The sequence below is a fragment of the Flavobacterium sp. AC267 genome (assembly GCF_979258715.1).
This window is the reverse complement of sequence record NZ_OZ409875.1, coordinates 4783010-4840088: the sequence shown is the minus strand read 5'-3', so window position 1 is coordinate 4840088 and position 57079 is coordinate 4783010. Positions and strand designations below refer to the sequence as shown.

Annotated in this window: 60 protein-coding genes, 3 tRNA genes and 3 pseudogenes (2 of these 66 cut by a window edge); 25 read left to right on the top strand and 41 right to left on the bottom strand. The window is 34.0% G+C overall.

Translation table 11 applies throughout. The features are described from left to right. The 11 genes and pseudogenes from ACZZ95_RS25715 to moaA form a co-directional block, all read left to right on the top strand. Nucleotides 1-455 carry the 3' end of a molybdopterin molybdotransferase MoeA gene (locus ACZZ95_RS25715; protein ID WP_463471262.1) on the top strand. The gene continues 733 nt to the left of window position 1, outside the view, so 455 of the gene's 1188 nt are visible here — the last part of the coding sequence; its start codon lies beyond the left edge, outside the window; its stop codon occupies nt 453-455. A 116-nt stretch (nt 456-571) separates the two neighbouring features. Next, entirely contained in the window at nt 572-937 is a 366-nt protein-coding gene (locus ACZZ95_RS25710) for a TSUP family transporter (RefSeq protein ID WP_463471261.1), read from the top strand. Further along, a complete protein-coding gene (locus ACZZ95_RS25705; RefSeq protein WP_463471260.1) occupies nt 921-1319 on the top strand; it encodes a TSUP family transporter in 399 nt (132 codons plus the stop codon). Before ACZZ95_RS25710 ends, ACZZ95_RS25705 begins: the two co-directional genes overlap by 17 nt. 191 nt (nt 1320-1510) lie before the next feature. Continuing rightward, nucleotides 1511-2083, top strand: coding sequence for a molybdenum cofactor guanylyltransferase (locus ACZZ95_RS25700; RefSeq protein WP_095951681.1), 573 nt, complete (start codon nt 1511-1513; stop codon nt 2081-2083). Nucleotides 2084-2089: 6 nt separating this feature from the next. Next, the gene (gene cobA, locus ACZZ95_RS25695; RefSeq protein WP_463471259.1) at nt 2090-2878 is read left to right on the top strand and encodes a uroporphyrinogen-III C-methyltransferase; all 789 of its coding nucleotides are present in this window, start codon (nt 2090-2092) and stop codon (nt 2876-2878) included. Between the two features lie 96 nt (nt 2879-2974). Next, nucleotides 2975-3118, top strand: a complete 144-nt coding sequence (locus ACZZ95_RS25690; RefSeq protein WP_463471258.1) for a MoaD/ThiS family protein — start codon at nt 2975-2977, stop codon at nt 3116-3118. Nucleotides 3119-3141: 23 nt separating this feature from the next. After that, nucleotides 3142-3303, top strand: coding sequence for a ThiF family adenylyltransferase (locus ACZZ95_RS25685; RefSeq protein WP_463471257.1), 162 nt, complete (start codon nt 3142-3144; stop codon nt 3301-3303). A 5-nt stretch (nt 3304-3308) separates the two neighbouring features. After that, nucleotides 3309-4220: a ThiF family adenylyltransferase gene (locus ACZZ95_RS25680; RefSeq protein ID WP_463471256.1), complete on the top strand. Its 912-nt coding sequence runs from the start codon at nt 3309-3311 to the stop codon at nt 4218-4220. A 140-nt stretch (nt 4221-4360) separates the two neighbouring features. Next, a complete protein-coding gene (locus tag ACZZ95_RS25675) occupies nt 4361-4792 on the top strand; it encodes a molybdenum cofactor biosynthesis protein MoaE (protein ID WP_463471255.1) in 432 nt (143 codons plus the stop codon). Between the two features lie 9 nt (nt 4793-4801). Continuing rightward, the gene (moaCB, locus tag ACZZ95_RS25670; protein WP_463471254.1) at nt 4802-5716 is read left to right on the top strand and encodes a bifunctional molybdenum cofactor biosynthesis protein MoaC/MoaB; all 915 of its coding nucleotides are present in this window, start codon (nt 4802-4804) and stop codon (nt 5714-5716) included. Beyond that, nucleotides 5703-6710: pseudogene (moaA, locus tag ACZZ95_RS25665) on the top strand (GTP 3',8-cyclase MoaA). The gene moaCB and the pseudogene moaA overlap by 14 nt, the downstream one beginning before the upstream one ends. A 337-nt stretch (nt 6711-7047) precedes the next feature. On the opposite strand, the gene ACZZ95_RS25660 reads toward moaA, so the two are convergent. From ACZZ95_RS25660 to ACZZ95_RS25640, 5 genes and pseudogenes are all read right to left on the bottom strand, one after another. Continuing rightward, the gene (locus ACZZ95_RS25660) at nt 7048-7314 is read right to left on the bottom strand and encodes a hypothetical protein (protein WP_463471253.1); all 267 of its coding nucleotides are present in this window, start codon (nt 7312-7314) and stop codon (nt 7048-7050) included. A 164-nt stretch (nt 7315-7478) separates the two neighbouring features. Further along, nucleotides 7479-7649 (bottom strand): hypothetical protein, encoded by a 171-nt coding sequence (locus ACZZ95_RS25655; protein ID WP_463471252.1) that lies wholly within the window; start codon nt 7647-7649, stop codon nt 7479-7481. Between the two features lie 143 nt (nt 7650-7792). Next, nucleotides 7793-8689: a rubredoxin gene (locus ACZZ95_RS25650; protein ID WP_463471251.1), complete on the bottom strand. Its 897-nt coding sequence runs from the start codon at nt 8687-8689 to the stop codon at nt 7793-7795. Nucleotides 8690-8696: 7 nt separating this feature from the next. Next, nucleotides 8697-9224: a hypothetical protein gene (locus tag ACZZ95_RS25645; RefSeq protein ID WP_463471250.1), complete on the bottom strand. Its 528-nt coding sequence runs from the start codon at nt 9222-9224 to the stop codon at nt 8697-8699. Nucleotides 9225-9341: 117 nt separating this feature from the next. Beyond that, nucleotides 9342-12855, bottom strand: a pseudogene (locus ACZZ95_RS25640) (molybdopterin-dependent oxidoreductase). A gap of 170 nt (nt 12856-13025) precedes the next feature. Between ACZZ95_RS25640 and ACZZ95_RS25635 the strand changes: the two are divergent. Continuing rightward, nucleotides 13026-13730, top strand: coding sequence for a Crp/Fnr family transcriptional regulator (locus ACZZ95_RS25635; protein WP_463471249.1), 705 nt, complete (start codon nt 13026-13028; stop codon nt 13728-13730). Nucleotides 13731-13759: 29 nt separating this feature from the next. Here ACZZ95_RS25635 and ACZZ95_RS25630 read toward each other — a convergent pair whose 3' ends face one another. The 12 genes and pseudogenes from ACZZ95_RS25630 to nirB all read right to left on the bottom strand — a co-directional run bounded on the left by ACZZ95_RS25630 (nt 13760) and on the right by nirB (nt 26227). Then, the gene (locus ACZZ95_RS25630; protein ID WP_463471248.1) at nt 13760-14077 is read right to left on the bottom strand and encodes a type II toxin-antitoxin system RelE/ParE family toxin; all 318 of its coding nucleotides are present in this window, start codon (nt 14075-14077) and stop codon (nt 13760-13762) included. Then, nucleotides 14077-14310, bottom strand: a complete 234-nt coding sequence (locus tag ACZZ95_RS25625; protein ID WP_095951671.1) for a hypothetical protein — start codon at nt 14308-14310, stop codon at nt 14077-14079. The genes ACZZ95_RS25630 and ACZZ95_RS25625 overlap by 1 nt, the downstream gene beginning before the upstream one ends. 176 nt (nt 14311-14486) lie before the next feature. After that, the gene (locus tag ACZZ95_RS25620) at nt 14487-15050 is read right to left on the bottom strand and encodes a class I SAM-dependent methyltransferase (RefSeq protein ID WP_463471247.1); all 564 of its coding nucleotides are present in this window, start codon (nt 15048-15050) and stop codon (nt 14487-14489) included. 197 nt (nt 15051-15247) lie between these two features. After that, entirely contained in the window at nt 15248-15508 is a 261-nt protein-coding gene (locus ACZZ95_RS25615; protein WP_463471246.1) for a hypothetical protein, read from the bottom strand. 243 nt (nt 15509-15751) lie between these two features. Then, nucleotides 15752-16258, bottom strand: coding sequence for a hypothetical protein (locus ACZZ95_RS25610; protein WP_463471245.1), 507 nt, complete (start codon nt 16256-16258; stop codon nt 15752-15754). After that, nucleotides 16215-17012 carry an alginate export family protein gene (locus ACZZ95_RS25605; protein WP_463471244.1) on the bottom strand — a complete coding sequence of 266 codons (798 nt, stop codon included), beginning with the start codon at nt 17010-17012 and terminating at the stop codon, nt 16215-16217. Before ACZZ95_RS25605 ends, ACZZ95_RS25610 begins: the two co-directional genes overlap by 44 nt. Before the next feature lie 94 nt (nt 17013-17106). After that, a complete protein-coding gene (locus ACZZ95_RS25600; protein ID WP_463471243.1) occupies nt 17107-18591 on the bottom strand; it encodes an MFS transporter in 1485 nt (494 codons plus the stop codon). A 96-nt stretch (nt 18592-18687) separates the two neighbouring features. Next, the gene (locus tag ACZZ95_RS25595; RefSeq protein ID WP_095951666.1) at nt 18688-19347 is read right to left on the bottom strand and encodes a response regulator transcription factor; all 660 of its coding nucleotides are present in this window, start codon (nt 19345-19347) and stop codon (nt 18688-18690) included. 1147 nt (nt 19348-20494) lie between these two features. Beyond that, on the bottom strand, nt 20495-22306 hold the full coding sequence (locus ACZZ95_RS25590) for a sensor histidine kinase (protein WP_463471242.1): 1812 nt from the start codon (nt 22304-22306) through the stop codon (nt 20495-20497). A 5-nt stretch (nt 22307-22311) separates the two neighbouring features. After that, complete coding sequence (locus tag ACZZ95_RS25585; RefSeq protein ID WP_463471241.1) at nt 22312-22896, bottom strand: DUF4202 domain-containing protein; 585 nt, start codon at nt 22894-22896, stop codon at nt 22312-22314. A gap of 158 nt (nt 22897-23054) precedes the next feature. After that, the gene (gene nirD, locus ACZZ95_RS25580; RefSeq protein ID WP_095951664.1) at nt 23055-23432 is read right to left on the bottom strand and encodes a nitrite reductase small subunit NirD; all 378 of its coding nucleotides are present in this window, start codon (nt 23430-23432) and stop codon (nt 23055-23057) included. Between the two features lie 277 nt (nt 23433-23709). Continuing rightward, a pseudogene (gene nirB / locus ACZZ95_RS25575) lies at nt 23710-26227 on the bottom strand (nitrite reductase large subunit NirB). Between the two features lie 271 nt (nt 26228-26498). Between nirB and ACZZ95_RS25570 the strand changes: the two are divergent. Together ACZZ95_RS25570 and ACZZ95_RS25565 are read left to right on the top strand one after the other, a co-directional pair. Continuing rightward, nucleotides 26499-27275, top strand: a complete 777-nt coding sequence (locus ACZZ95_RS25570; protein ID WP_463471240.1) for an META domain-containing protein — start codon at nt 26499-26501, stop codon at nt 27273-27275. A 126-nt stretch (nt 27276-27401) separates the two neighbouring features. Further along, nucleotides 27402-27824, top strand: coding sequence for an META domain-containing protein (locus tag ACZZ95_RS25565; RefSeq protein WP_463471239.1), 423 nt, complete (start codon nt 27402-27404; stop codon nt 27822-27824). Nucleotides 27825-27917: 93 nt separating this feature from the next. On the opposite strand, the gene ACZZ95_RS25560 is transcribed toward ACZZ95_RS25565, so the two are convergent. Both ACZZ95_RS25560 and ACZZ95_RS25555 read right to left on the bottom strand, forming a co-directional pair. Continuing rightward, the gene (locus tag ACZZ95_RS25560) at nt 27918-29201 is read right to left on the bottom strand and encodes a DUF2130 domain-containing protein (protein ID WP_463471238.1); all 1284 of its coding nucleotides are present in this window, start codon (nt 29199-29201) and stop codon (nt 27918-27920) included. 374 nt (nt 29202-29575) lie between these two features. Next, the gene (locus tag ACZZ95_RS25555; protein ID WP_463471237.1) at nt 29576-30463 is read right to left on the bottom strand and encodes a LysR family transcriptional regulator; all 888 of its coding nucleotides are present in this window, start codon (nt 30461-30463) and stop codon (nt 29576-29578) included. Between the two features lie 217 nt (nt 30464-30680). Here ACZZ95_RS25555 and ACZZ95_RS25550 point away from each other — a divergent pair, with 217 nt between their 5' ends. Continuing rightward, a complete protein-coding gene (locus ACZZ95_RS25550; protein WP_463471236.1) occupies nt 30681-30893 on the top strand; it encodes a hypothetical protein in 213 nt (70 codons plus the stop codon). Further along, on the top strand, nt 30883-31389 hold the full coding sequence (locus tag ACZZ95_RS25545; protein ID WP_463471235.1) for a class I SAM-dependent methyltransferase: 507 nt from the start codon (nt 30883-30885) through the stop codon (nt 31387-31389). The genes ACZZ95_RS25550 and ACZZ95_RS25545 overlap by 11 nt, the downstream gene beginning before the upstream one ends. An 87-nt stretch (nt 31390-31476) precedes the next feature. On the opposite strand, the gene ACZZ95_RS25540 is transcribed toward ACZZ95_RS25545, so the two are convergent. The 3 genes from ACZZ95_RS25540 to ACZZ95_RS25530 all read right to left on the bottom strand — a co-directional run bounded on the left by ACZZ95_RS25540 (nt 31477) and on the right by ACZZ95_RS25530 (nt 33672). Further along, on the bottom strand, nt 31477-31755 hold the full coding sequence (locus tag ACZZ95_RS25540; RefSeq protein WP_463471234.1) for a putative quinol monooxygenase: 279 nt from the start codon (nt 31753-31755) through the stop codon (nt 31477-31479). 2 nt (nt 31756-31757) lie between these two features. Beyond that, entirely contained in the window at nt 31758-32363 is a 606-nt protein-coding gene (locus tag ACZZ95_RS25535; RefSeq protein ID WP_463471233.1) for an NAD(P)H-dependent oxidoreductase, read from the bottom strand. Nucleotides 32364-32685: 322 nt separating this feature from the next. Next, nucleotides 32686-33672 carry an aldo/keto reductase gene (locus ACZZ95_RS25530; protein WP_463471232.1) on the bottom strand — a complete coding sequence of 329 codons (987 nt, stop codon included), beginning with the start codon at nt 33670-33672 and terminating at the stop codon, nt 32686-32688. A gap of 117 nt (nt 33673-33789) precedes the next feature. Between ACZZ95_RS25530 and ACZZ95_RS25525 the strand changes: the two genes are divergently transcribed. Together ACZZ95_RS25525 and ACZZ95_RS25520 are read left to right on the top strand one after the other, a co-directional pair. Then, nucleotides 33790-34467, top strand: coding sequence for an AraC family ligand binding domain-containing protein (locus ACZZ95_RS25525; RefSeq protein WP_463471231.1), 678 nt, complete (start codon nt 33790-33792; stop codon nt 34465-34467). Next, nucleotides 34433-34636: a helix-turn-helix domain-containing protein gene (locus ACZZ95_RS25520; protein WP_463471230.1), complete on the top strand. Its 204-nt coding sequence runs from the start codon at nt 34433-34435 to the stop codon at nt 34634-34636. The genes ACZZ95_RS25525 and ACZZ95_RS25520 overlap by 35 nt, the downstream gene beginning before the upstream one ends. Nucleotides 34637-34852: 216 nt before the next feature. Here ACZZ95_RS25520 and ACZZ95_RS25515 read toward each other — a convergent pair whose 3' ends face one another. The 3 genes from ACZZ95_RS25515 to ACZZ95_RS25505 all read right to left on the bottom strand — a co-directional run bounded on the left by ACZZ95_RS25515 (nt 34853) and on the right by ACZZ95_RS25505 (nt 36775). Next, nucleotides 34853-35614: a C40 family peptidase gene (locus ACZZ95_RS25515; RefSeq protein ID WP_095951653.1), complete on the bottom strand. Its 762-nt coding sequence runs from the start codon at nt 35612-35614 to the stop codon at nt 34853-34855. A gap of 124 nt (nt 35615-35738) precedes the next feature. Beyond that, the gene (locus ACZZ95_RS25510) at nt 35739-36026 is read right to left on the bottom strand and encodes a hypothetical protein (RefSeq protein ID WP_463471229.1); all 288 of its coding nucleotides are present in this window, start codon (nt 36024-36026) and stop codon (nt 35739-35741) included. A gap of 86 nt (nt 36027-36112) precedes the next feature. Beyond that, nucleotides 36113-36775 (bottom strand): thiolase family protein, encoded by a 663-nt coding sequence (locus ACZZ95_RS25505; protein WP_463471228.1) that lies wholly within the window; start codon nt 36773-36775, stop codon nt 36113-36115. 331 nt (nt 36776-37106) lie between these two features. Here ACZZ95_RS25505 and ACZZ95_RS25500 point away from each other — a divergent pair. From ACZZ95_RS25500 to ACZZ95_RS25490, 3 genes are all read left to right on the top strand, one after another. After that, nucleotides 37107-37190, top strand: a tRNA-Ser gene (locus ACZZ95_RS25500). 16 nt (nt 37191-37206) lie between these two features. Continuing rightward, nucleotides 37207-37281 (top strand) — tRNA-Pro (locus tag ACZZ95_RS25495). A gap of 32 nt (nt 37282-37313) precedes the next feature. Further along, nucleotides 37314-37387, top strand: a tRNA-Arg gene (locus ACZZ95_RS25490). A gap of 438 nt (nt 37388-37825) precedes the next feature. Here ACZZ95_RS25490 and ACZZ95_RS25485 read toward each other — a convergent pair. The 14 genes from ACZZ95_RS25485 to ACZZ95_RS25420 form a co-directional block, all read right to left on the bottom strand. Next, complete coding sequence (locus tag ACZZ95_RS25485) at nt 37826-38794, bottom strand: M16 family metallopeptidase (RefSeq protein WP_463471227.1); 969 nt, start codon at nt 38792-38794, stop codon at nt 37826-37828. Further along, nucleotides 38757-40640 (bottom strand): M16 family metallopeptidase, encoded by a 1884-nt coding sequence (locus ACZZ95_RS25480; protein WP_463471226.1) that lies wholly within the window; start codon nt 40638-40640, stop codon nt 38757-38759. The genes ACZZ95_RS25485 and ACZZ95_RS25480 overlap by 38 nt, the downstream gene beginning before the upstream one ends. A 30-nt stretch (nt 40641-40670) precedes the next feature. Next, entirely contained in the window at nt 40671-42395 is a 1725-nt protein-coding gene (locus ACZZ95_RS25475) for a Gldg family protein (RefSeq protein WP_463471225.1), read from the bottom strand. Further along, complete coding sequence (locus tag ACZZ95_RS25470; RefSeq protein ID WP_463471224.1) at nt 42325-42924, bottom strand: ABC transporter permease; 600 nt, start codon at nt 42922-42924, stop codon at nt 42325-42327. Before ACZZ95_RS25470 ends, ACZZ95_RS25475 begins: the two co-directional genes overlap by 71 nt. Before the next feature lie 10 nt (nt 42925-42934). Next, entirely contained in the window at nt 42935-43882 is a 948-nt protein-coding gene (locus tag ACZZ95_RS25465) for an ABC transporter ATP-binding protein (RefSeq protein ID WP_463471223.1), read from the bottom strand. Nucleotides 43883-43948: 66 nt separating this feature from the next. Next, nucleotides 43949-44512, bottom strand: a complete 564-nt coding sequence (locus ACZZ95_RS25460; protein WP_463471222.1) for a RagB/SusD family nutrient uptake outer membrane protein — start codon at nt 44510-44512, stop codon at nt 43949-43951. After that, nucleotides 44445-45344: a RagB/SusD family nutrient uptake outer membrane protein gene (locus ACZZ95_RS25455; RefSeq protein WP_463471221.1), complete on the bottom strand. Its 900-nt coding sequence runs from the start codon at nt 45342-45344 to the stop codon at nt 44445-44447. The genes ACZZ95_RS25460 and ACZZ95_RS25455 overlap by 68 nt, the downstream gene beginning before the upstream one ends. 11 nt (nt 45345-45355) lie before the next feature. Further along, a complete protein-coding gene (locus ACZZ95_RS25450) occupies nt 45356-46513 on the bottom strand; it encodes a TonB-dependent receptor domain-containing protein (protein ID WP_463471220.1) in 1158 nt (385 codons plus the stop codon). Continuing rightward, nucleotides 46428-47291 (bottom strand): TonB-dependent receptor domain-containing protein, encoded by an 864-nt coding sequence (locus ACZZ95_RS25445; protein WP_463471219.1) that lies wholly within the window; start codon nt 47289-47291, stop codon nt 46428-46430. The genes ACZZ95_RS25450 and ACZZ95_RS25445 overlap by 86 nt, the downstream gene beginning before the upstream one ends. Then, nucleotides 47269-48660, bottom strand: a complete 1392-nt coding sequence (locus ACZZ95_RS25440) for an STN domain-containing protein (RefSeq protein ID WP_463471218.1) — start codon at nt 48658-48660, stop codon at nt 47269-47271. Before ACZZ95_RS25440 ends, ACZZ95_RS25445 begins: the two co-directional genes overlap by 23 nt. 534 nt (nt 48661-49194) lie before the next feature. After that, nucleotides 49195-49479 (bottom strand): DUF4974 domain-containing protein, encoded by a 285-nt coding sequence (locus ACZZ95_RS25435; RefSeq protein ID WP_463471217.1) that lies wholly within the window; start codon nt 49477-49479, stop codon nt 49195-49197. Beyond that, a complete protein-coding gene (locus ACZZ95_RS25430) occupies nt 49430-49933 on the bottom strand; it encodes a FecR family protein (protein WP_463471216.1) in 504 nt (167 codons plus the stop codon). Before ACZZ95_RS25430 ends, ACZZ95_RS25435 begins: the two co-directional genes overlap by 50 nt. Then, a complete protein-coding gene (locus ACZZ95_RS25425) occupies nt 49924-50235 on the bottom strand; it encodes a hypothetical protein (RefSeq protein WP_463471215.1) in 312 nt (103 codons plus the stop codon). The genes ACZZ95_RS25430 and ACZZ95_RS25425 overlap by 10 nt, the downstream gene beginning before the upstream one ends. A gap of 221 nt (nt 50236-50456) precedes the next feature. Beyond that, the gene (locus tag ACZZ95_RS25420; protein ID WP_463471214.1) at nt 50457-51044 is read right to left on the bottom strand and encodes an RNA polymerase sigma factor; all 588 of its coding nucleotides are present in this window, start codon (nt 51042-51044) and stop codon (nt 50457-50459) included. Nucleotides 51045-51426: 382 nt separating this feature from the next. Here ACZZ95_RS25420 and ACZZ95_RS25415 point away from each other — a divergent pair, with 382 nt between their 5' ends. Beyond that, nucleotides 51427-51939 carry a hypothetical protein gene (locus ACZZ95_RS25415; protein ID WP_463471213.1) on the top strand — a complete coding sequence of 171 codons (513 nt, stop codon included), beginning with the start codon at nt 51427-51429 and terminating at the stop codon, nt 51937-51939. Beyond that, on the top strand, nt 51936-52829 hold the full coding sequence (locus tag ACZZ95_RS25410) for a M28 family metallopeptidase (protein WP_463471212.1): 894 nt from the start codon (nt 51936-51938) through the stop codon (nt 52827-52829). The genes ACZZ95_RS25415 and ACZZ95_RS25410 overlap by 4 nt, the downstream gene beginning before the upstream one ends. A 141-nt stretch (nt 52830-52970) precedes the next feature. Here ACZZ95_RS25410 and ACZZ95_RS25405 read toward each other — a convergent pair whose 3' ends face one another. Together ACZZ95_RS25405 and ACZZ95_RS25400 are read right to left on the bottom strand one after the other, a co-directional pair. Beyond that, entirely contained in the window at nt 52971-53531 is a 561-nt protein-coding gene (locus tag ACZZ95_RS25405; protein ID WP_463471211.1) for an NUDIX hydrolase, read from the bottom strand. After that, on the bottom strand, nt 53488-53718 hold the full coding sequence (locus tag ACZZ95_RS25400; RefSeq protein WP_463471210.1) for a hypothetical protein: 231 nt from the start codon (nt 53716-53718) through the stop codon (nt 53488-53490). Before ACZZ95_RS25400 ends, ACZZ95_RS25405 begins: the two co-directional genes overlap by 44 nt. A gap of 407 nt (nt 53719-54125) precedes the next feature. Here ACZZ95_RS25400 and ACZZ95_RS25395 point away from each other — a divergent pair, with 407 nt between their 5' ends. Further along, a complete protein-coding gene (locus ACZZ95_RS25395) occupies nt 54126-56369 on the top strand; it encodes a TonB-dependent receptor (protein WP_463471209.1) in 2244 nt (747 codons plus the stop codon). A gap of 178 nt (nt 56370-56547) precedes the next feature. Further along, nucleotides 56548-57079, top strand: the 5' portion of a protein-coding gene (locus tag ACZZ95_RS25390; RefSeq protein ID WP_463471208.1) for a nucleoside hydrolase. Its footprint extends 71 nt past the window's final position; 532 of the gene's 603 nt are visible here — the first part of the coding sequence; it begins with the start codon at nt 56548-56550; its stop codon lies beyond the right edge, outside the window.

The following is a 57079-nucleotide window of genomic DNA, read 5'->3' as shown; positions in this document are numbered from 1 at the left end:
TTGGAGATTATGATTTTGTAAAAGAAGCTTTATTGCAAAACGGAGTTCAGGAATTGTTTTATAAAATCAATCAGAAACCTGGAAAGCCAATGTTTTTTGGTTCAAAAGAGGAAACATTAGTTTTTGCTTTACCTGGGAATCCAGCTTCATCGCTGACGAATTTTTACATTTATGTATCTCCGGCAATTAAAAACAGAATGGGATTTTCAGAAATTCATAAAACCAAAGTCGTTAGAAAATTAAATTCGGATATTAAAAATAATACTGGAAAAACATTGTTTTTAAAAGCAAAATACGACGAAACAAATGTCACAGTTCTTGACGGACAAAGTTCTGCAATGCTTAATACTTTTGCTGTTGCCAATAGTTTGCTCATTGTTCCAGAAGATGTTGAAGAATATAAAAAAGAGCTGACTTGTAACATTATTACCAATAGATTAGACTTTAGATTTTAGAGAATAGAATAAAGAAAATAGATTTTTGGGCATCAAGATGAAAAGCAGTTATGTAAATAAAAACATAAAGTCAGAGCCTGAAACCTGAAACAAACAAAACCTGAAACAAAAACATAATGAATCTCCTAAGTTCCGAAAACATACTACTATTCAGTTTTGCATTAATTGTTATTGCATTTTTATATTCAAGCGTTGGACATGGCGGCGCTTCGGGATATTTAGCTTTAATGAGCATTTTTGCATTTCCAATTTCAATTATGAAACCATCGGCTTTATTATTGAATTTGTTTGTGTCTAGTATTTCTTTTTTGTTTTATTATCGAAAAAATTATTTCAAACCTAAACTCTTTTATCCGTTTGCAATTGCTTCAATTCCAGCGGCATTTATTGGCGGATTTGTAACTTTAGATAATACGATTTATAAAATAATTTTAGGAATTGTATTGGTTTTTGTCAGCTCTGAGATTGTTTGGAATATTTAATTTTAAAGAAAAAGAAGAAGTAAAAATTAATCTTCCGTTTGCATTGGCAATTGGTTTCGCAATCGGATTGTTATCTGGAATGTTAGGAATTGGCGGGGGAATTATCCTAAGTCCAATTTTATTGTTTTTAGGATGGGCATCGGTCAAAGAATCGGCGACAATTTCGAGTTTATTCATTTTTGTGAATTCATTTGCAGGTATGCTGGGATTTCTTTTAGGAGGAAAAACAATCCCGATGGATAGTCTTTATTTAGTTCCGATTGCTGTTATTGGAGGAATGCTCGGAGGCTATTACGGAAGCGGATCTTTTTCTAACAGAACATTAAAAATGGTTTTAGGAACAGTGATTTTAATGGCAAGCGTTAAATTGATTTTTCCGTGAAAGTAATAATAGAATTAACCGCAAAGTACGCAAGGTGTTGTAAAAGCGGTTTATAGAAATAGTAAAGTTAAGTGCGCAAAGCTTTGCGAACTTAATTTAAAAGCACAGCATACTAAATGAATAAAAAAACTTAGCGCACTTTGCGGTAAAATTTTTCTCATTTCAAACTGAAACCTGAAACAAAAAAAACTATGGAAACACTAACAGTATTTATTCTTTGCGGTGGAAAAAGCTCCAGAATGCAGTCAGAAAAAGGATTGGTTTTGTTTCAGGATAAACCATTCATAGAGCATATAATTCAGGCCATTCTGCCAATTACAGATCAAATAAAGATTATTACAGCATCTAAAGAATACGATTATCTGCAGTATGAAAAAATTCCAGATTTAATTGTAGATAAAGGTCCGCTGGGTGGAATTTACACTGCATTATCACATTCTGAAACCGAATTCAATCTGATTTTAAGCTGTGATATTCCGTTAATTTCAACCGAATTATTACAGGAATTAATTTCAAAACATACTAAAGAAGCAGGTATTACAATTTTTGCTTCCGAAAGTAAAACACATCCTTTAATTGGAATTTATTCTAAAAATATTGTTCCCGTAATTAAAGAAGCAATCGATTCTAATCAATTAAAAATGATGGATTTGCTGGCTAAATTACCACATCAAATTATCAATATAGAAGAAAGTGAAAACTTTCCTTTAACCAATATTAATTCGGCAGACGAATTAAATGATCTGAATATCAATTTAAGTTAAATGATTATGCAAAACTTAAAAACACCAAAATTGACGATTGTTGGCGCAGGTCCGGGAGATGTTGAGCTGATTACGATGAAAGCGATTAAAGCTTTAAAAAGTGCCGATGTAGTTTTGTACGATGCTTTGGTAAACGAAGAATTATTAGAATATGCATCAAACGCCGAAATCGTTTTTGTTGGAAAACGTTTAGGGTGTCACGCTTATACGCAAGATCAGATTAATGATTTAATTGTTTCGATGGCAAAAAGTCACGGACATGTGGTACGTTTAAAAGGCGGCGATCCATTTGTTTTTGGAAGAGGAAGCGAAGAAATCGAGTTTGCAGAAGAATTTGGAATTGAAACCGCTATTGTTCCTGGAATTTCTTCTGCGCTGGGAGTTCCTGCTTCAGTTGGGATTAGTTTGACACAACGAAAAGTGGCAGAAAGTTTTTGGGTTATCACTGGAACAACTTCCGATCATAAATTATCAAAAGATGTTCATTTGGCTTCAAAATCGGTCGCGACCGTAGTTATTTTAATGGGAATGCATAAATTAGACGAGATAATCTCTATTTATCAGGAAAACAGAAATGATGATCTTCCAATTGCGATTATTCAAAACGGAACAAAAAATTCAGAACAAAAAGTAATTGGTACTATCAATACAATCACTAAATTGGTATCGGAGAAAAACATTTCATCGCCTGCTATTATTGTAATTGGCGAAGTGGTTAGAAATACTTCAAGCTGGATTTCCTATTTTCAGGAACATTTTGAAGATGAATTCATTTTTCAGAATTTAAATTTATAAAAATGATTGAGGTTAAATATTTTGGAGCTGTTGCTGAAAAGACAAAATGTGAGTTTGAAAAAGTGGCTTTCGCCGAAGTTTCGGCTGCAGGATTTGTTGCGTGATTTAGACGAAAAATACCAATTTGAATCGCTTTCTTTTAGTGTAGCTGTAAATCAAAAATTAGTTTCAAAAGCAATAGATTATAAATTGCAAACTAGTGATATTGTGGCTTTGTTACCGCCTTTCGCAGGAGGATAACGCAGGAGGATAAAAATTAACTTATGAATGCATCAAACCGATATAACCGCCAAATAATTCTTCCAGAAATAGGAGAGGAAGGTCAGTACAAATTATCAAAAGCTAAAGTTTTGGTTATTGGTGCCGGCGGTTTGGGAGTTGCTATTTTGCCTTATTTGGTCATGCAGCAGGAGTTGGCGAAATAGGAATTGTGGATGATGATCGTATTGAAGTTTCGAATCTGCACAGACAGGTGATTTATAAAACTGCGGCAGTTGGAAAATCGAAGGCAGAAGAAGCCAAACTGATGATTCTTGAATTGAATCCTTCGATAATAGTAAACGCTTTCGCGGAAAAATTATCTGGAGAAAATGCCATTTCGTTATTTGAAAAATATGATATTATTGTAGATGCAACAGATAATATTTCGATTAAATATTTAATAAACGATGCTTGTCTTGTGGCGAATAAACCAATGGTTTATGGATCGATTTTTAGATTTCAAGGGCAAGTTTCGGTTTTTAATTATAAAAACGGACCAACTTACAGATGTTTGTATCCAGACGAAAATAATAATGCGTTGAATTGTGAAGATGCTGGTGTAATAGGAATTTCGGTTGGAATTATTGGAATGCTTCAAGCGAATGAAGTACTAAAAATGATTTTGGGAATAGGGGAAGTTTTAAGCGGTAAAATATTGGTTTATAATATTCTGACTAACGAACAGCAAAAATATGATTTCGATAAAAATAACGTTCTTTTAATGAATAAAGAAACTTTTGATCAAAAATATAATACCAACGAAGAAGAGGTTCAAGAAGTGAAATTTGAATCGATTTTGGATGAAATTAATAATGATGAGGTTCTTTTTTTAGATGTTAGAAATATTGATGAGTCGCCTAAAATTAGTTTAAAAAATCAAATTCAGATTCCATTAATGAATTTGGAAAATGAAATTAAAAAATTGGATAAAAACCAAACGATTTATATTTTTTGCCAGTCTGGAATCAGAAGTAAGATTGCAGTAGAATTACTTCAAAAACAACAGTTTAAAAATATAAAAAGTATTGCTGGAGGTGCTTTGATAATGAAGCAATTATTAGTAACTGAGATAAATTTATAGCCAGATTAAAAAGATTATAAGTTAGATTGTCACCCTGAGCGAAGTCGAATGGCATGCCAATTGCAATCAGGCTTCGACTCTGCTCAGCCTGACAAAAAAAGCTTTTAGTATGTGTAATCAGTGGCAAAAAAACATAAAAAATGAGTAAAAATGTATTTGTAGAAGGGCCAATTGCTCCTGAATTTATAGCCGAGTCAATCGCCAAACACCAATCCAAATATACGATTGGAGCGCACAATATTTTTTTAGGACAAGTTCGTGCCGATGTAATTCACGATAATACTGTGGTAGCAATTGATTATTCTGCTTATACGGATATGGCAAATGAAGCTTTGCATGCAATTCGAGAAAAGGCATTCGCTAAATTCGATTTAATCTGTATGCATATTTATCACAGTCTGGGCGTTGTAAAAGCGGGCGAAATCTGTTTATTCGTTTTTGTTTCGGCAACGCGACGCAAACAAGTTTATGAAGCCACAGAAGCAATTGTAAACTGGATAAAAACCGATGTGCCTATTTTTGGTAAGGAAATGTTTGAAAACGATACATTCACTTGGAAACAAAATACCTAAAAAAATATAATGGTAGATATTACGCATAAAATAAGCACATTAAGAAAAGCAACCGCAACCGCAATTGTAAAAGTCAGTCGACAAGAAACAATTGATGCTGTAGTGAATAATTTAGTTCCGAAAGGGAATGTGCTTGAAATGGCAAAAACCGCTGGATTGTTTGCAGTTAAAAATACGCATTTATCGATTCCGGACTGCCACCCAATTCCAATTGAATTTACTTCGGTTGAATATAAAATTGAAGGTTTAGAGATTCAAATTATCTTCAATGTAAAAACAGTTTACAAAACTGGAGTTGAAGTTGAAGCGATGCATGGCGCATCAATCGTGGCACTGACCATGTATGATATGTTGAAACCAATTGATAAAGAAATCGAAATTTCAACAATTAAATTAATAAATAAAGAAGGCGGTAAATCGTCTTTCAAAAATAAATTCCCTACTGCGATAAAAGCTGCTGTTTTCGTATGTTCCGATTCGATTTTTGCGGGCGATAAGGAAGATCGATCTGGAAAAGTTATTGTTGAGAAACTGGATTCTTATGGGATTGAAACTTCTCATTATGAAATCATTCCAGATGAATTGGATATTATTCAGGAAAAAACAAAAGCTTTCGCTAAAGAAAATCAGTTAGTAATTTTTACAGGAGGAACTGGCTTATCGCCGAGAGATGTAACGCCTGAAGCGCTTTCTCCAATTTTAGAAAGCAGAATTCCAGGAATCGAAGAAGCAATTCGCGATTACGGACAACAAAGAATGCCATACGCGATGCTTTCGAGAAGTGTTGCAGGAACATTGGGTAAAAGTCTGGTTTTGGCTTTGCCAGGATCAACAAATGGAGTGAGAGAATCGATGGACGCTGTTTTTCCGCATGTAATGCACGTCTTTCATATTTTAAAAGGAAAAAATCATGACAGCCTCTAACACTATTTTGACGGATGGTTTTGGGCGTAAACACAACTATTTACGCATTTCGGCTGCTGGAAAAATGCAATCTGCGTTGTACGTACTGCATGCCGGCTGACGGAATTGTGCTTTCTCCAAAAGCCAGCTTAATGACAGCCGAAGAGATTTTTGGTATCGCTCAGACTTTTGCACAAAATGGTGTTGATAAAATTAGATTAACGGGCGGAGAACCACTTTTGCGAAAGGATTTCCCAGAAATAATCGCAAAATTAGCTTCTCTTGATATTTCTCTTTCCATCACAACAAACGGAATTTTGATCGACCGTCATATAGAGGTTTTAAAGCAGTTTAAAATTAAAAAAATCAATTTGAGTTTAGACACTCTTGTTGCATCTAAATTTCACACAATAACGCTTCGAAATCAGTTTCAGAAAGTAATAGATAATTTGCATTTACTTCTAAATCATAATTTTAATGTAAAAGTAAATGTGGTTTTGATGAAAGGTTTTAATAATAACGAAATTGTTGATTTTGTCAAACTAACACAGTTTCTGCCAATTTCAGTTCGATTTATTGAATTTATGCCTTTTGCCGGAAACGAGTGGGACAGAAGTAAAATGGTTTCGCAAGATGAGATTTTATCTTTGGTTGGAAATACTTTTGCGTAGCGGAAATTCAAAAACTGGAAGACGAGAAAAACTTCACAGCGAGAACTTATAAAATAAAGGGTTTCCAAGGTGATTTCGGAATTATAAGTTCCATTACCAATCCGTTTTGTGACAGTCGCAATAGAATCCGCTTGACGGCAGACGGAAAAATTAAAAACTGCCTTTTTTCCAATTCAGAAACCGATCTTTTAACGCCTTTTAGAAATGGAGAATCTATAACGGATTTGATTTCAGAATCCATTCAAAATAAAAAGAAAGTAAGAGCAGGAATGGTTACCATTGATGAAATGGATGATCCCGCAAAACACTTTGATAATCGCAGTATGATCGCGATTGGGGGATGAGAATTGATTGTTGATTTTTGATTGTTGATTGTTGATTGTTGATTGTTGATGCATCACTATAAAGCCCTTCGACTTCGCTCAGGGTGACATATCGATTGTCTGGCTGAGCGAAGTCGAAGCCTTTAAGCGTATCGTTTTGTTAAGAATGACAAACTTTGTGGTTACAGAACTTTGTCAAAGTTTTAAACTTTGACAAAGTTAATACGTACAGATTGTCCTTAAGAGGAACGAAGCAATCTCACGACGATTATACCTATTGTTATATTCATCCCTTTCAAGAACTTTTGGAAACTAAAAAAGGTTCAACTTTTTACAGTCAAACCTTTTCCAAATATTATCACTTCTTTTTAGCTTTTGCTTTTTTCTTAGACTTAGCTTTCTTTTCATCTGCTTTTTTAGCTTTTTTTGCCTTTTCTTTTTTAGCTTTTTCTTTTTTCTTTTCAGCCTCTTTTAGTTTTGCTTTCTTGGCTTTTTCCAATTTTTTGATAACAGCTTTAATCGCTTTTTCTCTTTTCTTTTCCTTCTCTTTTTTAGCTTTAAGTTTAGCTTTCAGCTTTGATTTTATATCGTTCTTTTTGTTTTTTCCAATTTTTTCGATGGTCACAATTGGTTTGTTTTCTTCAAAAGGAACTGGAATGTCATTTGTTTGAATTTCTACAATTTCAGAAACAATAGGTTCTGTTATTAAAGGTGTTGTGGTTGCCTTTTTTACAGTAGCTCTGGGTGTTCCTTTGGTTGCTTGCTTTTACAGGTGTTTTTGCAACAGGCTTAACCGTAGTCGCTGGAGCTTTTGCGAGCAGGTGTTTTTGAAGCAGTTCTTGTTGTTCTTTTAACTATTGTTTTGGCTTCTGGTTGTATCTCTGTCGTGTTTTCTACGACTGTTTCTGCTGGAATATCAGTGGTATTTACAGCAGGAGTACTTGGATTTCGTTTTATCATAACTGTATTTTTATTGAGTAAAATAGCTTGGTGCTGAGAAATATAATAGCATTTAGGGTATAATGCTTTCTCGTCTAATTCTTAGCTAAGCTAAATATACATAATTTTTAAATACGTAAATGTTAAGCTTTTATTAGAAAATATTATTGTTTCACTAGCTCTAGAATCATGAAATTGCTTTTTGGTGCTTCGCATAAAGAGCGACAATAAGTATCTGGAAGATTCTCAAATAAAAGACCTTTAGGAATGCCTTGAGTTTCATCGCCGTATTCTGATTTATATAGTGTTAAACATTCTTGACATTGATAAATATCCAATTGTGTTTTTTCTTTTTTCTGCGTGTTTTTAGTAGTTTCTGTTGTTGCATTCCCCAGTTCTTCAAAATATTTTCGGCTTAATTCAATAAGAATTGTTGGAAGCTCAAGCTTGTCGATATCTTGAGAATGCACAATATATTCTCGTGTATTTGGGTCGAAATTTTTAGCAGATAAAACATTGTAAGTATCTCTGATTTTAATTGATTCTAAAGCAACAGGAAGTTCGTTCTTTTCGATTACAATCGAAGTAAAATAATGTCCGTCGCGATTGTATTCAGAAATCCCAAAATTCAATCCGTATGTACTGATGTCAAATTGATCCAGCGTACGAACCAAAAATGTTTTAAGATTCAAAGCCCATTCCATTGCAACTGGTAAATGCCAGTTTAGTTCTAATAAAGAATGACGAACGTTGATTCCTCTTTTACCTAAGAACTTTTCCCATTCTAGTTTTCGATCTTTCGGAATTCCTTTTATAATGAACGATTTCCATGGTGTAATACAAATTTTTCCAATTTTGCATTCAAAACATAAATCACACATTTCTTTCAAGAAATCTAAATCATATAAATTATTTCGCCAATACAATCCCAGCCAATATTGATCAATTCCCATTCGGTTCATTCCTTCGTAATACGGAAAAGGATAAAAGGGAATATGTAAAGGTTTGTCGATTGTCCGGCTGTTGGTGTCTAGTGCTTCACTTACCAATGTAAAAAGCATTTCGATATCAATAGAGGTTTCTGCTCGCTATTTTTTCTATTTCGTAATAGACCTTGGCTAGATCCCAACTGTAAATTAGAACAGGATAAACTTCCATTTTTTCCCATTTTGGAAGACGGATATACAAATACCAATAATCTTCATGTTCTGAAGCAATAAAGTTTATATGCCCCGTAAATAACGGAACAAGCTGTTGTTTTGGATCAGTTATATTGACTTTTAGTTTAGGCTGTTCTTTAAATTCTTCTAAAACATATAAAAAACGATTTCCAGTTAGCCAATTGGTATTTCTAAATATATCTGTCGAGACATAAGAAGAAACAATATTGTTACCGCTTTGTTGATCTGGATAGACAAAATGATGTTTACCTAAAATTGTTTTATCCAAAGATTTAAAACCTTTAGGAAAAATAATGTCTTGTCTCGAACCAAAAGAAATGGAATCTAAACCTTCTTGCAGGGCGATATTAACTACTTCACGTAATTCTCCCGGCGAAATAACGCCTCCTTTTACTATTAATCTTGTTAGTTCCATTTTTTTTTAGTTTTTAGTCTCAGTTTACAGTCTCAGTTTACAGTCACAGTCTCAGTCTCAGTCTCAGTCTCAGTCGTAGTTTACGGATTCACTGAAAACTGAGACTGTGACTGGAAACTATCTACATTTTGCCAATATCTCCTTCACCTCTGTTTTACAGTCGCCACATCCTAAACCTGCACCTGTGTTTTTACACAAATCAGTAAAATCATTTACGCTGCTTTTGATTGTTTCTTCGATGTTTCCTGCGCCAACCTGACTGCAGGAACAAACTAATTTGCCTAAAACGGGTTTCGCATTGGAACTTCCACGCAATAATAAATTTCGTTTGTCAGATAATTCGATTTTGCTTTCAATCATCGTTTTGAATTCGGCAAACTCATTTTTATCTCCCATTAAAATTGCTCCCACCAAAAGATCATCTTTGACAATGCACTTTTTATAATAACGTTTTTTCAAATCAGAAAAGACAATTTCTTCATACGAATCGTCATTTTCTGGAATTGTAATATCGCCAATACTGCATAGGTTTATATCTTCTAATTTTAAAATATTCATTAAAATCGAGCCTTTATAATAACTGCTGATGTCACCAGCTAAAAAGTTGGCCAGAATATCGGCTTGTTCTTCTGCTTGCAGAAGTGATTCCGAAAAGTTTATTATTGAATTCTGCTATTTCGCCAATGGCAAAAATATCTGGATTTGAGGTTTGCAGATACTGGTTCACTTTTACACCACGTCCGCACGCAAGTCCACTTTCTCTTGCAATTTCGATATTTGGAATTGTTCCAATCGTATAAACGATTGCATTTGCGGTTATGATTTTACCACTCTTTAAAGCAATTTCAATTTCATTCGGATTATCAGTTTCAAATACAGTACTCACTTCATTATCAAAATAAATCTGAATATCGCGAAGCTGTACTTCTTCTGCCAATAATTTACTGGAAATTCGGTCAAGCTGACGTTCCATCAATCGAGATGCCCTTTGAATAATAGTAGTTTTTACTTTTTTATGTTTCAGAGTCATGACCAATTCTAAACCTAATAAGCCGCCACCAATAATAACAACATGTTTTTCTTCGGGTGGGAGATTGGTGCTGTCCAAATGTTTTTTTAAACGATCTGCATCTTCTTTTCGTCTTACGGTAAATCGGCCGGGAAGATGAAGCTGTGCATTTTCTGGAACAAACGGACGACTTCCAGTGGCGAGAATCAAAGAATCGAAAGTGTGAATTTCACCTTGACTGTCTGTTATAGTTTTTAATTTGGAATCTATTTTGTCAATAGAAATTCCCGTTTTCATCGTGATTTTAAGTTTATTAAAAGTTTCGCCGTCTTTTACTTTTAATAATTGTTCCCAGGTAAACTCGCCTGTCATATATTCTGGAAGCAAAACACGATTGTAAAACGGATTTACTTCATTCGAAAAAACAATAATTTCATCGGTTGAATTGAATTCACGATAATTTTGAATAAAACGAAACGAAGCCGCGCCGGCACCAACGATTGCAATTTTCTGAAACGGTTTTACATATTTGGTTATCGAGACGGTTGTGTATTTAAAATCAGGTTCTTTTGAAACGGGATCTACAACTGTATTCGTTAGATTGTTAGTTCGGTTTAAATCATTTTCGAGTTGTTTTCCCCAGTGCATCGGCAGGAAAACTACTTTTTCTTTAATAGAATCTGTAACTTTTGCTTTTACGCGAACTTCCCCGTTTTTGCTGGTAACGGTAACAATGTCGCCATTTTTAATTTCATTTTTAAATGCATCAATCGGATTTATTTCTAAAACTGGACTTGGAATATGGGTTAACAATCTAGATACTTTTCCCGTTTTGGTCATCGTGTGCCATTGATCGCGAATTCTTCCTGTGGTCAAAATAAATGGAAATTCGGCATTGGGCTGTACCGAAGTATTTTCAATAGAAACAGGTAAATTAAAAATGGCTTTTCCTGAAGGCGTATAGAATTTTTTGTCGGTAAACAATCTCGGTGTTCCGGGATGTCCGTAATCTGGAACCGGCCATTGAAAAGTACCTTCATATTTTAAACGATTGTAATTTAAAAAGGAAATATCGATGTTGGTGCCTTTGGTAAGCGCACAATGTTCCTTGTAAATTTCTTCGGCACTATTAAAATTGAATCCGTTGAAATTCATTTTTTTAGCGAAGCGAATTAAGATTTCAACATCTGGAAGCGCTTCGCCAGGCGCATTGATTCCTTTTGGCAGATATGAAATACGACGTTCTGAATTGGTCATCGTTCCTTCTTTTTCCAGCCATCCTGCGGCGGGTAAAAGTAAATCGGCAAATTTTGCCGTATCTGCATTATGCGAAATATCTTGAACAACAACAAATTTTGCATTTTGAAGTGCTTTTTCAATTCTTCTGGAATCTGGTAAACTCACTAGCGGATTGGTACAAATAATCCAGACGGCTTTCATTTTTCCCGATTCTAAAGCTTCAAACATTTCTGTAGCTGTTAAACCTGGTTTATCTGAGATTTCGTCAACGCCCCAAAAATCGGCAACTTCTTTACGATGCGCAGGATTAGCAATGTCTTTATGAGTTGCCAAAAGTGTTGCCATTCCCCCAACTTCGCGTCCGCCCATTGCATTCGGCTGACCTGTTAAAGAAAATGGTCCAGAACCTGGTTTTCCAACTTGACCTGTTAATAAAGACAAATTCAGTAAAGCGGTATTTTTATCAACGCCAACCGCACTTTGGTTTAAACCCATCGCCCAAAGCGAAATAAAACCTTTTGCTTTTCCGATAATATCGGCAAGCTTAATATCATTTACTGGAATACCACAAAGTTTTGAAGCTTTTTCTAATGAAGTACTTAAAACTAAGTCTTTGTATTGTTTAAAGTTTTCAGCATTGTTTTTTACAAAATCATGATCTACGTAGCCTCTTTCGATAATACGTTTGGCTATTGCATGATATAAGATAATATCAGAACCTGGAATAATTTGTAAATGTAAATCGGCGAAAGCGGCAGTATCTGTGCGTCGCGGATCAATACAAATGATTTTTATTTTAGGATTTTTCTCTTTGTGTTTTTCAAGTCGTCTAAACAGAATTGGGTGACACCAAGCGGGATTAGCGCCTGTAATTAAAAAAGTGTCGGCCAATTCAATATCATCATAAGCAATTGGAACTGAATCTTCTCCAAAAGTTTTTTTATAACCTACAACTGCAGAACTCATGCAGAGTCTGGAATTGGTATCGATGTTATTGGTTTTCAAAAAACCTTTTACGAGTTTATTGACCAAGTAATATTCCTCTGTTAAACATTGGCCCGAAATATAAAAACCAACGCTGTCTGGTCCATGTTTTTTTATGATAGAAGAAAAAACAGCTGCCGCACGGTCAATCGCGGTATCCCAGCTTACACGTTCCAGCGGATAATTTTTACTGCCGCGCATTTCAGGATATAAAATTCGGTCGGAAGTATCATTGACTACATAATGCAGATTCATTCCTTTAGAACACAACATTCCTTTGTTTACAGGATGATCTTTGTCGCCTTCGACCATTACTCCGTTTTTAGAATCGTTGGTAACAATGATGCCACAGCCAACGCCGCAATACGAACAGGTAGTTTTGATTTTGGTGTTTTGCATTACATTTCTTTTTGATACTTACTATTGGATTTGTGAATCTAGATAAATCACGTATACAAAAATAAGTATTTTTACGTATTAATACTTAATTTTTGAATTTATTTTTCTATTTTTGATGAAATTAAATGAGGAACAACCAATTAGTTTTTAATCTGCTAAAATTAGAACTCATGAAAGAACAGCAGACCATTTGTTATTCTTGTGTCAATGAAAATTGCTTTATCAAGAAGCACTTGCATTTAGAGCAGATGAAATCGTATGTTTCTAAAAAGCAAAGCATAATTTGTAAAAAATCAGATCGATTTATTACGGAAGGTGCGCCTTTGCAAGGACTTTATTTTATTTGTAAGGGAAAAGTAAAAACCGTGAAAACAGGAATTAACGGCCGTGAACAGATCGTTCGTTTAACAAAAAATGGAGACATTATTGGCTTTCGGGGTTTCGGAACGAGTAAGCGTTATCTAATTGGCGCTTATGCATTGGAAGATACTGTATTGTGTAATTTTAGCAATGAAACCATACTAGATATTTTACAGCATGTTCCTGAATTTACCTATGCTTTAATGTTGTTTTATGCCGATGAATTAAACAAAAGTGAAAACAATATTCGAAAGATTGCACACATGAATGTCCGCGAGCGTGTTATCGATTTATTGCTGTATATTCACCGCAAGTTTGGGCAGGTGAATGGTTTAATTGATATTGAGCTTTCGCGAAAAGAAATTGCTGATTTTGCTGGAACGACAGAAGAGCAGGCGATACGTATTTTATCAAGTCTTAAAAAGGAAGATTTAATTAAAACACAAGGAAAACGTATTGGGATTTTGGAAGTTTCTGCATTGCGTTCTGAAATTATGGAGCATAAATATTTTTAAGATTCTTAAATATTATTGCTTGTTAATCTTTATTTGGTGCGTTTAAGTTTTACTGGATTCTGCCTTGTATCAAAAACATCTGCAATTTGTATTAGTTTTTTTTCTTCGTCTATGCTATATATAATCTTGTAATTATTGCATACCAGATAATAATATTTGTTATCTCTATCAATTAAGAGATCTTCAATTTGAGTATAAAAAGTATTGTTTATGAGCTTGTTAGGTTCATAGATTATTTCTTTGATAATTTTTCTAGCGACTCTAATTCCTGCTTTTTCAAGATAATAGTTGTAAATTTTATCAATTTCATTTTCTGCAAATTGCGACCAGACAATTTTCAATTTCATTATTTGTATTTTTCTAGAAGTTGAGAAGTAGTTTTATATCTTCCATTTTTAAAATCGTCTTCTGATTGATCAATTCTAGCATTAAATTTTTTAATTGACATTGGATTGATAAAATCATTATCATCGACAGTGCTTTTGTTTTTCAATAAATTTTCTAGCTGAGAAATCAGTTCTTCGCTTTGAATTTTTAAAAATTCCTGTACAAATTCTATTTTTCTAGTTTGTAAATCCATGACATTGAATATTTTTTCAAATTTACGAATTATCTTCCAAGGGAATATTTTTTTAATGTGTTTTTTAGAAAGTGTGTTGTAGAGACGAACTGCAGTGCTTCTAACGCGACCAATGCAGTTTATTTTTTCATGCCAACAAACCGAATCACAGAACCAGTTCCGTTATGGAATAAACCTTAGTGCAGTTCGATTTCTTTTTCTTCTAATTCGATGATTTCGTAATCTGGAAAATCCGCTTTAATTTCTTCGATTGAAAATAAAGATTCAATATCTTTTGGTCCGCCTACGTTTTCATTTTTGATTAAATATTCCAAATGCTTTTTGCTGAAAGCTTCAAAAATAATAATACCATTTTTACGCAGTAATTTATCCAGTTGTTTATGAATAGTTGATTTAATTCCTGCTGGAAAATGAGCGTAAATTAAAGCAATTGCATCAAATTGTTCTTCTTTAAAATTTAAAGTTTCTAATTCGCCAACCTGATAATCAATTGAAACATGGTTAACTTCAGCAAGTTTTAAAGCTTTAATTTTTCCTTCTTCACTAATATCAAAAGCCGAAGCTTTCCAGCCTAATTTTGCGGCAAATCCAGCATTTCGTCCTTCGCCTTCAGCAGGAAAAAGAATCGTTCCGGGATTTAGTTTTTGGATTTGTTCTTTTAGGTAATTGTTAGGTTCTTCACCGTATGCAAATTCGTCGCTTTTATAGCGATCGTCCCATCGTTGAGTCCAGTTGGTCATGTTTTTATATATTGAATTAAATTTTTCAAAGATGTTTTTTATAAAAACTAAGTTTCTTCATTTACCAAATATATTGATAAAAAATTACCCTTTTCCATATTTTGAAAAAGGGTAGTTTATAAATTTTGGATCTTTAATTTTGTTCAGTTAAAAAACTCTAGGATTTACAGAAATTATTAACTAAATCTATTTTAATCTTAGCCAACAAGTGTTGTTACGTCGCTATTTACATCAATTTCTGCAAAATTATGTTTTCCCATAACGATAAGCAGTTTGTTTGTATTATATCCTACATATCTTATTTCAGGTTCTCCTTTTTTTGGTTCACCGCAAACAGAAATTACATTCGTCTGCCATTTCAATTTGCTTCTTTTATAGGCAGATATTGTTTGTAAATCATTTTCAACATAATAAATAATGTTGTTTTTTTTTAATTCCTCTTTTTTGTGTTTTCGCAAAATTTATTTCTGATTTTTTGGAAATTAAGGCATCATTGTATTTTTGAGCGATACCAGTGTGAGTGACAAAAAAGGTTAACATAGATAATTTTAAAAATGGTTTCATTAGGATAGAATTTGGGGTTCATAATCGATTCAAATATAACTATTTAAACCACATAATGAGTTTTTGGTACGTAAAAAAAAATACCCTTCTCCGAAATAGGAAAAGGGTAAAATATCTATGTTAATTTTAAAGAAAAACTATTTTTTCCAACTAAAAATTCTCGGATTCACAGAAATCATTAACCAAGCCCAATTGTTAGTATGGCCGGCGTCTCCGTTTTTAATAAATTCCATTGTTTTAGAACCAAACATTTGAGAATAACCTCCTGTAACTGTAATATCTTTTTTGAAGTTATATCCAAAAGTAGCATCAATTTCAGTTCCTAAATAGGAATCTAGTTTTTCATTTGCAGGCGTAACCACATCAGCAATGACTAAAAATATATGTGGCATTAAAGCAAACTGCCATTTATTTACATTGTAATTCAATTTGATAAACGCATCTTGTAAACCAACATTGTTTAAGTGATTTCCAACATAAAAATAATCCATATAACCGTTAAAACCGTGGTTGGTTCCAAATATTGGGTTAAATGATTTAATTACAGAGCTTCCGTCATTTGTATTTTTTCCAGAAAGAAATTCATATCCTAAACCAGCTTTAAAAGATTCTGTTATTTGGTATCCGAAGTTTGTCTGCGACATTCCAAGCGCTAACCTGTAAATCTGTACTTTTTCCAGTTTGTCCATAAAGCCAAAAATTACTGTCTATTTTGCTTGTTTTGAATGTTAAGTAGGTACCAAAAGTTTGTTTATAATCAACTAGTAATTTAGCGTCTGCATTGGCATATTCATAACCTGTATTCAGAACTAAAAAACTCAAACCTAAATCGGTGCTAAATTGATTATGATACCAAGCATATTGTAAAGCTTTATAATTGGCAACTGTGTAAGGAGTCTGAAGAACGTTTTCGGCAGTTGAGTTATAAGCACCTCCAAAATCTAATTTTTGTTTTTCATTTTGATAAGTTACGGTAAGTGCATCATGGCTTTGTCCTTGTTGCGCCCAGTCCATTTCTCCTAAAATACGCTGATTATCATAAGAAAGAACTTGACGTCCCATTCTGGCGCTCCATTTTTCGGTAAAATTATATTGTGCCCAAGCTTCAAAAACAGCAACTCCATTTTTATCTGCAACGGCGGTTGAAGGAACATCTCCCCAAGTTCTTGTATTTTGAAAAGTCAATTTTACAATTAAATCTTCTTGTTTATAATTGAAATTTAAGCGGGAACGCTGTGAAATTTGTGAAGTACCTTCTTGACCTTCCTGTAAAAGTTGTTTGTAACCGTTTCTGTATTCAAAACGAGGTCTTATTTGAAGATTCACATCTAATTCCTGTGCCTGAATTTCTAAGCTTATTCCGACCAATAATAAAATAACTAATTTTAATTTATTCATGATTCATGGGTTTAATTATGAAGGCAAATTTATAAGAAAAAGCTGTTGTATTATATGATTTTGATCATATTTCTAATTATTTTTTAATCCACTATTAAGATACTGTCTCTAATTTGAAGTGTGTTGCTGTAAGTTCTTTTTTCTTAGTCATTTGTGTTATAGTATAATGCATCCAGACTAAGCATACGATTGAGAAGATTAGAATGAAAATCCATGAACTAGACCATATTCCAGTTGCAGTTAACAAATATCCAAAAATAATTGGTCCAAAGAAACCGCCTAAACCACCGATCATTCCGACCATGCCGCCAACAACACCAACTTCATTAGGGAAATATTCTGGAATGTGTTTGTAAACTGCCGCTTTTCCAATTCCCCATGAAATTCCGATAAGAATTACTAAAACTAGAAAAACCCACATATTCGCATCAAATTTAATTACTGTGATTCCTTTGGCTATTAATTCCTTTTTCGCTACATTTTGATTATTTGCAACAACAACATCCTGCCAGCTTGAAGTCGTTGGAAAAATAGCGTTTTCATTTACAAGAGAAGCTTTTTGCATAATTGGATATTCTTTGTCGCCCACTTTTACAGTTTTGTTATTGATGTCATTAACGACTCCTTTTTTAGTCGCTAATATTCCAGGTCCGTCAGTCGTGATTTCCATTTTCGGAACCATTAATAAAGCACTTAAAATTACAGAAGAACCCAAAACCCAGTACATTACTTTTCGGGCTCCAAATTTATCAGAGAGATAACCTCCAAAAGCTCGGATTACGCCAGAAGGCAGACTAAACATAGTGGCAAATAAACCACCCATAACTAAACTGGTTTGGTATACGTTCATGAAATTTGGTAAAAGCCATTGCGAATACGCTACAAAACAGCCGAAAACTAAAAAGTAGTAGGCTCCAAATCGCCAAACTCTAGCTGATTTTAAAGGGGTAAGCATTTGAGAAACACTTTTGGTATTGTTCTCGATTTTTTTGTTTTGAGCGAAAATCAAAAAAGCAACTCCGATTACAACTAAGGAAACGGCATAAATTACAGGAAGAATCTTCCAGCCATTCTGTGGATCACTGATTGAAAAGTGATTTAATAACGAAGGGGCTAAAAATGTTGTAATTGCGGCACCAGCATTTCCCATTCCGAAGATTCCTAAAGCACGACCTTGCCATTCTTTTGGATACCAGATTGAAGTATAGCCAATTCCGACTGCAAAACTTGTTCCGACCATTCCGAAGAAAAAACTAAGTAATGCAAACATAAAAAAACTGTCGGCATAGGGAAGGAGAAATAACGGAATTGAACTCAGCAGTAATAAAAGAGAAAAAACATATTTCCCACCAAATTTATCTGTCAGGATACCAATTGGTAAACGCATTATGGATCCTGTTAAAATTGGAATTCCAAGCGACCAGCCAACTTGAACAACACTCCAGTGGAAAATTCCGTTATCGACTAGAAAGGTTACTAATACCCCGTTTAAGGTCCAACAGGCAAAACACACTGTAAAAGCCAATGTGTTCAAAAATAAAATTTTGTGTGATTGCGATAGTGCGTTTGAATTTTTCATAGTACTTATATTTTGATGTAAAAATAAGTACTAAAACTTAGTTAAAAGATGCTAAAACGCAGTTTTTGAAAAATAATTACGTATTTATACGTAATTTTAAATTAAAGAATATTCAGTCGCTTTATTCGAAAGTTCCATCAGGTTTTTTACTTTCAACTTTTTCATTAAGTTGAAACGATGTACTTCGGCTGTACGTTTACTGATGTCAAGTGCTTCGGCGATCTCTTTATTTCCTTTGCCAGATAATAAAAGGGTTAAGATTTCTTTTTCTCTTTTGGTAATCATCATTTCTTCACCTAAGTTTTGTTTAGGTTCTAATGATGTTGCTGAATTTGTCAATTGGCTTATCAAAATAGAAGAAATATCACCGCTGAAATATTTTCCTCCCGCTGAAACGCTATGTAGTGCTTTTAAAAATTCTTCTTTACTTGAACCTTTTAGTAAGTAGCCGTCGGCGCCTGCTTTTATAGATTTCAATACATATTCTTCCGATTCGTGCATAGAGAGCATAATGATTTTTACGTCATTATTTTCGCTTCTAAGTTTTTCTACTACCTCGATACCTGTTAAGTTTGGCATACGAATATCTACTATAAGTAAATCAGGTTTGCTTTCTGCAACCACTTCAAGTGCATCTGCGCCGTCAATTGCTTCGCCTACAACCTCAATGTTTGCTTCGTTTTCCAGTAAAGATTTGATTCCGTCTCGAACAAAAACATGATCATCTGCCAGCACTACACGAATGTTATTACTCATAATTTACTTAATTTGGATTCTGGATTTTTACGTATATTCATCTATAAAGAAGATGCTAATATACGTACTTTTTTTAAATTTAAATTCCAATATTAAAATTTCTAATGTTGGAAATTCCAAATTCTAAATTTTTAGAGACGTAATTTTTGCAACGTGAAGATTGCGAAAGGTCTTGCATGAAGACCTTTGTCAAAGTTTGAAACTTTGACAAAGGTTTGCGACTATTAACCCGACAGATTTTAAAAACCTGTCGGGTTTCGAGATGTAATTTTTGCAAGCATTAAGATTTTGAACGTTCTTATGATTAGAACTTTGACAAAGGTTTTGCGACTATTAAACCTGTCGGGTTTTGAGATGTAATATTTACAGTGTTAAGATTTTAAGCGTTCTTTTGATTAGAACTTTGTCAAAGTTTCAAACTTTGACAAAGTTTAGTTTTAATTGCCTCCAGCTTTAGCTGGAGGTTTTTGTGGCTAAAAAAACAAGGGCTTTAGCCAAAATAGTAAGTTTGGCTAAAGCCTCTTTTGATACTTGTTTATATACCTCCAGCTAAAGCTGGAGGCAATTGATTTGTTAGAAAATCTAATAAATTAGACTATCTTTTGAAAACGATTGCCGCGAGAGGGATGGGAGCAGGCTACCGAAGTAGCGCGGACAGCCCGACAGCGTCGCGATAAGAGGGCGAATAAAGACAAAGTAAATTTGCCCTCTTGTCGCGATGGTGTCTCGCCCTGATTATTTTAGATTTTAGAGGGTAGATTTTAGATTTAGTATGACTGCGAACCTACTTTTGTCAAAGGTTTTATATTTATTGTGGAGTTACTTGCGGGGGCTTCGACTTCGCTCAGCCTGACAAGATTGTTTGAACTTTGCCAAACTTTTAAACTTTGCCAAAGGTTTATATTTATTGTGGGGTTACTTGCGTCGGCTTCGACTTCGCTCAGCCTGACAAGATTGTTTGAACTTTGCCAAACTTTTAAACTTTGACAAAGGTTTTATATTTATTGTGGGGTTACTTGCGTCGGCTTCGACTTCGCTCAGCCTGACAAATATTTAGCTGGACTTTTTTTTTGTATTAAGGTTAAAACTTTGACAAAGCTTTCTAAGAGTAAAGCGGTTGGAATTTGGAATTTTAAATTTGGAATTTTTACTTCAGTATCGGGATATTAAAAGTAATTCTCGTTCCTTCGCCTGGGATGGAGTTGATGAAAACGCGGCCGTTTATGTATTGGATTCGCTCTTTCATAAACAGTAAGCCCATTCCAGATTCGCTGTTTCGTTTTTTGTCGACAGAATTGATATCGAAACCTTTTCCGTTATCGTCGATAATAACACTTAACAACGTTTCGCTGTGCGAAAGCTGTACAATAATATGCGATGATTCGGCGTATTTTATGGCGTTGTTAATGGCTTCCTGCGTAAGGCGGTAAATGTTGATTTCGATTAGGGAATCTAATCGCTTGTCAAAATCGGTTTTGTTATAGAAAAGGATTTCTTTTCCGGTTAATTTGGAAAGTTCCTGAGTCAGTTTTGCGAGAGAAGAAACGATTCCGTGATCGCTTAATTCTGGAGGCATCAAGTTGAAAGTTGCGGTGCGGACACCTTTTATAATGTCTAGCGAAAGCTTCTTTAAATACTCAATTTTTTGTTCTGATTTTTCTCTGTCGTCTAGATTGATGCTTTCTAAACTAAACTTTAAACCTGTAAGCATTTGGCCGATTCCGTCGTGAATTTCCTTTGCGATTCGGTTTTGCTCGTTTTCTTGGTTTTCTACAATTTTACTCGAAATAATCTTTTGCTGATTGATTTTTTCGGTTGTGTTTTCCAAGTTTAAACGTTCAACTTCGCGCTGTGCTTTTTTGCGTTCGGTAATGTTAAAGCAAACAATTAAAAGCTCCAGTTCGTCTTTTTTGATCATAACCGGAACCATTGATAAATCTAGCCAGATAGTTTCGTTTTCTTTGTTTAAAATACTGATTTCGCCCTGCCAGCCGCTTCGTTGTTTTTCGAAGATCAGGCGGTCAAAATTGGTTTGCTCTTTTTCGTCAACTGTTAAAACTTCTGAGAATTTTTTATTGGATGAAAACTTGGTATAATTGAGAAGTTTTGCAAATTTTTCTCCAATGTGAATAATAGAACCATCTGGCGCAATTCGGCAATAGAGTAACGTATTTTCCATTGCATAATTCAGCGATTTTAATTCTTTTACTGAGTTTTCCTTGATTTCGCTCAGTATTTCGGTATCGTACGCTAGTTTTAAAGCTTTCTTTTCTGAAGATAAAAGTTTAGCTATTAATCGTTCGATTTTCTTATTTGTCGGTTTGAAAATAAAGAAGAATTCTAAAAGTAAAACGAGCAATGTGAAGCCAAAAATCCAATATTCGATTCTGCGCTGTTCGGTTACTTTTTCGTGCGCTTCAAGATCATATTGGGTTACAATCTGATTCATTTTTGAAAGAAAAGGACCTTCGTTTTCAAGAATAATTTGAACCAGTTTTTGATTTTCTGCAGTTTGTTTTTGTCGCTTTAAATTAAGTAAAAAAGAATCGGTTGTCTTTGCAATTTTATTGAAGATCGGATTTATCTCAAGATATAATTGATGAAGTGTTTCCGATTTTTCTTTTGGAAAAGCTAGACTGTCACTGCCATTTTCGAGTGCATTTTGGTTTTTCTTCCACAGTGATAAAACTTCTTTTAAATGGGAGATTTGTTTAGCAGAAGCGGTATCAGAAACGTAATGAAGAATCAGAACTTCTTTGACAATTTTCTGACTCAGCATTCGCTGTTTTCCCGAAAAATTTATGATTTTAGAATCGCTTAACTGCTGATTCAGATTGTATTGAACTAAAAACTGACTGATAATTATAGTTAAGGCAATAGTAAGCGACGCAAAAAAATACAAGCGTCGTAAATTTTTGAAAGTGATTTTGTCTGCGACTTCCTGATTGCTTTTTTTCATAATTGTTACAATCCTAAAGAAGCTTTTATAAGGTTTAAATTTTCTTCAGAATAATTGATTTTCAAGGCTTCTTGATGTCCTTTTTCAGACATTTTGTCCCAAGTTTTTTTGATGATGTTTTTTAGTTTTTCTTCATCATGTTTTTGAACGAAAGGTTCTAAGTAGTATTCTAAAAATACTAAACAAATAACATCTTCCAGTAATTGCGTTTCATGATCTTTTTTAAGTAATTTTTTCTCAATCAAAAATGAAACACGGTCAATAAAAGTTTGATCGTAACCTGCTTTTTCTAAAATTTCTGAGGTAGTTTTAGCATGGAATTTTTTCAGTTCTTCTCTCCATTTTAGATAACCAACACGATCCATTGGGTACGATTCGCGCGCTACTTTCCATCGACAGATATGCTGTGCTTTTGAGGCGATCTGAATTTCTTCTGAAGCATTCGGTTCAAATTGCATTAATCTATCGTACATCCTGTTCGAATAGAGTAATTCTTTTGGATATTCTGTGTTTTGATCGAGTTCGATATTTGGATCCTGAGCGTTTTCAGCATCAATCCATTCGCTTGCTTTTTGAAAAGGTGTAGTCATTTGTTGGTTTGATAATAGAATTTCAAAGATACGGAAATTAGTAGAAAAGTCGAAAGTCGAAAGTCGCAGTGGAGATGAAAGAATAAAGAATAAAGAATAAAGAATAAAGATTTGAAAAACTTTATCATCTTGTTTCTTGCTTCTTTCATCTTAAAATTCTAATCCACAAATCCAACAAACACTTCGTTTTCAACTACTTTTATCGGATAGGTTGCAATTTTAAAATCGTCTCCATTTAGGTTAGAACCATCAACTAATGAAAAAGTTTTCTTGTGCATCGGGCAGGCGATTTTCGGAATATCATCTGTTGATCCTGTCATTCCTCTTGAAAGCACCATTTCCATTTTGTGCGGACAAGCATTTTGACATGCATACCATTCGTTGCGACGGGTAAAGTTGAAAATCGCAATCTGTTTGTTTTTGTATTTGATACAGCCGCCACGATTGGTAGGAAAATCTTCGATTTTGCCAGCTTTAAACCAGATTGTTGCATCACTTGCATGAACTGTTTCGTATTGATTTAAGATTTCTTCCATTTTGATTAAGTTTTGATTTCCTGTTTCTTAGCCCTCTTTTTACAATCATGAGAGTTATGATGGCGCAGTAAAAAAGAGGGTAAGAAGGACAGCAAACGTTTGTGATATTTTTTTTCTTTTTTTTGGAGCTGTTTTTTTAATTAAAAATTGAGAATTAAAAATTAAAAATCTTTGGAACTGGAATTTTTGTTGCGACTATGCTATGTTTGTTTATGCAAGTGAAACGCCTTTTTTTGAGTTCTATAATTCTATGTCTCTATGTGTTTAAAATTTTTGGTTACGACCAAGCTTTTGGCATTTTTTGATCTCTCAGCTGACACAAAAACTGCATTGTCGTCTTTCTCTTCTGAGTTAATGAAATGATTAAAACGTTTTAATAATCTTGGTTTTTCTAAAACTTGTTTCCATTCGCATTCAAAAGTGTTAACCAAAGTCTGCATTTCGGCTTCTAATGTTTCGCAGATTCCTAAGCTGTCTTCGATGATTACTTCTTTTAAATATTCTAAACCTCCGTCTAATTTTTCTAACCAAGTTGAAGTTCGAATCAGCGGGCCGGCTGTACGGATGTAATACATTAAGAAACGGTCCATGTATTTGATTACGGTTTCTTTGTCAATTTTTTCGGCTAATAAAACAGCGTGTTTTGGGTTAGCACCGCCATTTCCTGCGATATATAAATTCCAACCGCCTTCAACAGCGATTAATCCGAAATCTTTTCCGCGAGCTTCGGCACATTCGCGAATGCAGGCCGAAACACCACCTTTTAATTTATGCGGAGAACGAATTCCTTTATATCTGTTTTCTAATTCGATGGCAAATCCAGCGCTGTCGTCCATTCCGTAACGACACCAAGCATTTCCAACGCGACTTTTTACGGCACGAAGAGATTTTCCATAGGCGTGACCGCTTTCAAAACCATTATCAATTAAGATTTTCCAGATTTTAGGTAAATCACTTAAATGTGCACCGAATAAATCAACACGTTGTGCTCCAGTTATTTTAGTATATAAATCAAATTGTTTGGCAACTTCGCCAATTACGATTAATTTCTCTGCTGTAATTTCTCCTCCGGCAACTCTTGGCACTACAGAATAAGTTCCATTTCGTTGAATATTAGCTAAAAATCTGTCGTTTGTATCTTGTGTTGTTACATGTTTGTTTGCCGTATCGTTGTAAATACTAGAGAAAATAGAAGCTACAACAGGTTTGCAAATTTCACAACCGTCGCCTTTTCCGTGATGATCAATTACATCATAAAAATTCTCATATTTATTGATTTTTACCAAATCGAATAATTCCTGACGATTGTAGCTAAAATGCTCGCAGATAACTTCTTTAACTTCTTTTCCTAAAGATTTCTGAGTAGCTTTTACTAAATCTGAAACCATTGGTTTACAGCCTCCGTGACCAGAAGTTGCTTTTGTATGTTTGACAACATCTGAAAAGCTCGAACAAGTCTCGTCTAAAAGAGAGCGAGCAGATAGCGCCTTTGGTTACATTTTCGCAAGAGCAAATTACGGCAGTATCTGGAAGATCCATAACGCTTCCTAAACTGGAACCTTCAGAGCCGTCGCGAGAACCCAAAATCAAATCTTCTGGATTTTTTGGCAATGCCATTGCGTTACTGTAAATCTGGAAAAGCGAATTGTAATCGCTTGAATCTCCAACTAAAATCCCTCCTAAAAGCGTTTTAGAATCTTTAGTAACATTGATTCTTTTGTAAATACCGCTTAGTTTATTCTCATAAATAATGGCCGTTACATTTTCATTTTCAATAAAGGGATCTCCAAAACTTGCCACTTCAACACCAATTAATTTTAATTGAGTCGACATATCAATGGTTTCTCTCATGGTTTTAGAACCCTGTAAAATTTGCTCAGCGACAACATCTGCCATTTCGTAACCTGGAGCAACAAGTCCGTAAATGTTTTGGTTGTAAAGTGCGGCTTCGCCAATCGCAAAAATAGAAGGATCTGATGTCTGCATTTGATTGTTTACCACAATTCCGCCTCTTAAACCAACTTCAAGCCCCGAAACTCGAGCCAGTTCGTCGCGTGGTTTAATTCCGGCAGATATTACCAACATGTCTACCTTTAACAATTCGTCGTTTGCAAACATCATTCCCGTTATACTTTCCTTTCCGTCAATATATTGAGTAACTTTATTAAGATGAATGCCAATATTTAATTCTTCAATTTTAGATTGCAAGCATATCACTTGCGCCCTGATCCAATTGTCTCGGCATCAAACGCAGCGCAAATTCTACCACATGCGGATTCAAACCTAAATCTCTAACGGCTTTTGCTCGCTTCAAGACCTAAAAGCCCGCCTCCCAGAACTGCGACTTCAGTTGCACCTTTTATTTTTATTTTTTTAGCGTAAGCCATAATTGCATCCAGATCTTCGATGGTTCTGTATACAAAAACACCTTCTTTTTCAACTCCGTCAATTGGTGGTACAAACGCAGAAGAACCTGTTGCTAAAACTAAGTAATCGTACGTATGTGTTTTTTCTAAATGCGTATGTATTGTTTTTTCTTGGCGATTAATATCTGTAATTAATTCTGATGTATTGAGAATAATGTTGTTTTCAGCGTACCATTCACTTGTTGATAATGATAAAATGTCTGATGTTTTTCCTCCAAAGTACTCGCTTAAATGAACGCGATCGTAAGCTCTTCTTGGTTCTTCACCAAAAACAGTAATCTGATACTTTTCCTGTCCTGATTTTGCAATGAATTTTTCGCAAAATTTATAACCAACCATGCCGTTTCCAACTACTATTACTCTAATCATGATTTCTTTAATTAAGTATTACTACGCAAATATAAGTATTTATACTTATTAAAATACGTAAAAATTTAATCTTTATTAGAGTTTTATATTTAGAAACACTAAGTATTTTGTCGTAATCTTATACGTAACGCGGGTTTTGCGATAATTTTAGAAATTTAAAATTTTCTAAATTTGAAAAGATTCTAAATAAGGATTTCAAAAAATTGTCGTAAATTCATAAGAATTTTATATATGTTTTGATTATGGTTCAGATTACTAAAATAGAAATACTATGAAAAAAATACTCTCGATATTGTTATTGTCTGTTTTGATAGTAAGTTGTAAATCTGCTGGAAATAAAGAATCTACTTCTAGCTCTTCTGCTTCTGGAACTTCACAAGACGATTTGAATTTTTATTTTAAAGCAACGGGTAATGAGCCTTTTTGGGGAATTAAAATAGGGAATGAACAAATTGTTTTTACTTCACTAATAGCAGGTAAAGAAAGTATCACTTTTCCCGCAGTTGATGCAATTAAAGCTATGGATGCAAATGTGAAGATGTATAAAGCAAGTAATGAATCGGCTTCTGCAACAATTACTATTCAGCAGTTAGACTGCCAAGATTCAATGTCTGGAGCTATTTCGCCTTACAGCGTAAAGGTCGAAATTAAAAATAATTCAGAATTAGAGTTTCAAAAATTAAGTGGTTGCGGCAAGTACATCACAGATTACCGACTTCACTATATTTGGGTTTTAGAAGAATTGAACGGTTATAAAGTCTTTGCGACCGATTTTCAAAAGGAATTTCCGCGAATAGAAATTAATTCGTCTGAAAATAGGTTTTCAGGTTATGGCGGTTGTAATCCTATTAACGGACAAATTTATTATGAAAAAGATATATTGCGATTTACCAAAGTGATTTCTACTCTTATGGCTTGTCCTTCAGGTAACAAGGAATCAGAATTTACAAAAGCGCTTCAAAACAGCACAACTTATTCTATCGAAAATAATAGACTGACGTTATCAAATCCATCAGCCAAACTTGTTGTTTTTAAAAAAGTGGACTAAATTTTGAATTTTTAAAATGTCTTATAGTAGTCTAAAAATAACTTTTAGTATCTAATATTGGTTTAACGACTAAATATTTTTGTAAAATAAAACTTATATAATTTATTTTACATTAAAAGAATTTTAATGTTATTTATTGCAGTATCATTAGCATACAGCTGTAAATCTACAAAAGAGGCAAGCACGGGAACTGGAACGGCTGTAGTTGAAAAATCAATTGAAAAGAAATTACAGCAAACCTGGATTCTAGAAAATTTAAACGGAAAAGTACTTACTGAAAAAGATTTTTCTAAATTCCCAAAAATCGAAATGACCTCGTCAGCATTTTCGGGTTCAACAGGATGTAATGCTATTAAAGGAAATTTACTTTCGAAAGGTGCAGGACAAATTCAGTTTTTAAATCTTACTTCAGAAACTAAAAAGTGTGATTCAAAAAAGGAAGCTGAATTTCTACAATTATTAAGAACGACTTCTGGTTATTCTATTGAGAATAATAAGCTTTATCTTTCTAATCAGTTTGGATTGACAATGTCTTTTAAGAAAGGTTAATTCACACAAAAGGCTTCGATTAATTCGAAGCCTTTTTTTTTAATTTTTAACACAATTGGTATTTGGAATTTAAAGAATTGGAGTTTTAAATAGTTATTCCAACGATTCTTTAGGATCATCATTGTCGTCTTCTTCAATAAAATCCAATTCTAAAGCTCTCACGGTTTGAACTGCATTTCCTGCTATTCCGCGAATCGAACCGTACATTCCTAAAGTATTATGAACTACCTTTTCGATTTGTTTTTCTCTCTGTTTCCAGATTCGCCGCATGGCTCTTTTTTCAGAATCCAGATCATTTTGCATTTGTGTAAATCCTTCTACAATTCCTTCAATCTGCAAACGGAATTCGTTGCTTGTTAGAAAATCGTATAACATCGACATTTTATCGCCTTTGTTTTCCTGCGCCTGAACCGCCTGACTAACCTGAATTAAAGATTGGCGCAATACAGCACTAAGACCTTTAAATTCTTCATACGTACAAATCCAGATTCCGTCGCGCATGCCCATTCTTTCCATTCCAGAAGGCATGACCTCGGTAACCAAAACACCAATATTGGCTCTTTTGGTTCTAATATCATTTTTAAATTTTTCAATCCACGATGGCTGAAAAGCTTTTGTTCTTTTACTTTCGTAATAAATGGAACCGCAATTTTGCAGTTCGCGCGTATTTACGATTTGAAGACAATCGGCACCATTGGCACCTTTTTTTACTTCATCAATACTGTCAAGCGGGAAATTGTTTGCCAGCCATTCTTCGATCGCCAATTCCATTACTTCGCCTTGCAGTTGCATAGATCCTTGTTCCTGCTTGCGTTTCATTTCTTCGATTAATTTTTTTTGATCGTCAGATTGTTTTTGGTATTCTTTAATTTTTAGTTCGTTTTTTTCTTCTTCCTGTTTGCGGATTTTATCACGTTCTAAAACCAAAGTTGCATTTAATTGTTTTTGCGCTTCGGCTTCAATTGCTTCTTTCATTTCCAGTTTTTCACGCTGAAGTTTGGCAATTTCACCTGTCATTTTATTTAATTCGCGAAGTTTTTCTGATTTTTCAGAAAGCTCTTTTTCCATCAAAAGCATGCGGTCTTTGTTTTCTTCGTCGAGTTTTGTTTTTACTTTTTCGGTAATTTCTTTTTCTGCAGTCTTTTTTTCGCGCTCTAAACGTTCAGCAAAAAGCTCATTTTCCTGTTTTTTCTTGGCTTCAAATTCGGTTTTGGCTTTTTCGAATTGCTCGTTTTTGAGTTCCAATTCTCTTGCCTGAGCATTGGCTTTTTGTTGAAATTCTTTACGAATACTATCTTCTAACTGATGTTTTAAGATATCATTTACATCGATAGTTGTTCCGCAATTTGGGCACTGAATTGAAGATTGCTCCGCCATTGTTATTAATTTTTAACGAGAATTATAATTTGCTAAGGTATTTAAAAGTTCGGTGTTTTTAAGGAATTTGGTTGTGATAAATTGTAACGATTTTTTGTTAGTCGCGAATTACACTAATTTTTACGAATTGTTTTATTTGCTCGCAATTTAAAAGCTTTTAAAGTTTACTTTTTACGGATTTCCTTAATTTAAAAATGATTTTTTCTCATTTTATGTCATCCTGACGAAGGAAGGATCACACGCGGAACTCGATAAAGATTGGAGATTTTGTTTGCGGAATTTCTTGTGTGATCCTTCCTTCGTCAGGATGACAAATACTGCGTTAAATCATTATGAAAAAAGCTCTGAACCTTTAAGATATTCATAAAATACTCTTAGCGTGAAATGTTTTTCTTCAACAAAAAATCTACAGCGACTTTAGTGATTTCAGAATCATCTTCTTTTGAAGTAATCAACGAAACATCTGTAAATAAATTGACCTTTTTCAATTCGATAAAAGCTATTTCTGGATCGTGATTGTTTCTTGCAATATTTGATGGAACAATCGAAATTCCTAATCCGTTTTTTACCAATTGTACAATAGAATTGATATTGTTGGCTTCATGGATAATCTTCGGCGTAAAGCCATAAAAAGCACACAGTTGAAGCAAAACTTCGTGATAATGAGGCGCATAATCTTTGTTGAAAAATACAAAGGTTTCATCTTTTAGATTTGGAATTTCTTTCTCAGAATTAATTTGTATTAAACTCTTATTATAAACTACCGAAAACCCGTCCTTAAACCACAATTGCGATTGTATTTTGGGAGATTTTATTGGCGAGCGAATAATTCCCAATTCTATTTTTCCTTGTTCCAAAGCATCGATTTGTTTGGTGGTAGAAACTTCAAAAAGCTTGAAATTTACATACGGAAATTGCTCTTTAAGATGTTTGATCAATTCTGAAATAACAGAAGAATAAATCGAACTGATGTAAGCAATTCTGAATTCGCCAGAAACATTCTCGGCTATTTTTTTTGTTTTCACCGAAATACGCTCCAAATTCTGAAAAAGCGCTTTTACTTCTTTTTCAAAATATTTTCCGGCTTCGGTCAATTCTACTTTTTTATTGTTTCTGATAAAAAGCTTTGCCTGAAGTTCTTCCTCTAATTCGGCAATTTGTCTGCTTAACGGAGGCTGTGAAATAAAGAGTTTTTCTGATGCTTTGGTAAAGTTGAGTTCTTCGGCGACAGCCAAAAAATATTTTAAGTGACGTAATTCCATGATACTTTTAAAGTATTATTAATTGATAAAAATAATATTTTTAAAGTATTTATGAAAGATATAGTTTTGAAAAAGAAAAACAATTCTCTCGCAGATTGGCAGATAGGGCAGATTAATAATTAATATAAATCATTCTTAATCACAATATCCAGATCAATAATAGCAAAAAGATCCTCTAAGCCTGCTAAATCTGTGGGAGATAAAAACAAAAAAAGCTATGAAAAAATCAACTATTGCAGAAATAAAAGAACGTTTTGACAATGATGTCGAACGATTTTCGAATTTAGAAACGGGGCAAGTGGCCACAATCGACGCAACAATTTCTTTGGAATTAATTACAGAAGCTTCTAAAAGAATTGTTCCGAATGCTCAAAATGTTTTAGATATTAGTCGCGGCTGCCGGAAATTATACTTTGAAGATGTTGTCTAAACTACCAAATTTAAATTGCACTTTGGTCGATTTGAGTTTGCCAATGCTGGACAAAGCTTTTGAAAGAGTTTCTGCAGTAACAGACGGAAAAGTTGAGATTAAACAAGGTGATATTCGCGAAGTTGCTTTAGAAGAAAATAGTTTTGATATTATTTTGGCTGGCGCGGTTTTGCATCATTTACGCGATGATCAGGATTGGGAAACGACTTTTTCTAAATTGTTTAAATTATTGAAACCCGGAGGATGTTTAATGATTTCAGATTTGATTACGCAGGATACAGAATTGCTAAATGAATTTACCTGGCAGATATATGGTGACTATTTGGAAGGAATAGGAGGGACAGCATATCGTCAGAAAGTATTCGATTATATTGAAAAAGAAGACACGCCAAGATCAATGAATTATCAATTGGATTTGATGAAAAAAGTAGGTTTTAAAAGCGTTGAAATCTTACATAAAAATATGTGCTTTGGCGCTTTTGGAGGAATTAAATAATTTTTTTCGGTCACTAATTTCACGAATTTGCAAATTTTATTAGCTTGAAATTAATTGGTGCAAATTCGTGAAATTCGTGGCGAAAGATTATAAAATCTGTGCGGTTTTATACACCTGAATTGGGCTTGCGACCAAGCTCTCGGCTTTAGAAATGAAATCTACTAAATACGATTGAGTATTATGTAAATCCAAACCAACTTGATCTTTCCATTCTTCCCAAAGAATAAAAACAGTATCTGAAGTATGTAAATCGTAACGAATACAGGTCGCTTCTTTTCTAGTTTCGGTTACTAAGTGAGTCAGCATATTTTGAACTTCAATTAAGTTCTCTGGTTTACTTTTTAAAATTGCGGTAATCGAAATCATAATTATAAGTTTTTAAAAGTTTCTTCCAAATGTTTCGTGTAATCTTCTTTAAAGATAATAATATTTTCTGGTGTCGCACCTTTTTCAACGTCATGAAAATGGAATCCGTTTACGCGTTCCATTCCTGTAAATTTGTTCATTTTATGAAAACCAAACATTGCACCGTCGTCAACAGAAGTTTCCTCGAAGAATTCGCCAGGAAGTGTAAAAGCTGTTTTTGGAGCATTCCAACTCGTGGTTAGCATGTATTTGCGTCCGTGTAAAAGACCGCCCGTTCCGTAATTAATATCTGGATTCACACGGCTTCTTCCATCACTTTTGTAGATTCCGTTATTGTGTCCCTGAGTAAAAACATCATCGATATATTTTTTGAAAAGATTCGGAATTTGAAACCACCAAACAGGTGTGTGGTAGATAATTAAATCTGCCCAAACAAACTTTTCTACTTCTTCCTGAAGATCGATTTCATTTTCGACATGCGTTGTTTTTATTTCGTAATTATTGTTTTTAGAAAGAAATTCAACTGTCCAATCCTGAACGGTTTGATTGAATTTTCCACCTGAATGAGCGAATTTTTGTCCGCCGTTAATTATAAATATCTTTTTCATTTTAAAATTGTTGTTTCTTTTGAAAATGGATGCGTGAGGGATAGCAGTGGAAATCCTTTTGTGTCCCGAGGCTTCGGGGCATAAAAGATTGAAACGAATAGCCCGACCCAGAGGGGCACGCCCAAATTCTAATTATTTAATTTTTGAGATTGTTTTTTAAACGCATAGAAACATAGGTTTTTCTTTTCTAAAAAAAGGTAATTGAAAGAAACTCGTTTCTCACACATAGTTGTCAAAATGACAAACTAAGCTGACTATGTTTGTTAATACAAGTGAAACGCCTTTTAGACCAAGTGAAAATTATGTTTCTATATGTTAAATATTATTTTAATTTCGAAATTGCCTGATTAATAAATTCCAATTCTGAAATTGATAAATTGAAATCCATTGTTTTTGCGTTTGAGATTGCCTGCTCTGCATTTCTGGCTCCGGCTAAAACTATAGAAATTCCTTTTTGTAAAGTTGTCCAGCGTAAAACTAACTGCGAAATCGAAATGTGTTTTGCGTTTGCTAAAGAACTTAATTCTTCTACCAAAGTTTTTACTTTTTGAAGATCGAATTGACCGAAATAACCATTTCTGTGATCGTTTTCTTTTAATTTGCTGTCGGTAAAATATTTTCCAGTTAATAAACCTCTTTCCATTGGACTGTAAGCAATAATTCCGATGTTTTCTGCAACTGTAAATGGAATTAAATCGGTTTCAATTTTACGGTTCAGCATGCTGTAAGCTACTTGATTGGAAGCGATTTGAACTGTTTTTTGTGCTTCCTGAATTTGTGGAATACTGTAATTACTTACTCCAAAAGCTCTTATTTTTCCTTGTTGAATTAAGGTTTCAACCGCTTCCATTGTTTCTGAAATTGGCGTTGTTGAATCTGGCCAGTGAATTTGCAGTAAATCAATATAATCGGTTTGAAGGCGTTTTAGGCTTTCTTCGATTTCTTTGATTACATTTTCTTTGGATGAATATTTGTAAACTGGAACTTTTTTCCCGTTATCATCGGCATCAAAAAAGAAATCACCCTTTCCTTGATTACTTCCGTCCCAAACCAAACCAAATTTGGTAAGTAATTGAACTTTAGAACGATCATGACTTTTAATTGCTTCACCTATCATTTCTTCGCTTAATCCGAATCCGTAAAAAGGAGCCGTATCAATTGTGGTAACGCCATGATCGATAGAAGCGTGAATTGAATCGATTGAATCTTTCTTTTCGTTCCCGCCCCACATAGTTCCGCCAATGGCAAAAGCACCGTAAGTGATAGTTGATAATTCAAGTTCTGAACTGCCTAATTTTCTATATTCCATGATTATGATTTTTTGTATTAAAATTTGATTAGGCAAAATTATACTGTTTTTATGACTTGTATTTGGTATATATTTGTCTTTTTTAGGTATATTTGCAACTTCAAAATAAATTGAATTATGAAAAAAGAAAACTTGTACGAGCCTTTTACGGTTTCTTTTGAGACTTTAGATGAATATCCGGATGTGGGAGATCGTCATAATTTTTTTGAGCTTGTTTATATTTTGAAAGGAACAGGCAGACAGTGTATTAATAAAAATATTTTCGAGTATGATGCCGGACATATGTTTTTATTGACGCCTGAGGATTGTCATAATTTTACAATTGAAACTGAAACGAAGTTTTTCTTTTTAAGATTTAATGATATTTATTTGAAGAATTCGAGTCTGCAAAACGAAAATATTCAGCGTTTGGAATATATTCTTCAAAATGCAAATCACCAGCCAGGATGTATTCTTAAAAATGATGCGGACAAATGTCTAGTTAAGGTGATGATTGAAGCTATTTGTCGCGAACACCAAGATAAAGATGTTTACAATCAGGAATTGATTCAGCAATTGGTTAATACTTTGATTATTATTGTGGCTAGAAATATTGCTAAATATCTTCCTGAGCAAGTGAATATTGGCGCGGAAGCAAAAGCAATGGATATTCTTCAGTACATTCAAAACAATATTTATTATCCTGAAAAGATTAAAGCTGAGTCGATCAGCGACTATTTCGGAATTTCGAATACGTATTTAGGACGTTATTTTAAGAAACATGCGAGCGAAACGATGCGAGCAATATATCGGTAATTATAAAACGAAACTGATTGAACACCGTCTGCAGTTTAGTGATAAACGTATTAATGAAATTGCTTATGAATTTGGTTTTACCGATGAAAGTCATTTTAATAAATTCTTTAAAAAGCAAAAGGGATATAGTCCGTCTGAGTTTAGAAAGACGATTAGATTGAGTGCTTAGTTTTTGCCACGAATTTCACGAATTTCATGAATTTTTTTTGCCACGGATTGAGAGGATTAGAAAGGTTTTTTTACGCAGATTTAAAATAGGTTTTTTTAAGAAATCTGTAAAATCTGCGAGAGAAAAAATCTGTGTAAATCTGCGTTTTCGCAAAGCGAATCTGTTTTATCCGCGTACTTTAATCCTATTTTCGATAATAAAATAAAAAGTCTTTAGTTAGATGATTTTCTTAATTACCCTAAGTTTGTGTGTGTGTTTGTTTAATTCAGGATTGTAAATTCCTGAGTGGTCTAAACGATCAATACGAACTTTTCCGCTGGCGTGAATAATGTAGTTATTATCCATTATAATGCCGACATGAGTAATGTTTCCTTCATCATTATCAAAAAAAGCTAAATCTCCTGCTTCACTTTCTTCAATAAAACTTAAAGGATCGCCTTCAAGCGCCTGTTGTGATGCGTCACGATGAATTTTGTATCCGTTTAGTTTGTAAACCATTTGTGTAAAACCAGAACAATCGATTCCGAAAGGTGTTTTTCCGCCCCATAAATAGGGAGCGTTCAAATACATAAAAGCAGTATTTATAAGTGCACTTTTAGGTTTGATGCCGCTTGTTTTCGTTCCTTCAAAATCAAAATTAGCAGTATTGATTTCGCTATTGTTTAAAAAAGATAATGATGCGCCTAGTGGAATTGGAAGCAGTAAATTATCAGGAGCGGTGATATAATCAATTAAATCAGCATTTAAGATGATTGATTCTTTGCTTAATTGATTGAAATTTGCCTCAGAAATCACCTGATATTGTTTAGAATCGACCCACCCTTCGTAGTCATCAAACTGAATTCTTATTTTAGCCCATTGATTTTGGCGTTCTAAGATTTCGATATGTTCGCCAAACAAAAGTTGTGTAACGATTTCACTTCTGTCACTTGGTTCAGATCGAACGGGTACTATAGCTAAATTGCAAATTCCAAACATTTAAGGAAATTTATAAGTTGAAAATTAGGAGTTATAGTTTCTCATAACTCCTAATTTTAGATATTATTATTTAAGCTCTTTCAAGAACAATTGCAGATGCACCTGCCGCCATTGCAAATTGCAGCTAGCCGCCAGTTTTAGCATTGTTTTGCTCTAAAACATTTAGTAAAGTTACAATAATACGCGCTCCCGAACAACCTAGTGGATGTCCTAAAGAAACAGCGCCTCCGTTTACGTTTACTTTATCGTTATCTAAATTCAAGATTTTAGCATTGGCTAAACCTACGACAGAGAATGCTTCATTAAATTCGAAGTAATCAACATCTGAAATTGAAATTCCTGCTTTGTCTAATGCTTTTGGTAATGCTTTTGCAGGGCTTGTTGTAAACCATTTTGGTTCTTGTGCGAGCATCTGCATATCCTTTGATGTAGGCCAGAGGTTTTAATCCTAATGCAGTTGCTTTTTCTTCAGACATTAAAACCAATGCTGCGACTCCGTCATTGATAGTTGAAGCATTTGCGAGCAGTTACAGTTCCGTCTTTTGTAAAAACAGCGCTTAAAGATGGAATCTTGTCTAATTTCACATTAGTATATTCTTCATCTTTAGAAAATATAATTGGTTCACCGCGTCTTTGTGGTACTTCGACAGGAACTATTTCATTATCAAATTTTCCAGCATCCCAAGCTTTTGCGCTTCTCTCATAAGATTGAATAGCAAAATTATCTTGTTCTTCACGGCTGATGTTATATTCAGTTGCACATAAATCAGCGCAAACTCCCATTGCGTTGTTATCGTAAGCATCTGTCAAACCATCTTTCTGCATTCCGTCAAGCATAGTAGCTGGGCCAAATTTGTTTCCGGCACGCATTTGTACATAGTGTGGAATTAAACTCATGCTTTCCATTCCGCCGGCAACTACTACTTCAGCATCTCCGCAAGCGATAGCCTGCGCGCCGAACATAACCGCTTTCATTCCAGAAGCACATACTTTATTTACAGTTGTAGCAAGAACTTCTTCAGACAAGCCGGCAAAAAGTGTCGCTTGACGTGCTGGAGCTTGTCCAACTCCTGCCTGAATTACGTTACCCATAAAAACTTCATCAACTAATTTTGGGTCTAGGTTAATTTTTTGAAGTGCGCCTTTTATAAGCGTAGACACCTAATTTTGGTGCGGGTACGGTAGATAACCCTCCCATGAAACTTCCGATAGGTGTTCTAACGGCAGAAACGATAACAACTCTTTTGTTCATTTTCTGTGTAATATTAGTTAATAAAGCAAATTTACTCTTTATTTGAATATATTCAAATTTTGTGCAGAATAGGGTGATTTTAAATTTTAGGTGAAATTTTTGTTAATTCTATATGTTTGATTGTGAAGTGTTTTAAAAAAAAAGATTAAAAAAACTTAAAAAAAAGTACAAAAATAGTTGTGAGAAATGGAATGTTGTGTTACCTTTGCCACCGCAAAACAGAACACGTTTCTTGAGCTTGGAGAGGTGCCAGAGCGGTAATGGAGCAGATTGCTAATCTGTCGACGGGTAACCGTCGCCAGGGTTCGAGTCCCTGTCTCTCCGCTTAATAATTTGCCTTCGGGGTGTAGCGTAGCCCGGTTATCGCGCCTGCTTTGGGAGCAGGAGGCCGCAGGTTCGAATCCTGCCACCCCGACAGAAACTTTACCATAAAGTTTTAAAACAAATGGTTCCATAGCTCAGCTGGATAGAGCAACGCACTTCTAATGCGTAGGTCGAAGGTTCGAATCCTTCTGGGATCACAACAAGCCACTCAATTTGAGTGGCTTTTTTGTTTTGTATTCTGTTGCTTTTTGGATGGTAAAAGGCATCAAACTCTAAATGCTTTGGAGAAACATTAAATAGTATAGTGCTAACTATTTTTTTACCACAGAGAACACAAAATTTTTTCGCGGAGTTAAATAATATTTGAATTATTTACACAATTTAAGTCCACAAAGTTTTACGAACTTTTTGATTTTGCTAAACTTAAATATTAAAAAAATCTTTGCGTTCTACGCGGTAATTTTTTTTTCCTTTTCAGCAGGTTGAAGAGGTCATGTTCAAATACTATTAATTAAGCAAAAATTAGCCCCAGTTTGATAGATAAAGTGTCAGAACCTCGAAGTATAAGAAACAAAAAAGGCTGTCTGATAAGACAACCTTTAAAGACTAATAAAATAAAAATGTATTCTAAAGTTTTACTTTCCTGATTGGCTTTCAGGGCTCATAATAACTTCGACACTGCTAGAACTATCCAAAACGTGCTTACTAAACTGCTGAATAGTTTTCTGATTAATTTTAGAAATTAAATTTTTATATTCTTCATCCGTTGAGAATGGAATCTGATTTAAACTGTAATTGTAAATTGTAGTGTTCCAAAAGGAATTGGTTTTAAGCGATTCTTCTCTTGTTTTTAAAAGTGCTTTTTTAATGTCTTCTAAATCATTTGCGTTGACGGGATTCGACTTTAAATCGTTTATTTCTTTCCAGACAATCTGCATTAATTTTTCCTGTTTGTCAGGATTACAGTCAAAAGTTAGGGCTAAACTAAACGTAGGTTTGGGAATAAGCTCCAGATTACCGCCTACATTTACACCATAACTACCGCCTTCTTTCTCTCTAATTGTCTGCAGGAATCGTTTAGAAAGTAGTTCACCAATAATATAAAGGGTCATTGCGTTCTCTTTGGTGTATTCTGTTTTTCCTGTAAGGTTTAGGTAAACAGTACTTTTAGCAACTTCCATCGGGCGTTGAAAATGTACGATAGTTTTACCCTTTTTTGGTTCAATATTATGATCTGTAAAAGTTTCTTTTGAAGCTGGATTTGATTTTAAGTTTCCAATATACTTCTGAATTAATTCTAAAGCTTTATCAGGAATATTTCCAACAAAAATAAAAGTAAAATCAGAAGCATTTTTAATTCGGTCGCGATAGATGTTTTCTGCTTTTTTCAAATCGATAGTTTCAAGGAATTTTTCATTAAATAGAAAAGTTCTCGAACTATAGTTTGAATTTGCCAAATCAATCGAATCCTTAAATGCACTGCCGTTATCTTTTTTAATCGTTTCTAAACGATTCTTATATTGTTCTTTTAGAATGTTGAAAATATTTGGGTCGAAACGAGGTGCTTCAAAAGAAAGATACAGCAATTGCAAGCATCGTTTCAAAATCGGCTTTATTTGAACTTCCTTGAAAACCTTGCGTGTTTTCGCCAATAAAAGGAGCAGACTGCGCTACTTTTCCTGTAAGTTTTTCTTTTAAAGCGATATTGTCAAAATTCCCTAAACCAGATGATCTGGCAATTGTCGTAGCGATTTCGGCAGAAGCCAGATCTTCTGTTTTAACTAAGGATTTACCGCCTTTTGAAAAAGCAGAAAATACAATTTGATCCTGAGAATAGGTTGTCGGTAAAATAATAATATTGACTCCGTTTTCTAAAGTATAACCTTTTGCGTCAGCAATAGCAGGTACTTCAAATGTTTTTTTAATTGCGGCAGGTTTTAGTTCTTTGTCAATTAAGGGAGCGTTATTCTCTTTTTTAGTGTAAGGTTCTAAAGTCATGTTTTCGACCTTTTTCATCACATTGACAACAGCTTCTTTGTTTGGAAAACTACTTTTATCCTGATCTGAGCCTGTTACCAAAACAACTTGATTTGTTGGTTTTTGAATGTTTTTTGCATAAGCATTCAATTCCTCTAAAGTGATACTTTTTATAATACCAACAATTAATTTATAATCATCTTCAGGGGAAAGGAATGGCTTTGCTTTTAGGAAATAATTGGTCAATTTATCTGCCCAGCTGTCATTGTCGACTTTATTTTTATTGCTTATAAAATCATCATAAGAGCTTATGAAAATCTTTTTGGTGCGTTCTAATTCGGCTTGCGCGACTCCAAAGCGTTTTAAACGTTCGGCTTCTGTATAAGCTTCTTCAAAGGCTTCAATGGTTTTTCCTTTTTTGGCTAAAGCCGAAATGTTAAACGAAGTATTTAATCGTGAAATAGGATCAAAATAGGTTTGTAAGTTTAACGCGACGCCTTGGTTTTTTAAAAGTAATTCTTTGAATCGATTGTTTAAAATACTCGTGTAAAAAGAGTTCATGACGTTTTTACGAGTCAGAATACTGTCTTTTACCAAAGGTTCATCGAGAACATATTGGAGGGTAATAGAGGTAGAAGAGGCTTCTTTGTCTGATGCCGTTCCAAAATACAATTCATCGTGCTTCGGAATTTCAAAATAGGAGCGGGCAACCGCTTTTTTAGCTAATGGAATTCCAGAAAAAATTGCTTTTACCTTTTGTTCCATTGCTTTTACATCAATATCTCCAACAATAATTACGGCTTGTAAATCTGGGCGGTACCATTTTTTATAATAGTTTCGAAGTTCAGCATATTTGAAGTTATTGATGATATTTAAATCACCAATAACATCTCTTTTACTATATTTTGAACCTTTGTACAAGACCTGATCAGTCTGCATTTTTAAACGGAAACCGCTTGTGCGTCGCGTTCTCCATTCTTCTCTAATAACGCCTCTTTCGGCATCAATTTCTTCATTGGTTAAAGAAAGAGAACCAGACCAGTCATGCAGTACCCAAAGTGTAGAATCAATCAGTTTTTCGTTGGTAACAGGAACCGAGCTTATATTGTAAACCGTTTCATCTTGAGCGGTGTAAGCATTGATGTCTTTACCAAAACTTACTCCGTTTTTTTCCAGCATTTTAATGATACCTTTTCCTTTAAAATGTTCGGTTCCGTTAAAGGCCATGTGCTCTAGAAAATGTGCCAGTCCGTTTTGATTGTCATCTTCTAAAATAGCACCAACATTTTGAACAAAGTAAAAACTTGCTCTGTCTTTTGGTTCTTCGTTATGCAGAATATAATACGTTAATCCGTTTTTTAATTTACCCGTCGTAACGTTTTTATCCAGGGGAATTGTAGTTTTAAACTGCGAAAAAGCGCCTTGAAAAGACAAGGCCATAATCGCAATAAAGATATTTTTTTTTGTACTCATTTTTTTTGATTTTTTTATCTTCTGTTTCTTCTAATAAGTATAAAAGCAAGCACTTAGGATGATCAATAATGGAAATAACCCAATAAATACAATTTTATTGATGAAAACCTGATTGGAATTTATTGTTATTGATTTGTCAATATGTTGAGGACGAGTGGTATCAATTGGGAATTCATAATTGCTAAACCAGCTGAAAATATCGGTTACGAACTGAAATGTTCCTGATCCGTTTCTGCTTAACTCCGCATTTCCCATGAAATCTGCATCTCCGGCAACAATTATTTTTTGTGATTTACCCTTTACATTTCTCGTTAAAGCTACAGCAAGGGGTACAGAAGTTACAGCAGATTGTTTTTTCAAATCTTCAGGAATTGAAGTAATTCCAGTCTGCGCTTGCCAAGCCGGCTGATTGTTTGTTTTTAAAAGCGTAGTAACTTTAAATCCAGCATCTTTTACAGTTTTAATACCACTGCTTCCTAAAAACGGAATTGGACTTACATTTCTGCTTTTGCTTAATTTGATAACAGTCGTATCGATATTTTTTGAAACTTCAGTAACTAAATAATCTGGAGAATTAGTTTCACTTTCCTGAACCAATGCTTGTTTGGTAAAACTCAATCCTAATTTATCTGTAACCGCATCCAAAGCCGAATTAGTTTCTGGTTCTGCCAAAAGCATTAAATTTTTTCCTTCGTCAATATATTTATTGATACGGTCAATAGCGCCCTGACTCAATTGCGTTTTTGGATCTGCAATTATTAAAATAGTCGTCTGCTCCGGAATATTCTGTGCATTAATATCTACAGAAGAAACTTCAAATCCTTGATTGATAAGTGAATATCTAAAAGAGATTTCATTAAATCCGGTTTTGTAATTTTTATCTCCAATTTTATCAACGCTTCTTTCCATGTTTCCGGTTGCAAAAACAATTTTTGGAGCAGGAACAACGATACGTTTTAAAGATGCCGAAATTTCTTTTTCCATCGGAACTTTAAACATATCATCAAACATTCTTAAATAGGTTTTCTTTCCGTTGTATTCTACCGTTCTTACAACTCTGTTTTGCTCTGGTTTTAAATCAATAATTTTCTTGATTTCTGCAGGAGAATATAACTTTTTCAGTTTCATATTCTGCGTTTCAATCATTTTCTCTGCGAGCTGTTTGTCATTCAATCCCGGATTTTGGGCATATAAAGCTTCGTTGTTTGAAGTGTCATAATAGTAGATATATTCCATTTCCATTTGGGGCAAGAAACGGGTGTATTTTTCAAAACTGGCAATATCTTGGTTTTGAGCGTATGGCATTACCATGAAATAGTTGATATCCAATAAGTTTACATAAGTTGTTAACTTGATCGGGCCGTCTATTTTTTTAACAATATCTAAGCTGTTTTTTGTTAATGTTCTGTCTTTCGTGCGTGTCATATCATGGAATGACGTAAGAGAAGCCCTTGATGTAATATACCCAAGTGATAAAACAATCGTGATTAATAAAGTATATTTTAAAACTCTTTTTGAGATCGTTTGTGCGTCTCTTCCTGTTTGTAATTTGTAAATACTCAACACGATAAAAAGACTGCTTACCAAAACAAAATAAAATACATCTTTACTAATAATAAGACCTTCAAGCATTTCGTTTGCACGTCCGGCGATAGAAAGGAAATAAGTAATATCTTTTACAACTTCAACATCCTGCCAAAGTTTTCCAATAAAATTTAAACCTGCCAAAACTACCAAAGTACTGATTGCAAGCAACAACTTGATAAGAAGTTAAACAAGACATAAAAAGTCCGATTGCGGCGTAGGTACACACCAATAAATACAATCCAATAAGTCCTGAAATGGCGAATTTTAAATCTAAATTTTCAATTGAGAAATAAGCAATACCAACCTGTAATCCTAATATCACAATGAATAGAAGACAATAAGCCGCAATGGCCAAATATTTACCCAATACAATATCTTTAATTTTAATTGGGGACGAAAGTAAAAGTTTGATCGAACCGCTGTTGATCTCACGGCTCACTAATCCCATTGTTAAAAGCGGTACATATAAATACAAATAATTCTGCATTTCTGTATATAAACCACTGAAACCTGAAAAAATAATCTGAGAAAGGTTATCCATGCCCTGACCGATTTTCTGTGATTTTTCAAAACGCTCTATGGTACCGAAGAATTTCCAGCTTGACTGGATCGAAAATATTACTAAAACTACCCACGCCACAGGTGAGTAAAACATAGTATTAAGCTCTGTTTTAGCAATTCTATATATTGTTTTCATTTGTTTGTTTTTAAGAAGGTGTAGAGTTTTTAGAAGGAGCTTTTTTAGATAATTGTGCGAAAATTTCATCTAATGAAACTTTTTCAAATTGAATTTCACGTAATTTCCAGTCGTTATGAACGCTTAACGAAATGATTTTTTCTGCAACTTCCTGCGTTCCTTCAAATGTTATCTGTACTTTTTTAGGAGAAAGAAACACAGCATTTGTAACTTCCGATAGAGCGGTTAAAGATTCAATTTTAGGAGGATTTTCAAAACTAGCCGTTAATTTATCTGCCTCGATATAATTGTTAAAAGCATCAAGTGTGTCAGAGAAAACCATGTGCCCGTTCTCGATCATTCTGATATCCTGGCAGGTTGCCTGAACTTCAGAAAGAATGTGTGATGAGAAAATTACCGCTTTGTCTTTGGAGATTTTTTTGATTAATTTTCTAACTTCTAAAATCTGGTTAGGATCCAATCCGTTTGTCGGTTCATCTAAAACTACTAATTTAGGTTCATGAATAATAGCTTGCGCAATACCCACACGTTGTCTGTAACCTCCAGATAAGTTTCGAATTAATCGGTGGCTGAAATGTGAAATACCGCATTGTTCTTTGGCTTTCTCTAAAGCATTTTTTAAATCTTCTTTTTTTACATGACGTAATTCTGCACAGTGAATCAAATATTCATTTACAGTTAAGTCTAAATGTAAAGGAGGTGTCTGCGGTAAAAAACCAATTAATTTTTTGGCTTCAACAGGATTTTCTTTCAGATTAATTCCGTCAATAAAAATATTACCGCTGGTTTGGTTTAAAACACCGCAAAGAATATTCATTGTGGTTGATTTTCCTGCGCCATTAGATCCTAAAAGACCTAAAATTCTATTTGTTTTAATTTCAAAATTTATATTTTGTATTGCCCAATCCTTGCTGTATTGATGTGACAAATCCTCAACTCTTACAATTGTTGTTTCCATAGTGTTTTTTAAAATTGCAAGAATGTATTTTTATTGAAAATACATTCCTGCATCATTTTTATTATTTTAGTAATATCCTTCGTTTTGAGTTAAAAAAGGATTAGAACGAGTAGCCGTTTCTGGTATAGGATAGAGTTTATCTGTAGTCGCCCAGATTTTTGCAGGTATTATTCCTAATACTTCATCAGCTTTTCCGGTTCTTTTAAGATCAAACCATCTGTGGCCAAATTCTCCAAAAAATTCACGTTGTCTTTCTAAAGCAATTAAGTCTAACAATTGATTTGGATCTGTCAATGTCGTAGATGTCAATAACGCTCTGTTTCTGATTACGTTAATATCTTGTCGCGCTCCGGTTATATCATTTAGTTTTGCTCTGGCTTCTGCTCTAATTAAATAAAGTTCTGCCAATCTCAATACAGTAGAGCGTTCTACAGGAGCTGTAGTATACGAGTTTTTGTATTTTCTGGGACCAATTCCTATAGAAACTCCTGCAGATGATTTAATAGGAACAGTCCAGTTTGTTTTTCTGGCGTCATCGGTTTCAAATAGCGTTGCACTTTTTCTAAGAATAAAAGTACCACCAATTTGTGTAGCAACGATTTGGTGCTGTAAAAGTAGCGCCTCCTTCATACGTATAAGCCGTATTAAAGTAAGGAATCTGCCAGATTGCTTCTGTATTATCTGCGATAAAAGGGCTGTTTGTCGCTGTTAATCCGTTGATCATTTTATAAGTCCCATTCTGGCTTATTACTGCACTTGAATAAGTTGATGCCTCAGTCCATTTTCCTAAATAAAGATTCACTCTTGCTAATAAAGCTTGTGCAGTCCATTTTGTAGCTCTGATACGCTGATTGGTATAATTGCTGTAATTTACAGGAAGATTGTTTGAAGCATCTTCAAGATCAATATTAATTTGATTGTAAACTTCAGTTTGAGTATTGCGGGGAGCCAGAGAAGACTTCTCTACACTTGTACTTAAAACTAAAGGAACATCGCCATATAAATTGGTCAGATAAAAATAACAGAAAGCTCTTATAAATTTTGCTTCGGCAACAAAACGCGTGCTTTTGGCTTCAGTAAGAGTTTTGCTTGCAGTTATACCTTCTATAACGGCATTAGCATTGTAAATGGTTTTATAAAATTCTGTCCACATACTTCCATTCGTACCGTCTGTGATCGGAATTTCATTTGTAGTGTAAACATTTTCAATCAACGACACTGGTAAAAGTTCATCAGAGGTTTGTCCGGGAATAATATGCAGTGAATTATAATAAGTAAGCGTTACCATACTTTGGTAAATTCCGTTTACAGCGACTTCAGCAGTAGCGTCAGAAGCATATACCGTAGCAGATGATAATTCACTGCTCGGAAGTTCAACTTCAAGTAAGCTTTCGCGACTCGTTAGTCCTACTAAAAGAAAAAACGAAAATATATACGAGTATTTTATAGAATTATTTTTCATGATTTTTAGATTTAAAATGTAAACTGAGTTCCAAGAGTTATCGTACGTAGTGGAGGTAAAGCTAAACCTTGAGTTTCAGGGTCAAATCCTTTGTATTTAGTAAAAGTCATCAAGTTTTGTCCTTGTAAGGAAAGACGAATCTTCTGAATGAATTTTTGCGTTTTTTGATCCAGGGGAATAGTATAAGTCGCGCTTACATTTTTTAATTTAATGTAAGAAGCATCAACAATCGTAGCAGTAGAACCTGCATAGTTTAAGAAACTTGGCTGATACGCTGTACTTAAAATATTTCCCTGAGCAATGTATTCATTGTATTCATCAACCTGATAATTGGCTAAACCGTATGGGTAACCCGGCTGTACTGCAGTAGAAGCCAACATGCTTCTTCCGTCTTGTTTTACAAATTGAAATAAAAAGTCTAATGAAAATGCTTTATAACTTACAGAGTTTAAAACTCCTCCGTAATATTTAGGAGCGGTAGAACCATAATATTTTCTGTCACCAGCACCCGTCTGAGCAAAACCAGTACTAATTCTTCCGTCTCCATTAGTATCTTCAAACTGAGCAATTCCATTTACTACACCAGTATAGTTGTATAAATACCTTGCAGATATTGAATTTCCGACAACATATTGAGAGTAATATGCTGAATTTTGTATGTTTTCGAATTCTAAAAGTTTATTTGAGTTTGTAGAAAAATTAAGCGATGTCGACCAGTTTAAGTTTTTAGTATGAATGTTGGTTGAATTAAGTGTAAATTCCCATCCTTTATTTTCAACTAATGCACCTAAATTTGCTATATAACCTGTAAAACCTGCCTGAGGGCTAAGAGTTGCAGTAACTAATTGGTTTCCAGAAGTATTTCTGTAAAAAGCGACACTAAATGATAAACGATCATTAAGAAAACCAAGATCTATTGCGACTTCAAATTTCTTAGTAACTTCCCATCTGTAATTTGGATTTGCAATACGGGTTGTAGCCAAAGCAGAGTTTCCAACACCATAAGTACTAGAACTGTAAGTGTCAGCATATCCATATTCTTCAGACGGATCATTACCAACTTCTCCATAGCTGGAACGAAGTTTACCAAAGCTTAAAACAGAGCTGTCTTTTAAGAAATCTTCTGCAGAAAAAATCCAGGCAAGCACCAAGAGATCCAAAATTTCCATATTTTTTGTTGGCGCCAAAACGAGAAGATCCATCTCTTCTAAAATTGGCATTCAAGATATATTTACTTAAAATATTATAGTTTACCCTGCTGAAAAGAGAAGCATACTTATATTCTGAAGTACCATTGTAAGAAGTGATATTGGTTGCAGAACCTGTAATACCTATTAAGTTATCAGCACTGTAGCCAGATGTACTCACATAAGACGGCATTTCTGATTTTCTGTTCTGCCAGGAACCACCAACCAAAACAGAAAGATTACCTTTCCATAAAGGAGTTGTATAGTTTAACTGCGGATCTATAGTAAAGTTGTTGGTATTATTATTTGAAACCGTGTAAGATCTTGAAAGGTTTAGCGAAAGGTTACTCGCTGTATAATACACATTATTCATACCCGACGCAGGCAAAATCTGCTTTGTAATCATTTCTGCTTTTCCGTATCCTAAATCGGTTTTAAAAGACAAGCCTTTTGCAAGTTCAAATTGAAAATTAAAACTGGTAATCAAATTGTTCCCTTTGTCTTCAACTCTTCTGTCTAAAGCCGCAACTGGATTTACATCACTAAAATAAGTTGGTGACCAATAATAAGATCCATCTGGATTGTAAATAGGGTGATTTGGTGCCGTAACAACAGCATAATTGGTAATGTCGTAAAATGGCAGTTTATTATTATCAGCAGAATACAAAACTGAAGCTCCTACCTTTAGTTTTTTGTTTAATGTGCTGTGAGTAATATTAAAGTTGGTAGAAAATTTATTATAACCAAAATCTCCCGGCAAAACAGTACTTTCTTTGTGATAACTGCTCGCTTAAAAGAAAATTTGTAGTATCATTTCCGCCTTTTAAACTTCCAGAAAAGTCATTAAAATTAGCGGCGCCTCCAATTAATTTTTCCTGCCAGTTGGTATAAGCATTTTGGTCAAATGCTGTTAAGGCAATTCCGTTGCTAAATCCTGTAGGTGCAGTATTTGTCGTGTTTAATGCCGTGCGAAGCATATTAAGATAAGTAGGCGTATCCAGCGTTTTGATCATGTGCCCAACCTCTGAGATTCCAGAATTTGTATTTACAGTAAATACTGTTTTTCCTGATTCTCCTTTTTTGGTTGTAATAAGTACAACACCATTTGCGGCTCTAGAACCGTAAATAGCCGTAGCATCTGCATCTTTAAGAATTTCAATGCTTTCTATATCATTTGGATTGATGATATTTAATGGGCTTGTTGATTTTTGTGCACCTCTGATAACGCGATCTCCCTGAACCTGCTCTTTGATGTCATTAGATATATAAGGAATACCATCGACTACATAAAGCGGTAAATTATTAGACAAAATAGAGTTTAAACCACGAATATTAATATTAATGTTGCTTCCTGCATAACCAGAAGTCTGAGAAACAAAAACTCCCGGAGTTCTTCCCTGCAAAGTCTGCAAAATATTAGTTACGGGCTGTTTTTCAATATCTTCAGCAGTAATTTTAACTACAGATCCGGTAGAAGTTCTTCTGGTAGTAGTACCATAACCAATAACGACAACTTCATCTAATTTTGCCAAATCAGGTCGCATTTTTATGATAATCGAAGTCTGATTTTCGACCGTAACTTCTTGTGATTTATATCCTAAATAAGATACTTTCAAAACGTGTTTTCCTGAAGGTAATTCAATGTAAAACTGACCGTCAAAATCTGAAACACCTTGTTTATTGCCTCCTACAAGAGCAATAGATACTCCGGGAAGAGGCTGTCCGTTTTCGTCTAAAACCTTACCATTAAGCATATAACTTGCTTCGCTGTCATTTTCTGCTGAAACAAGTGGTTTAGGAGTTTCTTTTTTATAAATAACAACGTTTTTATCTACTTGTTTATAGACCAGATTACTTCCTTGAAATACCGTATTCAAAATATCACTAACACTTCGGCGTCCTCTTGGAGTAGTAACTTTTGGAAAATCTTTTATGATTTGCGGCTGATAGGCAAAAAGTAATCCCGTTTTATTTTCTATTGTTTTAAATAAAGTCTTAATGTCTTGGTTATGTAGTTCAATATCAACAGATATAGACTCTAAATTCTGACCACTCATTTCGGTTGCAAAGATCATATGAGTACCGCAGGTCAGCAAGAAAATGTGGAATAAACTGATTCGCATAATCATAATTGTTTTTTTTGACAAGTGAAAAAAAGAAGACTTCTTTTCCCTGTCAAACATGGTTGTTTTACAGCGTAATTTCATAAATTTGCTTGTTTTTTAATGGTTACTGGATTAATTGTTAAAAATCTTGGCCATCTGGTGTAGGAGCTGGATGGCTTTTTTTTAGTTTGGTTTTTGGTTAATTGTTTTTTCTTTTTTAAGGTTAATAATTATTTTATAAGCTTTCTAAGTAGGAGGTTAGTCGGCCTTTTTAGTTTATAGTTTATAGTTTCTGGTTTCTGGTTTCTGGTTTCTGGTTTCACTCTTCACTCTTTACTCTTCACTCTTTACTCTTCACTCTTTACTCTTCACTCTTCACTCTTCACTCTTCACTCTTTACTCTTTACTCTTTACTCTTTACTCTTTACTCTTTACTCTTTACTCTTTACTCTTTACTCTTTACTCTTTACTCTTTACTCTTTACTCTTCACTCTTCACTCTTCACTCTTCACTCTTCACTCTTCACTCTTCACTCTTTACTCTTTACTCTTCACCTTTTCACTCACATCCTTTACCGTCTAAAATAATAGTGCCGGCTTTATTGTAATGGTATTCTGTTTCAATAACACTGGAGATTACTTTTAAGACATGATCTAAATCTTCTTCGTTTAAGAAACTGGCAGTTATTCGGCAATTCTTAATTTTTTCATTCTGGATTACAATCGAAACTTTATACTTTTGAGAAATTAAAGAAACAGCTTCGGTCATATTGATGTCGTCCAGAATCAAGTAATTACTTTTCCATTCGGTTACTATTGCTTGCGCTAATATTATTCTGCTCAAAATTTAGAGTACTTTTATTTACTTTAATCTGCTGGTTTGGAGTAATAACACCATATACTTTTTCTGTGTCTCCTACCTGAACTTTACCACGAGCAACCGTAACCTCAATATTATCTGAAGAATTTTTGGCATTAATATTAAATGCAGTTCCTAAAACCCTAGTTTGGATTTTACCTGTATGTACGATAAAAGGTTTCTGTTTGTTGTGTTTAATATCAAAAAAAGCTTCTCCCGTTAATGTTACTTCACGAGTTGTACTGTTAAAAGAAGCTTGATCGTATTTTAAACTACTATTATCATTTAAAAGAACCGTACTGCCATCAGGAAGACGAACTAATTGCTTGCCGCTAAAATCAATTAAAGTATTTTCTGCGATAACAGCTGGTTGTTCCTCTGGAATTGAAACGGGAGTTTTTTGTTGGAAAAAGAATGTATTTCCGAGAGCTATGAGCAAACTAATACTTGCCACGCAAACAAAGATTGCAGGATTATTTTTCTTTTTCTTCTCGGATTTAAATCCACAACTTTAGACTCGCTTTGTGGTTTAGATAATATATAATTAAGAATATCATCTCCTTGCTTTTTATCCATTACTTCTGTAACGGCATCATTTTTCAGGATAGCATGAATTTTTTCTTTTAGAAAATCATCATGCGTGCCTTGCTGAATTATTTCCATCATTTGTCGCTGTTCTGCATCAGATAGATTGTTCTGCAGATAACTTTCAAATAACTCTTCGAATTTCTTTTGCCGCATTTGGTTCGTTAATTAAATTAGTACTTGTTTGTAAATGATAGATTGGGTTATCTTTTTTTTTTTTTTTCAGCCCTTCTGATTTTAGGGATAAAGACAGGTTTAATGTGTCTCTTTATTATAAAGACCATTTAAAAAAGGGAGGGAGTAGTTGAAAGTGAAAAAAATGTAAAAAAAATGTAAATATTATCCAAAGGACCTTTTTTGAAAGAAAAACCTTTAGTCTAAATTTTAAAAAATAGAAAGATTGTCATGAACATATTCATGTAAGGAGAAATTTTAAGTCGGATAAATTTGAGCGCCTGAGCCATATGTTTTTTTACTGTCTCTGTTGAAATACCTAAATTTTCACCAATTTTTTGATGACTAAGTCCGTCCCATTTAGCCATTTTATAGACTTTTTGCTGTTGTGGAGGAAGCTGGTCAACAATCTGATTTAGTATCGTATTGTACTGTTCATCTTTGATACTGTTGTCCGTATCGATAAGAATAGTTTTGTTTTGACTGATCTCGGATATCACATCCGTTTCTCGTGCAATCTTTTTTATAGAATTAAACAAATGATTGCGAGATATTATGTAGATATAATTCTCAAGATTATTTACTGCGACTATACTTTCACGATTCTGCCATATCTTCAAAAAGATATCCTGAACAGCTTCTTCTGCTTGAATTTTTGATTTTGTAATTCTAAAGGCAGTAGAATAAACAATATTTTTGTAGTGATTGTACATATTTGTAAAAGCAGCTTCACTTCCTTGAGATATTTCAAGAAGAAGTTTATTTTCGTCTATGTTCGAATTTTGAGCCATGCTTTTACTAAGAATCAATTCAGCAATATTATTTATTTTTTTTCAAATGCAGATTATTTATCTATAATACCATCTTAAAAATGTTATTTTAATAGTTTATCAATAAAATATTAAATTATTGTAAAAATAAACGCCACTCTTTTGCATAAGATTTAATTATGTTTCAAAGAGACATTTAAAACATTGTAGGTTAAGTCTTGTTTTTATTGAGGATTGATCAGAATAGAATAAAAAAAGTATTTTTTTTTGAAGGATATTTATAAAAAGTATAGATTTGTTTTTTTTCAGAGCCCTTCTTTTTTTGCAAGAAAATTATATTAATTCTCTAATTTGAATTTTATTATGAAAAAGAAGTTATTTATGTTACTTAGTTTATACTGCAGTGCGATTTTTTTCGCAGTCAGTAAAAAAGCCATTAGTTGCCGCAATTACGGTAAAAGATCTTAAAACAGATATGTACCAAATGGCAGGAGACCATTTTAATGGACGCGAAGCTGGTACTTTAGACGAGTTAAAGGTATCGATGTGGCTGGCAGAGAAAGCAAAACAAGCTGGAATGTCTCCCGCAGGAGACGATGGTACTTTTTTTCAGTTTTTCGATTTGTACAGACATCAAGTTACCAATTACACCACATTTAAAATTGGACAAAAAGATTTTAAATTATGGAGTGACGTTTTAGTAGCTGAAACAACAACCAAAAAAGTGGAAGCGCCATTGCTTTATTTGGGAAAAATTTCAACAGAAGAAATCAGGAAAATAGATGTAAAAGGAAAAGCAGTTGTTTTGATAGCTTCTAAAGATGGAATTTCAGAGGATATTTCACTTTTTGACAGACGCTATCCGGGTTTTGTCAAACAAAAATATTATGAAGATTTAGCGCAGAGAGGGGCATGACTTTAATAATTATTGCAGATCAATTTGGTGAAGAATCTTGGTCTCAGGTTGAACCACAGATGAAAAGAGGAGTTTACGGGATTGAAGGCTATCGTGATAAAATGCCTGTGCCCTCTAGAATGCCTGCTTTTTGGGTTCACAATGATCAAATTGACTTTCTAAAAAATACAAAAGATAATTTGTCAGCCGAAGTAATTTCAGAAACTTATAAATATCCTTCAGTAAATGTAGTTGGAAAAATAGATGGGACAGATGTCGCTTTAAAGAAGGAATATGTTCTTTTCAGCGGACACCAGGATCATGACGGAGTACGACAAAAATATGGTCAGGATTCTATTTACAATGGAGCAGATGATAATGCAAGTACCTGTGTGGCGATGCTTGCTATTGCGAGAGCATTTAAAAAACAGCCGGCTAAAAGATCTGCTTTATTTGTATTTCACGGTTCAGAAGAGCGTGGATTATTAGGTTCAAACTGGTATGCTTCACATCCTACAGTTCCTCAAAAAGATATTATTGCAGTATTAAATGGAGATATGATTGGCAGAAATGATATCAATCAGGCGGCCCTTTTAGGTTCCACCGATCCTCATCAAAATTCTCCTGATCTTGTAAATGCGACAAAAAAAGCTAATGACGAAGGTCCTAAATTCGAACTGGATAAACTTTGGGATAAACCAGAGCATCCAGAATTCTTTTACTTTAGATCAGATCATCTCCCTTATGCGCAAAAAGGAATACCAGCCGTTTTTTACACAAGTGTGTTACACAGTCAGTATCACACCCCAATGGACGAGTCCGATAATATTGATTTCAAAAAGTCGCATAAAATGACAGATTGGATATACCGAACTGGATGGATACTATCTAATCGTTGCGGAAAGACCTAAACTTTTAGAAGCTAAAAAGTCAAAACAATAAATCGATTTTTAATTAATACGAAAAAAAGTCCTAATTTAATTAGGACTTTTTTTATGCTTTAAAAAATGATTACACAATCTACTCTTTATAAAATACTTACATTTATTCGATTACCAATTTCCTTGTAATCCTTCTTTTAGAGCACTATTATATTTCTCCAAATCAAAACTATACAAATCAGGTGCTTTGTGCGCGCCGCCTTTTCTTGATTCATCTAATTTTGTCAGGATATCATAACGCAGGATTTTTCTATAAAAATTACCTCGATTTAGTTTTTTACCTAAAATACCTTCATATAATTTTTGAAGTTCCGGCATTGTAAATTTCTCAGGAAGCAGATTATAACCAATCGGATGATTGTTCAATTGTTCACGAAGTGTTAGTAATGCCTTGTCAAAAATAAGCCTGTGATCCATCATAAAATCAGGTAGCGTTTCTATTGGATGCCATTCTACAGTGCTGGAAAATTCATCAATTAGTAGTTTTACATGAGAATGTTCTGCCAATGCATAATAACCTATGGATATAAAACAGCCGCTATACCAAATATCGTCATCATACTCAGAAAATGCATCTTCAGACCGATTACGATCTCCAAAAGTATGAAATTGGTGCAGGTAAATATTTTCAGTTCCAGTCCTGTCTTTTAAGATACGAACTGCTCGCTTCATCTACATTTTCTGTTTTTTTTACATAACCGCCAGGAAGCCCCCAAGATTCCATGTCTTTCATCTTTAAAAGCAAAACATGAAGAGAGTTTTGATGAAAACTAAAGACAACACTATCAATAGAAAGTGTCGGAATATATTTTTTCCAAGCCTCTTTTGACTCATTTTCGAGAAACTTTTTAAATTCCATAAGGGTGTAATTAGCTTCAAATTTAAACCTTTTAATAGTTATAAGTCAAATTGATTCAATTTTTTCTGACAATTTATAAAGCGTCACAAAAAAATCGTTCAAGGTGATATTTTTTTATTTTTCATTTAAATCCACCTTTCCTTCATTTTTTTATTCTGTCTTTTTTTTCAATGAATTCAGCACTTTACGCAAACGAGGTAGTTTGTTTTAAGTGTCTATTTGACAATTCATAGATATCTGTTTGTTTGTTGTTTTTATGGAATTTATTGGTAGGTTTTAATGCGATAATGAAAATTATAACATCATTAATTTGCTGATTTGATAAATTGTAATTAATATTGCTTCATTATGAAGCAATGAAAAATTTCACAAACTAAACTAACTTACCACTTATGAAAAAAATGCTAATGGCAGCACTTTGTATGTCTGTTTTGCCAGCACTAAACGCCTTTTCTCAAGACAATAAAAAACAGCCGAAACCTATAGATTCGACAAAAACTTTAACCAAAATCGTCGAGACTGATACTAAAGAAGAAAAAAATAGAAATGTAATGCTGAACGCGACCAACAATACAGGCCCGCGTGATGTAAATATTGGTTTACCTTCATCAGTTGGAGGAATAACAATTCAGGAAAACGATTTACCCGTAGTATATTATTTTTGGCCAGAACTGCCTAACCGTACTTGGAGACAAAGCACAAGCTTAGGCCGCACTGGATTATTGAAAATTGGAGAAGTCGCAATTACAACCGGAGATTTAGGTTTTGCCGTGAACTCTTATACTAAACTTGGAACAGATAAATTAGAAGTTGTAGGTAATTTTTCAGGTTCAAGTTTTGGATGGATGAAAGGCGACTTAAATGTTTCTGGACCTCTGGCAAAAGGCTGGTCTTATACAATGGGCGCTTATGCCAATTTTGACCCGAATTCTTTCGATTTGAAATTCGCTAAATACTCAGACAGAACACAAATCTACAGAGCAGGCCTAACCAAGAAATTTAATAACGGAAAAGGACAAATCAGCTTTTTGTATAAATATGCCAACTCAGCTTCTTTAACTAATTATGCCGTTTTTAGATATAAAGAAGGCGGAAAAGTAGAAGAATATAATGACTTTAAAATCGGACGTGATTCGTATATCGTGAATGACGGAATCATGAAATTTAAAGATATTCTAACTGGCGAAACTAAATTTGCCGATATGGGCGGAAGTGATGCGGCGTCAACTTCACATACTTTCGATATTTTAGGAAATTATGATTTGGCTAATGATTGGAAATTTACATTCTCAACTCGTTTTCGTTACGCCGAAGCTTCGCGACTGATTGCAATCCCGCTTGGTATTTTTCAGGCAGATGCGACAGATAATTTTACATACAAATCAAATGGCAATGCTTATGTGGGGAACGTAAACTCAATGTTGGGTTTATACACAGACGGTACGCCTACAAAAACAGCTTTGTCTAGATTTGAAATTACCAAAAATATTGAAAAACACAAATGGAGATTTGGATTGTTGGAATACTATTATCAAGTTGATGATTTTACTTCAAGCAGATCATTCTTTAACCAAACAGTAAGTGCGAATCCTGATAAATTGGTTCGTAATACTCCAGGCGGTACTTCAAACACAGATGCTGACGGATTTTATAATTACAATGTTGGGGGTGAATACCACAACGGTTTCGAAAATAAATTATCAGGATATTTTTCTGATAACTGGACGGTTAACGATCGTTTGAGTTTGGCTTATGGTGTTAATTTAAGATACCATAAATTAAAAGGAGACTATTATTTGACTCCAAGAACACCAGATTTAGTATTTGATCCAAGTCAGAAAACGTATTTTGATCACAATTGGTTTCATTTAGGAGGTTCCATTAATGCGGTTTATAAAGTAACACAGAAAGCAGGATTACTTGCTGATTTTACTTATACAGAAAATAACGGACAGTTGGAGAGTTTTTCTGGAGCTATAATACCTAATTTGGTTAAAACCAAAAGTCCCCTGGTCGCTTTCGGATTATACTATAACCTAAAGAATTTGAGCGTTGTTTCTCAGGCAACTTATTTGACAAGAAACAATTATCAAACAAGATTGAACTTAGTAAATCCGGCAGATGCAAGTCAATCAGAAGTAGCAACTGTTTTTTATGATATACAGACATTAGGCTGGACAACTGATATTGTGGCGACTCCTTTTAAAGGATTTAATCTTCATTATTTAATCACTTTTCAAGATCCTGTATATAAAAATTACGATTTCAATGCTTTTGGAAATAGTTATTCTTATAACGATAAAAACGTTTTGGAAATTTCAAAAGTATTAATGGAAATTGACCCGAGCTACACTTACAAAGATTTCAAATTCTGGGCAAGTTTCCGTTATTTCAGCAAACAGTACGCAAACCTTACAAACGCTCTATATTTTGCACCAAGATGGGAGACTTTTGGAGGTGTAAACTATAAAATAAACGATCATTTTGATATTGGTCTTACAGCTGTAAACTTCTTAAATCAAACGGGAGCAAAAGGAACAATCAACGGAGCGGAATTAATTACAGATGCTTCTGCTTATTACGACCAGCTTTTGGTTGGATCTTATATTCGTCCGTTTACTTTAGAGGCATCTCTTAATTTTAGATTTTAAAAACAATAAGACGATTATTTATAATGTATTAGTATAGTTTTTTTTCACACAGCTGATGAAGGTTATAATAGAAAGCTGTTCTCCAAAGAATTAAACATCAAAGTGAATGACATTACATTAAGTCCAGACTTAGAAGCAAAGTCGTTTAATACTTTTTTAAGTAAAAAAACAAAACAAAATGATTTTAAAAAAGGAATTTTTATTTGTATTTGCCGGGCTGTTTTTTGTCGCAGTTTCGTCTGCACAAAATACGGTCGCGACTTTAGGAAAAGATTTGGTGAAACCCAGAATGCGGGTCATTGTCGACAATGATTTTAGCGGAGATCCAGACGGATTGTTTCAGTTAGCACATCAGGTTTTATCTCCATCAGTAGAAATTAGAGGAATTATTGGGTCGCATTTGAAACCCGGAGATGGTTTTGATTCTTCGAATGTTACGGTCGCAAACGCCGCAAAAAACGCAAAAGAACTTTTAACGATAATGAAACTGGAGAATAAATTTCCAGTTTATGAAGGTTCCAATTTTCCTTTAAAAGATACTAAATCACCTAATATTTCAGAAGGAGTAAAGGCTATTATTAAAGAAGCAATGCGTGATGATGTGCAGACACCACTTTACATCGTTTGTGGAGCTGGACTTACAGAGATAGCCAGCGCTTATTTGGCAGAACCTAAAATTGCCGACAAAATCATTTTGATTTGGATTGGCG

What these genes read in the sequence shown, in the direction of transcription:
- ACZZ95_RS25700 (WP_095951681.1), top strand. Translation starts at nt 1,511, where the DNA reads ATGGAAACACTAACAGTATTTATTCTTTGCGGTGGAAAAAGCTCCAGA.
- ACZZ95_RS25710 (WP_463471261.1), top strand. Translation starts at nt 572, where the DNA reads ATGAATCTCCTAAGTTCCGAAAACATACTACTATTCAGTTTTGCATTA.
- ACZZ95_RS25595 (WP_095951666.1), bottom strand. Translation starts at nt 19,347, where the DNA reads ATGAGTAATAACATTCGTGTAGTGCTGGCAGATGATCATGTTTTTGTT.
- ACZZ95_RS25395 (WP_463471209.1), top strand. Translation starts at nt 54,126, where the DNA reads ATGGCAGCACTTTGTATGTCTGTTTTGCCAGCACTAAACGCCTTTTCT.
- ACZZ95_RS25600 (WP_463471243.1), bottom strand. Translation starts at nt 18,591, where the DNA reads ATGAAAAATTCAAACGCACTATCGCAATCACACAAAATTTTATTTTTG.
- ACZZ95_RS25460 (WP_463471222.1), bottom strand. Translation starts at nt 44,512, where the DNA reads ATGAAGGAGGCGCTACTTTTACAGCACCAAATCGTTGCTACACAAATT.
- ACZZ95_RS25685 (WP_463471257.1), top strand. Translation starts at nt 3,142, where the DNA reads ATGAATGCATCAAACCGATATAACCGCCAAATAATTCTTCCAGAAATA.
- ACZZ95_RS25405 (WP_463471211.1), bottom strand. Translation starts at nt 53,531, where the DNA reads ATGAAGCGAGCAGTTCGTATCTTAAAAGACAGGACTGGAACTGAAAAT.
- ACZZ95_RS25480 (WP_463471226.1), bottom strand. Translation starts at nt 40,640, where the DNA reads ATGAGTACAAAAAAAAATATCTTTATTGCGATTATGGCCTTGTCTTTT.
- ACZZ95_RS25515 (WP_095951653.1), bottom strand. Translation starts at nt 35,614, where the DNA reads ATGTTTGGAATTTGCAATTTAGCTATAGTACCCGTTCGATCTGAACCA.
- ACZZ95_RS25585 (WP_463471241.1), bottom strand. Translation starts at nt 22,896, where the DNA reads ATGACTACACCTTTTCAAAAAGCAAGCGAATGGATTGATGCTGAAAAC.
- ACZZ95_RS25440 (WP_463471218.1), bottom strand. Translation starts at nt 48,660, where the DNA reads ATGATTATGCGAATCAGTTTATTCCACATTTTCTTGCTGACCTGCGGT.
- ACZZ95_RS25570 (WP_463471240.1), top strand. Translation starts at nt 26,499, where the DNA reads ATGAAAAAAATACTCTCGATATTGTTATTGTCTGTTTTGATAGTAAGT.
- ACZZ95_RS25455 (WP_463471221.1), bottom strand. Translation starts at nt 45,344, where the DNA reads ATGAAAAATAATTCTATAAAATACTCGTATATATTTTCGTTTTTTCTT.
- ACZZ95_RS25565 (WP_463471239.1), top strand. Translation starts at nt 27,402, where the DNA reads ATGTTATTTATTGCAGTATCATTAGCATACAGCTGTAAATCTACAAAA.
- ACZZ95_RS25400 (WP_463471210.1), bottom strand. Translation starts at nt 53,718, where the DNA reads ATGGAATTTAAAAAGTTTCTCGAAAATGAGTCAAAAGAGGCTTGGAAA.
- ACZZ95_RS25530 (WP_463471232.1), bottom strand. Translation starts at nt 33,672, where the DNA reads ATGGAATATAGAAAATTAGGCAGTTCAGAACTTGAATTATCAACTATC.
- ACZZ95_RS25645 (WP_463471250.1), bottom strand. Translation starts at nt 9,224, where the DNA reads ATGGAACTAACAAGATTAATAGTAAAAGGAGGCGTTATTTCGCCGGGA.
- ACZZ95_RS25420 (WP_463471214.1), bottom strand. Translation starts at nt 51,044, where the DNA reads ATGGCTCAAAATTCGAACATAGACGAAAATAAACTTCTTCTTGAAATA.
- ACZZ95_RS25450 (WP_463471220.1), bottom strand. Translation starts at nt 46,513, where the DNA reads ATGGAAATTTTGGATCTCTTGGTGCTTGCCTGGATTTTTTCTGCAGAA.
- ACZZ95_RS25605 (WP_463471244.1), bottom strand. Translation starts at nt 17,012, where the DNA reads ATGAATAAATTAAAATTAGTTATTTTATTATTGGTCGGAATAAGCTTA.
- ACZZ95_RS25675 (WP_463471255.1), top strand. Translation starts at nt 4,361, where the DNA reads ATGAGTAAAAATGTATTTGTAGAAGGGCCAATTGCTCCTGAATTTATA.
- ACZZ95_RS25625 (WP_095951671.1), bottom strand. Translation starts at nt 14,310, where the DNA reads ATGGATTTACAAACTAGAAAAATAGAATTTGTACAGGAATTTTTAAAA.
- ACZZ95_RS25520 (WP_463471230.1), top strand. Translation starts at nt 34,433, where the DNA reads ATGCGAGCGAAACGATGCGAGCAATATATCGGTAATTATAAAACGAAA.
- ACZZ95_RS25635 (WP_463471249.1), top strand. Translation starts at nt 13,026, where the DNA reads ATGAAAGAACAGCAGACCATTTGTTATTCTTGTGTCAATGAAAATTGC.
- ACZZ95_RS25410 (WP_463471212.1), top strand. Translation starts at nt 51,936, where the DNA reads ATGACTTTAATAATTATTGCAGATCAATTTGGTGAAGAATCTTGGTCT.
- ACZZ95_RS25555 (WP_463471237.1), bottom strand. Translation starts at nt 30,463, where the DNA reads ATGGAATTACGTCACTTAAAATATTTTTTGGCTGTCGCCGAAGAACTC.
- ACZZ95_RS25510 (WP_463471229.1), bottom strand. Translation starts at nt 36,026, where the DNA reads ATGCTCGCACAAGAACCAAAATGGTTTACAACAAGCCCTGCAAAAGCA.
- ACZZ95_RS25610 (WP_463471245.1), bottom strand. Translation starts at nt 16,258, where the DNA reads ATGTCGCAGACAAACTTCGGATACCAAATAACAGAATCTTTTAAAGCT.
- ACZZ95_RS25525 (WP_463471231.1), top strand. Translation starts at nt 33,790, where the DNA reads ATGAAAAAAGAAAACTTGTACGAGCCTTTTACGGTTTCTTTTGAGACT.
- ACZZ95_RS25545 (WP_463471235.1), top strand. Translation starts at nt 30,883, where the DNA reads ATGTTGTCTAAACTACCAAATTTAAATTGCACTTTGGTCGATTTGAGT.
- moaCB (WP_463471254.1), top strand. Translation starts at nt 4,802, where the DNA reads ATGGTAGATATTACGCATAAAATAAGCACATTAAGAAAAGCAACCGCA.
- ACZZ95_RS25620 (WP_463471247.1), bottom strand. Translation starts at nt 15,050, where the DNA reads ATGACCAACTGGACTCAACGATGGGACGATCGCTATAAAAGCGACGAA.
- cobA (WP_463471259.1), top strand. Translation starts at nt 2,090, where the DNA reads ATGCAAAACTTAAAAACACCAAAATTGACGATTGTTGGCGCAGGTCCG.
- ACZZ95_RS25425 (WP_463471215.1), bottom strand. Translation starts at nt 50,235, where the DNA reads ATGCGGCAAAAGAAATTCGAAGAGTTATTTGAAAGTTATCTGCAGAAC.
- ACZZ95_RS25465 (WP_463471223.1), bottom strand. Translation starts at nt 43,882, where the DNA reads ATGGAAACAACAATTGTAAGAGTTGAGGATTTGTCACATCAATACAGC.
- ACZZ95_RS25470 (WP_463471224.1), bottom strand. Translation starts at nt 42,924, where the DNA reads ATGAAAACAATATATAGAATTGCTAAAACAGAGCTTAATACTATGTTT.
- nirD (WP_095951664.1), bottom strand. Translation starts at nt 23,432, where the DNA reads ATGGAAGAAATCTTAAATCAATACGAAACAGTTCATGCAAGTGATGCA.
- ACZZ95_RS25650 (WP_463471251.1), bottom strand. Translation starts at nt 8,689, where the DNA reads ATGCTTTTTACATTGGTAAGTGAAGCACTAGACACCAACAGCCGGACA.
- ACZZ95_RS25590 (WP_463471242.1), bottom strand. Translation starts at nt 22,306, where the DNA reads ATGAAAAAAAGCAATCAGGAAGTCGCAGACAAAATCACTTTCAAAAAT.
- ACZZ95_RS25630 (WP_463471248.1), bottom strand. Translation starts at nt 14,077, where the DNA reads ATGAAATTGAAAATTGTCTGGTCGCAATTTGCAGAAAATGAAATTGAT.
- ACZZ95_RS25540 (WP_463471234.1), bottom strand. Translation starts at nt 31,755, where the DNA reads ATGATTTCGATTACCGCAATTTTAAAAAGTAAACCAGAGAACTTAATT.
- ACZZ95_RS25535 (WP_463471233.1), bottom strand. Translation starts at nt 32,363, where the DNA reads ATGAAAAAGATATTTATAATTAACGGCGGACAAAAATTCGCTCATTCA.
- ACZZ95_RS25655 (WP_463471252.1), bottom strand. Translation starts at nt 7,649, where the DNA reads ATGATAAAACGAAATCCAAGTACTCCTGCTGTAAATACCACTGATATT.
- ACZZ95_RS25550 (WP_463471236.1), top strand. Translation starts at nt 30,681, where the DNA reads ATGAAAAAATCAACTATTGCAGAAATAAAAGAACGTTTTGACAATGAT.
- ACZZ95_RS25560 (WP_463471238.1), bottom strand. Translation starts at nt 29,201, where the DNA reads ATGGCGGAGCAATCTTCAATTCAGTGCCCAAATTGCGGAACAACTATC.